At 72.5% G+C, this 55,965-nt stretch carries 55 protein-coding genes (2 of these 55 only partly in view); 27 read left to right on the top strand and 28 right to left on the bottom strand.

The window, feature by feature from the left end; all coding sequences use genetic code 11:
* A protein-coding gene (locus tag MUY22_RS32550) for a MarR family winged helix-turn-helix transcriptional regulator (protein WP_247050993.1) crosses the window boundary here: on the bottom strand, positions 1-326 show its 5' portion. It extends 94 nt beyond the left edge of the window; only the first 326 of its 420 coding nucleotides appear in the window; its start codon is at positions 324-326; its stop codon lies off the left edge, out of view.
* Positions 327-382: 56 nt separating this feature from the next.
* Here MUY22_RS32550 and MUY22_RS32545 point away from each other — a divergent pair, with 56 nt between their 5' ends.
* Positions 383-901, top strand: coding sequence for a DUF6790 family protein (locus MUY22_RS32545; protein ID WP_247050992.1), 519 nt, complete (start codon positions 383-385; stop codon positions 899-901).
* Between the two features lie 20 nt (positions 902-921).
* The gene (locus tag MUY22_RS32540; RefSeq protein ID WP_247050991.1) at positions 922-1,560 is read left to right on the top strand and encodes a TMEM175 family protein; all 639 of its coding nucleotides are present in this window, start codon (positions 922-924) and stop codon (positions 1,558-1,560) included.
* Between the two features lie 4 nt (positions 1,561-1,564).
* On the opposite strand, the gene MUY22_RS32535 is transcribed toward MUY22_RS32540, so the two are convergent.
* On the bottom strand, positions 1,565-3,016 hold the full coding sequence (locus tag MUY22_RS32535; RefSeq protein ID WP_247050990.1) for an amidase: 1,452 nt from the start codon (positions 3,014-3,016) through the stop codon (positions 1,565-1,567).
* Between the two features lie 239 nt (positions 3,017-3,255).
* A complete protein-coding gene (locus MUY22_RS32530) occupies positions 3,256-3,654 on the bottom strand; it encodes an STAS domain-containing protein (protein ID WP_247050989.1) in 399 nt (132 codons plus the stop codon).
* Between the two features lie 132 nt (positions 3,655-3,786).
* Between MUY22_RS32530 and MUY22_RS32525 the strand changes: the two genes are divergently transcribed.
* Together MUY22_RS32525 and MUY22_RS32520 are read left to right on the top strand one after the other, a co-directional pair.
* Positions 3,787-4,608: a bifunctional 2-polyprenyl-6-hydroxyphenol methylase/3-demethylubiquinol 3-O-methyltransferase UbiG gene (locus MUY22_RS32525; RefSeq protein WP_247050988.1), complete on the top strand. Its 822-nt coding sequence runs from the start codon at positions 3,787-3,789 to the stop codon at positions 4,606-4,608.
* Positions 4,609-4,797: 189 nt separating this feature from the next.
* A complete protein-coding gene (locus tag MUY22_RS32520; RefSeq protein ID WP_247064231.1) occupies positions 4,798-7,968 on the top strand; it encodes a TIM-barrel domain-containing protein in 3,171 nt (1,056 codons plus the stop codon).
* 7 nt (positions 7,969-7,975) lie between these two features.
* Here MUY22_RS32520 and MUY22_RS32515 read toward each other — a convergent pair whose 3' ends face one another.
* From MUY22_RS32515 to MUY22_RS32480, 8 genes are all read right to left on the bottom strand, one after another.
* On the bottom strand, positions 7,976-8,134 hold the full coding sequence (locus tag MUY22_RS32515; RefSeq protein WP_247050987.1) for a hypothetical protein: 159 nt from the start codon (positions 8,132-8,134) through the stop codon (positions 7,976-7,978).
* Positions 8,135-8,138: 4 nt separating this feature from the next.
* Entirely contained in the window at positions 8,139-9,140 is a 1,002-nt protein-coding gene (locus MUY22_RS32510; protein WP_247050986.1) for a proline racemase family protein, read from the bottom strand.
* On the bottom strand, positions 9,140-10,051 hold the full coding sequence (locus MUY22_RS32505; protein ID WP_247050985.1) for a dihydrodipicolinate synthase family protein: 912 nt from the start codon (positions 10,049-10,051) through the stop codon (positions 9,140-9,142). The genes MUY22_RS32510 and MUY22_RS32505 overlap by 1 nt, the downstream gene beginning before the upstream one ends.
* Positions 10,038-11,411: an NAD(P)/FAD-dependent oxidoreductase gene (locus MUY22_RS32500; protein WP_247050984.1), complete on the bottom strand. Its 1,374-nt coding sequence runs from the start codon at positions 11,409-11,411 to the stop codon at positions 10,038-10,040. Before MUY22_RS32500 ends, MUY22_RS32505 begins: the two co-directional genes overlap by 14 nt.
* Positions 11,408-11,671 carry a (2Fe-2S)-binding protein gene (locus MUY22_RS32495; protein ID WP_247050983.1) on the bottom strand — a complete coding sequence of 88 codons (264 nt, stop codon included), beginning with the start codon at positions 11,669-11,671 and terminating at the stop codon, positions 11,408-11,410. Before MUY22_RS32495 ends, MUY22_RS32500 begins: the two co-directional genes overlap by 4 nt.
* Positions 11,668-12,834 (bottom strand): FAD-binding oxidoreductase, encoded by a 1,167-nt coding sequence (locus MUY22_RS32490; protein ID WP_247050982.1) that lies wholly within the window; start codon positions 12,832-12,834, stop codon positions 11,668-11,670. The genes MUY22_RS32495 and MUY22_RS32490 overlap by 4 nt, the downstream gene beginning before the upstream one ends.
* Before the next feature lie 50 nt (positions 12,835-12,884).
* On the bottom strand, positions 12,885-13,490 hold the full coding sequence (locus MUY22_RS32485) for an XRE family transcriptional regulator (protein WP_247050981.1): 606 nt from the start codon (positions 13,488-13,490) through the stop codon (positions 12,885-12,887).
* Between the two features lie 71 nt (positions 13,491-13,561).
* Positions 13,562-14,971, bottom strand: a complete 1,410-nt coding sequence (locus tag MUY22_RS32480; protein ID WP_247050980.1) for an aminopeptidase P family protein — start codon at positions 14,969-14,971, stop codon at positions 13,562-13,564.
* A 96-nt stretch (positions 14,972-15,067) separates the two neighbouring features.
* On the opposite strand from MUY22_RS32480, the gene MUY22_RS32475 reads away from it, so the two are divergent.
* Positions 15,068-15,181, top strand: a complete 114-nt coding sequence (locus tag MUY22_RS32475; RefSeq protein ID WP_247050979.1) for a LysR family transcriptional regulator — start codon at positions 15,068-15,070, stop codon at positions 15,179-15,181.
* A 59-nt stretch (positions 15,182-15,240) separates the two neighbouring features.
* Entirely contained in the window at positions 15,241-16,116 is an 876-nt protein-coding gene (locus MUY22_RS32470) for a LysR family transcriptional regulator (protein WP_247050978.1), read from the top strand.
* Positions 16,117-16,119: 3 nt separating this feature from the next.
* Here MUY22_RS32470 and MUY22_RS32465 read toward each other — a convergent pair whose 3' ends face one another.
* On the bottom strand, positions 16,120-16,632 hold the full coding sequence (locus MUY22_RS32465) for a bifunctional nuclease family protein (RefSeq protein WP_247050977.1): 513 nt from the start codon (positions 16,630-16,632) through the stop codon (positions 16,120-16,122).
* Between the two features lie 194 nt (positions 16,633-16,826).
* On the opposite strand from MUY22_RS32465, the gene MUY22_RS32460 reads away from it, so the two are divergent.
* Both MUY22_RS32460 and MUY22_RS32455 read left to right on the top strand, forming a co-directional pair.
* On the top strand, positions 16,827-17,300 hold the full coding sequence (locus MUY22_RS32460; RefSeq protein ID WP_247050976.1) for an SRPBCC family protein: 474 nt from the start codon (positions 16,827-16,829) through the stop codon (positions 17,298-17,300).
* Between the two features lie 80 nt (positions 17,301-17,380).
* Positions 17,381-18,829, top strand: coding sequence for an MFS transporter (locus MUY22_RS32455; protein WP_247050975.1), 1,449 nt, complete (start codon positions 17,381-17,383; stop codon positions 18,827-18,829).
* Here MUY22_RS32455 and MUY22_RS32450 read toward each other — a convergent pair.
* On the bottom strand, positions 18,760-20,169 hold the full coding sequence (locus MUY22_RS32450) for a PLP-dependent aminotransferase family protein (RefSeq protein WP_247050974.1): 1,410 nt from the start codon (positions 20,167-20,169) through the stop codon (positions 18,760-18,762). The two genes, MUY22_RS32455 and MUY22_RS32450, sit on opposite strands and share 70 nt — an antisense overlap.
* 81 nt (positions 20,170-20,250) lie before the next feature.
* Here MUY22_RS32450 and MUY22_RS32445 point away from each other — a divergent pair, with 81 nt between their 5' ends.
* Entirely contained in the window at positions 20,251-21,489 is a 1,239-nt protein-coding gene (locus MUY22_RS32445; protein ID WP_247050973.1) for an MFS transporter, read from the top strand.
* Here the strand turns inward: MUY22_RS32445 and MUY22_RS32440 are convergent.
* A complete protein-coding gene (locus MUY22_RS32440) occupies positions 21,464-22,966 on the bottom strand; it encodes a helix-turn-helix domain-containing protein (RefSeq protein WP_247050972.1) in 1,503 nt (500 codons plus the stop codon). The two genes, MUY22_RS32445 and MUY22_RS32440, sit on opposite strands and share 26 nt — an antisense overlap.
* 123 nt (positions 22,967-23,089) lie before the next feature.
* Here MUY22_RS32440 and MUY22_RS32435 point away from each other — a divergent pair, with 123 nt between their 5' ends.
* On the top strand, positions 23,090-24,103 hold the full coding sequence (locus MUY22_RS32435; protein WP_247050971.1) for an amidohydrolase family protein: 1,014 nt from the start codon (positions 23,090-23,092) through the stop codon (positions 24,101-24,103).
* Between the two features lies 1 nt (position 24,104).
* Positions 24,105-24,776, top strand: a complete 672-nt coding sequence (locus MUY22_RS32430) for an iron-sulfur cluster assembly protein (protein WP_247050970.1) — start codon at positions 24,105-24,107, stop codon at positions 24,774-24,776.
* A 90-nt stretch (positions 24,777-24,866) separates the two neighbouring features.
* Here the strand turns inward: MUY22_RS32430 and MUY22_RS32425 are convergent, their stop codons facing one another.
* The 3 genes from MUY22_RS32425 to MUY22_RS32415 all read right to left on the bottom strand — a co-directional run bounded on the left by MUY22_RS32425 (position 24,867) and on the right by MUY22_RS32415 (position 27,644).
* Positions 24,867-25,655, bottom strand: coding sequence for a hypothetical protein (locus MUY22_RS32425; protein WP_247064229.1), 789 nt, complete (start codon positions 25,653-25,655; stop codon positions 24,867-24,869).
* 93 nt (positions 25,656-25,748) lie between these two features.
* Positions 25,749-27,248, bottom strand: coding sequence for a CehA/McbA family metallohydrolase (locus MUY22_RS32420; protein ID WP_247050969.1), 1,500 nt, complete (start codon positions 27,246-27,248; stop codon positions 25,749-25,751).
* 75 nt (positions 27,249-27,323) lie between these two features.
* Complete coding sequence (locus MUY22_RS32415; RefSeq protein WP_247050968.1) at positions 27,324-27,644, bottom strand: hypothetical protein; 321 nt, start codon at positions 27,642-27,644, stop codon at positions 27,324-27,326.
* A 242-nt stretch (positions 27,645-27,886) separates the two neighbouring features.
* On the opposite strand from MUY22_RS32415, the gene MUY22_RS32410 reads away from it, so the two are divergent.
* The 7 genes from MUY22_RS32410 to MUY22_RS32380 all read left to right on the top strand — a co-directional run bounded on the left by MUY22_RS32410 (position 27,887) and on the right by MUY22_RS32380 (position 38,173).
* Positions 27,887-28,150, top strand: a complete 264-nt coding sequence (locus MUY22_RS32410; RefSeq protein WP_247050967.1) for a hypothetical protein — start codon at positions 27,887-27,889, stop codon at positions 28,148-28,150.
* Between the two features lie 141 nt (positions 28,151-28,291).
* Entirely contained in the window at positions 28,292-28,531 is a 240-nt protein-coding gene (locus tag MUY22_RS32405; protein ID WP_247050966.1) for a hypothetical protein, read from the top strand.
* 266 nt (positions 28,532-28,797) lie between these two features.
* Entirely contained in the window at positions 28,798-34,281 is a 5,484-nt protein-coding gene (locus MUY22_RS32400) for a biotin carboxylase N-terminal domain-containing protein (RefSeq protein WP_247050965.1), read from the top strand.
* A gap of 132 nt (positions 34,282-34,413) precedes the next feature.
* On the top strand, positions 34,414-34,740 hold the full coding sequence (locus tag MUY22_RS32395; protein WP_247050964.1) for a hypothetical protein: 327 nt from the start codon (positions 34,414-34,416) through the stop codon (positions 34,738-34,740).
* A gap of 158 nt (positions 34,741-34,898) precedes the next feature.
* Entirely contained in the window at positions 34,899-36,005 is a 1,107-nt protein-coding gene (locus MUY22_RS32390; RefSeq protein ID WP_247050963.1) for a hypothetical protein, read from the top strand.
* 21 nt (positions 36,006-36,026) lie between these two features.
* Positions 36,027-36,710 (top strand): ESX secretion-associated protein EspG, encoded by a 684-nt coding sequence (locus MUY22_RS32385; RefSeq protein WP_247050962.1) that lies wholly within the window; start codon positions 36,027-36,029, stop codon positions 36,708-36,710.
* 143 nt (positions 36,711-36,853) lie between these two features.
* Positions 36,854-38,173: a M14 family zinc carboxypeptidase gene (locus tag MUY22_RS32380; RefSeq protein WP_247050961.1), complete on the top strand. Its 1,320-nt coding sequence runs from the start codon at positions 36,854-36,856 to the stop codon at positions 38,171-38,173.
* A gap of 1 nt (position 38,174) precedes the next feature.
* On the opposite strand, the gene MUY22_RS32375 is transcribed toward MUY22_RS32380, so the two are convergent.
* The 3 genes from MUY22_RS32375 to MUY22_RS32365 all read right to left on the bottom strand — a co-directional run bounded on the left by MUY22_RS32375 (position 38,175) and on the right by MUY22_RS32365 (position 41,329).
* Positions 38,175-39,212, bottom strand: a complete 1,038-nt coding sequence (locus MUY22_RS32375; protein ID WP_247050960.1) for a trans-aconitate 2-methyltransferase — start codon at positions 39,210-39,212, stop codon at positions 38,175-38,177.
* Between the two features lie 188 nt (positions 39,213-39,400).
* Positions 39,401-40,144, bottom strand: a complete 744-nt coding sequence (locus tag MUY22_RS32370) for a PadR family transcriptional regulator (protein WP_247050959.1) — start codon at positions 40,142-40,144, stop codon at positions 39,401-39,403.
* Positions 40,145-40,450: 306 nt separating this feature from the next.
* Positions 40,451-41,329: an SDR family oxidoreductase gene (locus MUY22_RS32365; protein WP_247050958.1), complete on the bottom strand. Its 879-nt coding sequence runs from the start codon at positions 41,327-41,329 to the stop codon at positions 40,451-40,453.
* A 130-nt stretch (positions 41,330-41,459) separates the two neighbouring features.
* On the opposite strand from MUY22_RS32365, the gene MUY22_RS32360 reads away from it, so the two are divergent.
* Positions 41,460-42,335, top strand: a complete 876-nt coding sequence (locus MUY22_RS32360; protein WP_247050957.1) for a LysR substrate-binding domain-containing protein — start codon at positions 41,460-41,462, stop codon at positions 42,333-42,335.
* Here MUY22_RS32360 and MUY22_RS32355 read toward each other — a convergent pair.
* Positions 42,319-43,218, bottom strand: a complete 900-nt coding sequence (locus tag MUY22_RS32355) for a LysR family transcriptional regulator (protein ID WP_247050956.1) — start codon at positions 43,216-43,218, stop codon at positions 42,319-42,321. The two genes, MUY22_RS32360 and MUY22_RS32355, sit on opposite strands and share 17 nt — an antisense overlap.
* A gap of 70 nt (positions 43,219-43,288) precedes the next feature.
* Here MUY22_RS32355 and MUY22_RS32350 point away from each other — a divergent pair, with 70 nt between their 5' ends.
* From MUY22_RS32350 to MUY22_RS49810, 3 genes are all read left to right on the top strand, one after another.
* Positions 43,289-44,263, top strand: coding sequence for a YeiH family protein (locus MUY22_RS32350; RefSeq protein WP_247050955.1), 975 nt, complete (start codon positions 43,289-43,291; stop codon positions 44,261-44,263).
* Positions 44,264-44,383: 120 nt separating this feature from the next.
* Positions 44,384-45,865 carry an exo-alpha-sialidase gene (locus MUY22_RS32345; RefSeq protein ID WP_247050954.1) on the top strand — a complete coding sequence of 494 codons (1,482 nt, stop codon included), beginning with the start codon at positions 44,384-44,386 and terminating at the stop codon, positions 45,863-45,865.
* A gap of 375 nt (positions 45,866-46,240) precedes the next feature.
* Positions 46,241-46,657 (top strand): hypothetical protein, encoded by a 417-nt coding sequence (locus MUY22_RS49810; RefSeq protein ID WP_371827515.1) that lies wholly within the window; start codon positions 46,241-46,243, stop codon positions 46,655-46,657.
* On the opposite strand, the gene MUY22_RS32335 is transcribed toward MUY22_RS49810, so the two are convergent.
* The 3 genes from MUY22_RS32335 to MUY22_RS32325 form a co-directional block, all read right to left on the bottom strand.
* The gene (locus MUY22_RS32335; RefSeq protein ID WP_247050952.1) at positions 46,608-47,810 is read right to left on the bottom strand and encodes an MFS transporter; all 1,203 of its coding nucleotides are present in this window, start codon (positions 47,808-47,810) and stop codon (positions 46,608-46,610) included. The genes MUY22_RS49810 and MUY22_RS32335 overlap by 50 nt on opposite strands.
* A 182-nt stretch (positions 47,811-47,992) precedes the next feature.
* Positions 47,993-48,499 carry a flavodoxin domain-containing protein gene (locus tag MUY22_RS32330; protein WP_247050951.1) on the bottom strand — a complete coding sequence of 169 codons (507 nt, stop codon included), beginning with the start codon at positions 48,497-48,499 and terminating at the stop codon, positions 47,993-47,995.
* Between the two features lie 73 nt (positions 48,500-48,572).
* Positions 48,573-49,673: a nitric oxide synthase oxygenase gene (locus MUY22_RS32325; protein ID WP_371827514.1), complete on the bottom strand. Its 1,101-nt coding sequence runs from the start codon at positions 49,671-49,673 to the stop codon at positions 48,573-48,575.
* A 217-nt stretch (positions 49,674-49,890) separates the two neighbouring features.
* Here MUY22_RS32325 and MUY22_RS32320 point away from each other — a divergent pair, with 217 nt between their 5' ends.
* The 3 genes from MUY22_RS32320 (at position 49,891) to MUY22_RS32310 (ending at position 51,524) form a co-directional block, all read left to right on the top strand.
* A complete protein-coding gene (locus MUY22_RS32320) occupies positions 49,891-50,145 on the top strand; it encodes a hypothetical protein (RefSeq protein ID WP_247050947.1) in 255 nt (84 codons plus the stop codon).
* Positions 50,146-50,165: 20 nt separating this feature from the next.
* Positions 50,166-51,176: a GTP-binding protein gene (locus tag MUY22_RS32315; RefSeq protein WP_247050945.1), complete on the top strand. Its 1,011-nt coding sequence runs from the start codon at positions 50,166-50,168 to the stop codon at positions 51,174-51,176.
* Between the two features lie 66 nt (positions 51,177-51,242).
* Positions 51,243-51,524 (top strand): hypothetical protein, encoded by a 282-nt coding sequence (locus MUY22_RS32310; protein ID WP_247050943.1) that lies wholly within the window; start codon positions 51,243-51,245, stop codon positions 51,522-51,524.
* 344 nt (positions 51,525-51,868) lie between these two features.
* On the opposite strand, the gene MUY22_RS32305 is transcribed toward MUY22_RS32310, so the two are convergent.
* Genes MUY22_RS32305 through MUY22_RS32295 form a run of 3 tightly spaced genes read right to left on the bottom strand, consistent with a single transcriptional unit; the run spans position 51,869 to position 54,398 of the window.
* Entirely contained in the window at positions 51,869-52,315 is a 447-nt protein-coding gene (locus tag MUY22_RS32305; RefSeq protein WP_247050942.1) for a GNAT family N-acetyltransferase, read from the bottom strand.
* A gap of 2 nt (positions 52,316-52,317) precedes the next feature.
* The gene (gene ligD / locus MUY22_RS32300) at positions 52,318-53,322 is read right to left on the bottom strand and encodes a non-homologous end-joining DNA ligase (RefSeq protein WP_247050940.1); all 1,005 of its coding nucleotides are present in this window, start codon (positions 53,320-53,322) and stop codon (positions 52,318-52,320) included.
* Complete coding sequence (locus MUY22_RS32295; protein WP_247050937.1) at positions 53,319-54,398, bottom strand: ATP-dependent DNA ligase; 1,080 nt, start codon at positions 54,396-54,398, stop codon at positions 53,319-53,321. Before MUY22_RS32295 ends, ligD begins: the two co-directional genes overlap by 4 nt.
* Positions 54,399-54,452: 54 nt before the next feature.
* Between MUY22_RS32295 and MUY22_RS32290 the strand changes: the two genes are divergently transcribed.
* Both MUY22_RS32290 and MUY22_RS32285 read left to right on the top strand, forming a co-directional pair.
* The gene (locus tag MUY22_RS32290; protein ID WP_247050935.1) at positions 54,453-54,959 is read left to right on the top strand and encodes a DinB family protein; all 507 of its coding nucleotides are present in this window, start codon (positions 54,453-54,455) and stop codon (positions 54,957-54,959) included.
* Entirely contained in the window at positions 54,959-55,909 is a 951-nt protein-coding gene (locus MUY22_RS32285) for a squalene cyclase (protein WP_247050933.1), read from the top strand. Before MUY22_RS32290 ends, MUY22_RS32285 begins: the two co-directional genes overlap by 1 nt.
* A 10-nt stretch (positions 55,910-55,919) precedes the next feature.
* On the opposite strand, the gene MUY22_RS32280 is transcribed toward MUY22_RS32285, so the two are convergent.
* On the bottom strand, positions 55,920-55,965 hold the final stretch of the coding sequence (locus MUY22_RS32280) for a DUF1015 family protein (protein WP_247050931.1). It continues 1,115 nt past the right edge of the window; the window shows 46 of its 1,161 coding nt (coding positions 1,116-1,161); the start codon falls outside the window, past its right edge; the stop codon is at positions 55,920-55,922.

Here is a 55,965-nt window from a genome sequence, read left to right as displayed (position 1 = left end):
TCGTAGAGCGGCTTCCCGTTGACCTGGAACGCCTTCCGCCCGGTCTCGGTGAGCGTGACCAGCCGCCGACGCGCATGGGCGGGGTCGACGACCACCCGTACCAGGCCGTCCGCCTCCAGGGAGCGCAGCGCCCGGCTGATCGCCGGGTCCGAGACCGACATCGCCTGCGCCAGCCGGTGCTGGGTTGCCGGCTCGATGTCCTCCAGGGTGCCGAGCAGCCGGATCTGGCTGTAGGTCAGGCCGTCCTGGCCATCGGTGCGCCGCCGGGCCGCGTCGCCCAGGAGCATGACCACGCGGTGCAGCAAGTCTGCGAGTCCTTCGTCCACGTGGTCAGCCTAACAGAGTGTTGACTAGTTAATGTTAACCATGCAAGATTCACGGCATGGACAACTTCGGTTACGTCGCCCAGTCAGCCTTTCCCCTGGTCTGGATCCTGGTCCCGGCCATCGGCGCCTACCTGCGCGGCCGCCACGCCGCCTCCGCCCGGGAGCGGCTGGAGATCTGGCAGCGCTGGTGGGCCATCGGTGCCTTCGGCATCGGCAGCCTGTGGATGACGGTGGCGTTCCTCGCCTTCCCGGACGTGATGGCCACCGCGATCGGCTTTCCCCGCACGCCGTTCCTGTTCGAGATCGCCTTCGCCAACCTCGGGCTGGCCATCATGGGCTTCCGCGCCGCTTCGGCGTCGGCGCGCGAGCGCATCACCATCGGCCTCGGCGCCGGCATGTTCCTGTGGGGTGCCCTCGTCGGCCACGTCTACCAGTGGTTCGCGAACGGCGACCACGCCCCCGGCAACACCGGCGGCGTCCTCGTCAACGACCTGCTGATCCCGGCGGTCATGATCGTCCTCGCCGTGCGGTCCCGGCGCCTGGCCGCCACGCCCGCGCCGGCCGTCGCCGCCTGAACCCGCGGGAGCCGACCACCATGGGAACCCAGCACAGCGACAACGAGACCGGCGAAGCGCGCACGGCCGCCGCCGACCGGCTCACCATGTTCGTCGACGCGGTGATCGCGATCGCGCTCACCCTGCTCGCCCTGGAACTGCCCGTCCCCGCCGGCGACACCACCGACGCCATGCTGAGCTCGGCGTTGGCCCACGGCAAGGAGTACCTGGCCTTCGCGCTCAGCTTCACGGTGATCGCCGCCCACTGGCGCGCCCACCACGAGATCTTCCGCTACGTCGGCTCGCTGAGCCCCCGCCTGACCAGCCTCACCCTGGTGTGGCTGTTCATGCAGGTCGTGATGCCGTTCGCCACCCGGGTGCTCACCGCCGACGGCGCCTTCCCGCCCCGGTTCAGCTTCTACGCGCTCGTCCAGGTCTTCGCGTCCGCGACGTTCGCGCTGATCATCCGGGAGATCCGGCGCGAACGCCTGTACCGCACCGACGTCGCACCCCCGGAATTCGCCCAGAGCCTGGTGCGCAGCATCTGCCTGGCCGCCGTCTTCGGGCTGTCCGTTCCCCTCTCGTTCCTGATCACCGGCACCGGCGCGTACCTGTGCTGGCTCGCGGCGCCGATCGTGCTCGCCGCCGCCCGCCGCGTCCAGAGCCGCGCCGTCCGGTGACGCCCTACTCCGGTGCCCGGAAGCCGCCGATCTCCCGCTCCAGCAGTTCGGCCAGCCGGAGCGGGGTGCGGTCCTCGAACATCGGGCCGATGAGCTGCACCCCGACCGGCAGGCCCTCGGGAGACCGGCCCGCGGGGACGGCGGTGGCGGGCAGGCCGGGCATGGTCGCCAGGCCGGCCCAGACGAGCTGGTCGAAGTACGGGTACTCGACGCCGTCGACGTCGACGCGCCGGTCCAGCGGATTCGGGTGGTGGTCGTGCGGGAACGCGGGTGTCGGCGTGATCGGGCACACCACGGCGTCGAACTCGGCGAACAGCCGCCGCCAGCCGTGGCGGTGCACCTCGCGGCGGTTGCTCGCCGCCAGCCAGTCGCCGTGGCTGAGCACCATGGCGCGCAGCCGCACGGAGTCCAGGCTCCGGTCGTCCGCGCTCAGCCCGGCGACGCGGGTCCGCAGCTGCTCGAGTGATTCGACGGGAAACCGCGCGGGCGAACCCGAAATCAGCAACTGCATGTAGAGCGTCGCCGCCTCGGTCAGATCGGGCAGCAACCGGCTGTGCCGGGCGACGCGGGCGCCGCCGTCCACGAGCGCGGCGGCCACCCGGTCCACCCCCGCCCGCACGGCGGACCCGGTCGCGATGAGCGGGTGCTCGTCGAGGACCAGGACCCGGAAGTCGCCGAGCCGCTCGTGGCGGGCGGGCGGCAGCACCACCCGGTGCGCCACGCCGGACGTCAGCGGGTCCGGTCCGGCCATGACGTCGAGCAGGAGCGTGAGGTCACGGGCGGTGCGCGCCATCGGACCGACGACGGCGAGGTCGAGGTCGATCGGCAACGCCGGCTCGGCCGGCGGGACCATCCCGCGACTGGCCGCCAGCCCGAGCGACGGCTTGTGCGCGTAGACGCCGCAGAAGTGCGCGGGGGTGCGCAGCGAGCCGGCGATGTCGGAGCCGATGGACAGCGCGCCGAACCCGGACGCCAGGGCCGCCGCCGACCCGCCGGAGGACCCGCCCGCTGTGCGGCCGCGGTCCCACGGGTTGGTGGTGGTGCCGTAGATCTCGTTGAAGCTCTGGATGTCCTGCAGCCCCAACGGCACGTTGGTCTTGCCGAGCACCACCGCGCCCGCGGCCTTGAGCCGCGACACCTGGACCGCGTCCTCGGCCGGCACGTGGTCCCGGTGCGGCGGCATGCCCCAGGTCGTGGGCAGCCCGGCGACGTTGTACGACTCCTTGACCGTCACCGGAACGCCGAGCAGCGGCCGGTCCTCCCCCCGCGTGCGGGCCTGGTCGGCCTGACGTGCGGCGGCCCGCGCACGGTCGAAGTCGCGCACGCAGATCGCGTTGATCACCTCGTCGTCACGCTCGATGCGGGCGATCACCTCGTCGGTCAGTTCCACCGACGTCACCGCACCGCCGCGCAATGCGACGACGAGTTCTTCGGCCGAGTGAAAGCTCCATTCCATGAATTCGAAGCTATCGACCGGTCACCGAAGCCACGAAATTCCGGTTCACGCAACGGGGCCGGCCTTTGCGCGCCCTCACTCCATTACCAAAGGTGATTCACCGCAGGTCACAGGCCTGAAATGAGGAACCGCGGCCGGCTCGGGCCATCAAATGCCGCATCACGCAACAGGATGGATGTCTCAATTCCCGGCGAAACGGCTCGCCTGCTTCACCCCGAGCCGTCTCGGGGCGCAACCCGTTACCCGGCGGCGTCCTGGAGCCCGGCGGCGAGCAGTTCCCGCAGCGCGTCGGACAGCGACGCGAACATCGGGACGCCCGCGGCCAGGCCGGTGATGCGGAACAGCCGTGCGAGCGTGCGGCTGCTCGCCACCAGCCCGAAGTGCCGCCCCTCGGCCCCGGCGCGTTCGGCGGCCGCCGCCAGGGCGCGGGCGCCGGCGAGGCCGACGAACGCGATCTGGGTGAGGTCCACCAGCGTCGTCCCCGGTGGGGTGTCGCGCAGCTCGCGCTCCAGGATCGGGACGGTCAGGGCGTCGATCTCCCCGGCGAAGGTCAGGATCAGCAGGCCGGGACGGTACTCCGTCCGGCGCGCCGCGAGGGGGCGCGGGCCGGAGACGGGGATCGGTGGCTGAGGGGACACGGGTTCGGCAGGCCTTCCGCGCCGGCGGGCCGGCGTCGCGGGGAAGTGATCAAGGACGGGAACTTGATACCCAAACCTCCGGCCGGGAAACGCGCTATCCGGGTGGGGATTGACCACCCTAGGCTGCACACCGTGATCGACGGTGGTTGGAGCTGGGATCCGTCGCTGTATTCCGGCAGCGCGGCGTACTACGCGCGCGGCCGCGCCGCCTATCCGGACGCCCTCGCGGAGGCGTTCACGGCCGAGCTGGGGCTCGACGGAACCGGCCGACTGCTCGACGTCGGCTGCGGGCCCGGGTCGCTGACCTTGCTGTTGGCCGGCAAGTTCGACGAAACCGTCGGCCTGGACGCCGATCCGGACATGCTCGCCGAAGCCGCCCGGCGCGCGGCGGACGCGAAGATCGGCACCTGCCGGTGGGTGCACCGGCGAGCCGAGGAGCTGCCCGCGGATCTGGGCGAATTCCGCTTGGTCACCTTCGCCCAGTCGTTCCACTGGCTGGACCGACCGGCGGTCGCGACGGCCGTGCACGGGATGCTGGCCGCCGGCGGCGCCTGCGCCCACGTCCACGCCACGACGCACCAGGGCGTCGATCCGGACGACCGAGCACCGCCGCACGACGCGATCACCGACCTCGTGCGGCGGTACCTCGGCCCGGTGCGCCGCGCGGGCCAGGGTGTGCTCCCGGACGGCACGGCGGCGGGCGAGACGGAGATCTACCGCGCGGCCGGCTTCCGCGGGCCGCGGCGGTTCGAGGTGCCGGGCCGGGTCGTCACGAAGGACACCGACGCCGTTGTCGCCGCGGTCTTCTCGTTGTCCAGCGCGGCACCGCACCTGTTCGGCGACCGTCGTGAGGCGTTCGAGGCCGAGCTGCGGCAGCTTCTGCACGAGGCCAACCCGGCGGGCGTCTTCACCGAGCGGCTGCAGGAGATCGCCGTCGACCTCTGGTGGCCCTGAGCCGTTCGGAGCACGGCGTACGGCCAGATCGCGGGACACAACCGGGCTGCCTATGGACAGCCGTCGAACGCCTGTGCTCTGATCACCAACGCCAGATTACAACGTTGTAAGCGGTCCCGGGAACGGAGCAGCCCGTTGGCATCGAACGGTTGGCGGAGGTCCTGCGCGGTCGTCGCGGTCCTGAGCACGGTGGCGGCCTTGACGGTCGCCGGATCCGGACCGGCGGCGGGCACGTCCCGGCCGCGGACGGTCTCCGCGGGCGACGCGCGCTTCCAAGTGCTTTCCCCCACCCTGATCCGGACCGAGTACGCCGCCGACGGCAAGTTCCTCGACCGCCCCACCTTCACCGCGATCGGCCGTGACGCGTTCGGGCCGACGTCGTTCAGCTCGACCACCTCCGGCGGCTGGCTGACGATCCGGACGAGCGCGGTCACCCTGCGGTACCAGCTCGGTTCGGGGCCGTTCACCGCGCAGAACCTCGTCGTGCAGGAGAACGCCGGCCCGGCGCCGGTCACCTCGACGCCGTGGCAGCGCCTGACGTGCGCGGCCGGCGCGCTGTGCGAGGCGGAAGACCTGCAGTACAGCGGGCTGGCCGTCGCCGCGGACCACACCGGCTACACCGGCGGCGGGTTCGTGGCCGGGTTCGAAGGCACCGGCAACTCGCTCTCCGCCGACGTCGACGTCCCCACGGCCGGCGCGTACCGCTTCGACACCCGCTACGCCAACGCCGTCGCCGGGGACGGCCAGCACGTCACGCGCACCCTGTCCCTCTCGGTCGACGGCGGCGCGAGCCAGACGGTCTCCTTGCCGGTGACCGCGGACTGGGACACGTGGAGCGTGGCGTCCGTCCCGCTGCAGCTCGCGGCGGGCCGGCACACGGTCACCCTGACGCGCGCGGCCGCGGATTCGGGCAACGTCAACGTCGACAGCGTCGCGCTCCTGAGCCCCGACGCGAGCTACCCGCCGTCGTCGGCGAAAGCGATGCTGGACTGCCGTTACGGCGTCGACTGCGAGGCGGAGTCCGCGCGCACCGCGGGTTCGGCGAAGCTCGCGTCCGACCACGCCGGGTACGCCGGCCAGGGCTTCCTCGCGGAGCTGAACCAGGGCTCGAGCCTGACCCAGCGCGTGGTCGCCGTGCCCGCCGACGGCACGTACTCGCTGCAGGTGCGCTACGCCAACGGCGTCGGCGGCGACGGCCTGCACCAGACGCGCACCGCGACGGTCTCGGCAGGCGGCGCCACGCAGGTGCTTTCCCTGCCCGCCACGGACAACTGGGACACCTGGGGCACCGCGTCCGTCCCGGTCGCGCTCAAGGCCGGCACGAACGACGTCACCCTCGGCTGCCCCGACCCCGCCAGCTGCCACGTCAACCTCGACACCCTCGCGGTGACGCCCGCCGGGGCGCCCGCGCCGGCGCCGCACCTCGCGCTCGGCGGGTACCGCCGCGGCCTCGACGGCGTGAACGGCGACAACGGCGACCCGAAGACGGTCCCCGGGCTGCTCTACCGCGACGGCTGGTACCTCCTCGACGACACCGTTTCGGCGGTCTACGACCAGCGGGCCGGCAAGCCCACCCCGCGCGGCAACCACGGCGGCCAGCCGTACCGCGACGGCTACGTCTTCGGATATGGCCACGACTACCAGCGGGCGCTGGGCGACCTGGCCACCCTCACCGGGCCGCCGGAGCTGCTCCCCCGCTGGGCCTACGGCGTCTGGTACTCGGAGTACATCGACCGCACCGCGGCGGACTACGAGAACACGATCCTGCCGCGGTTCCGCGCGGAGGGCGTCCCGCTGGACGTCCTGGTCACCGACACCGACTTCAAGGCGCCCGACACGTGGAACGGGTGGGAGATCGATCCCGCGAAGTTCCCCGACCCGAAGGCGTTCTTCGACTGGTCCGCGGCGCAGGGCCTGCACAACACGTTCAACACGCACCCGAGCATCCGCAGCACCGACCCGCAGTTCGCCCAGGCGCAGGCGACGGCCAAGGGCAAGCTCACGAAGACGGCCAACTGCGGGTCCGGCGGGGGCGGCGGTGACTGCTACTCCTTCGACTGGGGCGACCCGAACCAGCTCAAGGCCTACCTGGACCTGCACAAGACGATGGACCGCCAGGGCGTCGACTTCTGGTGGCTGGACTGGTGCTGCGACGGCTCACAGTCCTCTTTGGACGGCGTGACGCCGGACGCCTGGATCAACCAGCAGTACGCCGACGACGCGGACCGCGCGATCGGCCGCGGCTTCGTCATCTCCCGCGCCTACGGTTCGCTGCAGTCGGGCGGCTACGGCAACCCGGCCGCCGTGCCGACCGGGCCGTGGGCCGACAAGCGCTCGGCGATCCACTTCACCGGCGACACGTCGTCCACCTGGGGCACGCTGCGCATGGAGGTCGGCTACACCCCCGGCGAGGCGGCGGCGACCGGGATGTCCGCGGTCAGCCACGACATCGGCGGGCACAACGACACCACCGGCCTGCCCGGCTCCGAGACCTACGACGGCGGGCGCACCAAGAAGCTGCCGGACGACCTGTACGCGCGCTGGGTGCAGCTCGGCACGTTCCAGCCCATCGATCGCCTGCACAGCAACCACAGCGACCGGCTGCCGTGGCAGTACGGGCCCGAGGCCAAGGCGTCGGCGACGAAGTTCCTCAACCTGCGCGAGAACCTCGTGCCCTACACCTACACACTCGCCCAGCAGGCGGCCACGACCGGCGTCCCGGTGACCCGGCCGCTCTACCTCGACTACCCCGAGGAGCCGAACGCGTACCAGCTGGCCGGCGGCGAATACCTGTACGGGCCGGACGTGCTGGTCGCGCCGGTCACCACCCCGGGCACGACGGCGACCACGAACGTCTGGTTCCCGCCGGGTCGGTGGACGGACTACTTCACCGGCAAGACCTACGCCGGCGGCACGACCCAGGCGATCACCACCGACCTGAGCACGATGCCGGTGTTCGTCAAGGCCGGCGGGATGGTGCCGAGCCGGACCGGGAACGTCACCGACGACGTCCGCAACCCGCTCGACGCGCTGACGCTCACCGTCGCCGAAGGCGCGTCGAGCACCTTCACCCTCTACGACGACAACGGCAGCAGCGGCCGGAGCGCGACCACCAAGGTCCGCTACACCGCGGGCAACCACACTGTGCGGATCGACCCGTCCGACGGCTCTTTCCCGGGCCAGGTAAGGGATCGCCGGTGGACGGTGACGTTCCTCGGGGCCACCGCGCCGAAGGCGGTCACGGCCGGCGGTGACCGGCTACCGGCCAGCGCGTACCGCTGGGACGCCGTAACGCACACCCTGACCGTCACGCTCCCGCCGCGGAGCGTCCACGCGCCGGTGACGGTCGCCTACAAGTGAGGTTCGATCACCAGTCGGGGAAGTTCCCTTCGACGCGGCAGGTGACAACGGTCGCACCGTCCGATGTGGACTGTGTCGACAGCGGCGTCGTGGTGAAGGTGAAGCCACCGGCGGGGCGGTCGAGCCAGGCGCGGACGGCCTCCGGCGGCTCCCGGCACGAAGTCACCGACTCAGAGGACGAACCCCGTCGGGAACGGGTCGGCCGGGTCGAGCAGGTAGGTGGCCGTCCCGGTGATCCACGCGCGGCCCGAGAACTCCGGCACCACCGCGGCCATGCCGCCGACCGTGGTCTCGGCGACCAGCTCGCCGGTGAACGTCGTGCCGATGAACGAGCTGTTCTCGAACGGCGTGTGCAGCGGCAGCTCGCCGCGCGCGTGCAGCTGCGCCATCCGGGCCGACGTGCCGGTGCCGCACGGCGACCGGTCGAACCAGCCCGGGTGGATGGCCATGGCGTTGCGCGACGCGCGGGCGTCCGACCCCGGGGCGAGGAACTGGACGTGCTTGCAGCCGCCGATCAGCGGGTCGGCCGGGTGCTTCGGCGGCCGCTGCTCGTTGATCGCGTCCATGATGGACAGCCCGGCCTTCAGGATCCGCTCCTTCTCCGCCCGTTCGAACGGAATGTCCAGTGTGGACAATTCGAGGATGGCGTAGAAGTTCCCGCCGTAGGCCAGGTCGTAGCGCACCTCCCCCAGCCCGGGCACGTCCACGACGGCGTCCCGCTCGGCCAGGAACGACGGCACGTTGCGGAGTTTGACGCGCTCGGCGCGGCCGTCGCGCACGGTGACCTCGGCGTGCACGAGCCCGGCGGGGGTGTCGAGGCGCACGACGGTCGTCGGCTCGGTGACCGCGACCATGCCCGTCTCGACCAGCACGGTGGCGACGCCGATCGTGCCGTGGCCGCACATCGGCAGGCAGCCGGAGACCTCGATGTAGACGACACCCCAGTCGGCGTCCGGGTGGCACGGCGGCTGCAGGATCGCGCCGCTCATCGCGGAATGGCCGCGGGGCTCGTTCATCAGGAACAGCCGCAGGTCGTCGAGGTGCTCCAGGAAGTACCGGCGGCGTTCGGCCATCGTGTCGCCCGGGATGGTCGCGACGCCGCCGGTCACGACCCGCGTCGGCATGCCCTCGGTGTGCGAGTCGACGGCGGTGATCGCGCGCGAGGACCGCATCACGCCACGCCCAGCGCACTCAGCGCGCGGTGCATGTCTTCCCTGACCTGCGCGCGGTTCTCGTCGGTGAGCGGCCCGCGCGGCGGGCGGCACGGGCCGCCGTACCGGCCGACCAGGTCCATGCCCAGCTTGATGGCCTGGACGAACTCGGTGCGCGAATCCCAGCGGAACGCGGCCACCAGCGGCTCGTAAAGCGCTTTCGCCTCGGTGAGCTTGCCGGACGTCGCCAGGTCGAACAGGCGCGCCGACTCGGCCGGGAAGACGTTCGGGAAGCCGGCGAACCAGCCGGTGGCGCCCATCAGCAGGCTCTCCAGCACGACGTCGTCGGCGCCGCTGACCACGGCCAGCTCCGGCGCGCGTTCGCGGATCTCCAGCACACGCCGGACGTCACCGGAGAACTCCTTGACGGCCACGACGTTGTCGATCCGCGCGATCTCGGCGAGCAGGTCGGGCGTGAGGTCGACCTTGGTGTCGAAGGGGTTGTTGTAGACCATGACGGGCAGCCCGACCGAGGCGACGGCCTCGAAGTGGGCGAGCACTTCGCCGCGGTTGGCGCGGTAGAGCGTCGGCGGCAGGCAGAGCACACCGTCGGCGCCGTCCTCGGCGGCGGCTTCGGCCCACTGCTTTGCTTGGTGCGCACCGGGTCCGTGGACGCCGACGACCACGATCCCGTCGTCCCCGACGGCCTCGATCGCGGTGCGGGCGACGCGGCGGCGTTCGATGTCGGTGAGCGAGGAGTACTCGCCGAGGGAGCCGTTGGGCCCGACGCCGCGACAGCCGTTGGCCACGAGCCAGCGGCAGTGCTCGGCGTAGGCGTCGTAGTCGACGGCGAGGCCGGCGGGGGCCGCGTCGTCCGGCCGGTAGGGCAGCGCGGTGGCGACGACGACGCCACCGAGATCACGGGTGCTCATGGGGCTCCTTCTCGGGCTCGGCTAGTTCGCCGAGCCGGATCGGCTGGGCGATCGGACGGTGGTGGCGTTCGGTACCCCCGCAGAGTTCGGCGACGGCCGGGCCGCACATCCGGCCCTGACACGGTCCGAGCCCGGCACGGGTGCCGAGCTTCAGCGCGTGCGAACCGGCTCGGACAGGATCGCTCGCCGCCCGCCGCAGCGCGGCGACCGTGGTCTCCTCACAACGGCAGACGATCGTGTCGGGTCGCAGCCACCCGGTCCAGGCGTGGCCGATGGGATGGGCCGCGGCCAGCCTCTCGGCGAACTCCCGGGTGCGATCCCTGGCGCGACGCAGGCCTCGATCCGGCTCGCCTCCCGCAGCCGCGTGACCCGCGACAGCCCCCTCAGCCGCGGCAGCGATCGCCCCGCCGATCCCGGTGATCTCCCCGGCGGCGAAGACGCCGGGCGCGGTGGTGCGCTGCTCGTCGTCGATCCGCACGAAGCCGCCGTCGAGCACACAACCCGCGGCGACGGCGAGTTCGGGCTGCGGGACGAAGCCGTGCCCCACGCAGACGGCGTCGACCTGGTAGGTCCGTTCGGTGCCGGGGACGACCGACCAGTCGGGGTTGAGCCGAGCGGTCACGACCTCCCGGACCCGGTCGTCCCCGCGTGCCTCGATCACGGTACGGCCCATCCGGTACGGCACGCGGTGCCAGACGAGCGTGGCGGCATAGCGAAGGAGTTCGGCCGCCTTGGTGATGTGACGCGCCAACCGCCACGGCTGCCTGGACCATCCTTTTCGGACAGTCGCATTGGGATTGGCCTCCAATACTGCGACCACCTCGGCCCCGACGCCCAGCAGCGACTCGGCAACGGGCAGCAGAAACGGCCCACTCCCGGCGACAAGCACCCGCCGCCCGACGGCGACACGCTCACCTTTGGCGAGGGCTTGCGCCGCACCGGCGGTGAAGACGCCCGGAAGGTGCCAACCGGGGAAGGGCAGAGTCCGGTCGTGCGCACCGGTGGCCAGAACAAGCGCATCGGGGGCGAGGACGTGCCGCTCCCGAGCGGAGCCGTCGGCAGGACCACGAAGCACGTGGGCCCGCGGTGCACCACCGGTTTCGACACGATCGAGAGCCCAGACCGTACTGTTCGGCCACCACCGGCACCGCGGGTGTTCCAGCACTCGCCGCCGCCGCGTGAAATCGGCTCGGGCGTGTGGCTTTCGGGTCTCGTAGGCCTCCGGCAGCGTTCGGTGGTACTGGCCGCCCGGCACGTCCGCCTGGTCCAGGACCGTGACCTCCGCGCCGGCTCGCAGCGCGTGTTCGGCCGCGGCCAGGCCTGCGGGGCCAGCGCCGATGACGACCACGTGGCGGGTCATGACTTCTCCTGGCGGGTCTGCGTGCGAATCTCGTCACCGTCCGCCGCGCGGCGGCGGCAGGCTCGGACGTCCGGGACTCCGTTCACCGTCAGCACGCAGTCGAAACACGCGCCGATGCCGCAGAACACGCCCCGTGGTGCGCCCGACCGCGTCGTGCGCCACGACAATCGGCCCGACGCCAGCAGGATTCCCGCCACCGTCTGGCCTTCGATACCCGGCAGCGGCTCGCCGTCCACCGTGATGTGGATCGGCGCGCTCATGCCAGCACCGCCCGACGGTCCACCGTGAACTCCTCCACCGGGCAAGAAGGGCCAACTCCGGTCAGCATCTCCCGCAGCAGCAGCGCCGTCCCCACGCTCAGGCCGATGCCCGCCCCCTCGTGGCCGGTCGCGTGCCACAGGTTCGGGAGCCGTGGATCCGGGCCCAGCACCGGCAGGTGGTCGTCCACGTACGGCCGGAACCCGCCGTACGCGCGCATCACCGCCGCGTCCGCCAGCGCCGGGAACAAGCGCAGCGCCTTCGCCGCGATCGCGCCCAGCACGTCCGGCCGGAGCGTGTCGTCGAACCCTGCCTGACGCCGCGACGAGCCGATCAGCACCGTGCCGCCCCACGTCGACTCCACGACGGCGGACGTCTGCAGCTCGCCGCTGTCGGCCCCGACCGCGCCGACGTAGTCCGCGTCGTACACCTTGTGCCGCACCACTCCCGGCATCGGCGTGGTCACCAGCACCTCGCCCCGCCGCGGCCGGACGGCGATCGGGGCGCCGAGCCGCGCGGACACGATCCCGGCCCACGGACCCGTCGCGTTCACCACGACGTCGGCGTCGATCACCTCACCCGGGACACGGACGCCGGTGATCCGCCCGCCGGTCACGACGGCGCCGATCACCTCGGTGTCCGCCCGCAGCCGGGCGCCGTGCGCGAGGGCCGAGCCCAGCAGCGCCAGTGTCGCGCCGGCCGGCTGTACCTGCGCGTCCTCGGGGTAGTGGACGGCCGCGACGACCGATCGGGTCAACGCGGGCTCGAGAGCGGCCACTTCAAGAGCAGTCAACGACTTCGTGACGACGCCGGCGGCGGACTGCGTCTCGGCGAACGCCGTCAGCGCGGCGGCGCCGGCCGACGTGGTGGCGACGACGATGCCGCCCTTGGCGTCGAACTCCGTCGCGGCCGCGGCGCGTGGGTCCCCGGCCGCGATCTCGGCGACGACGCGCGGCCACAGCCGGGCCGACAGCCGCGCGAGCGCCAGCTCGGCACCCGGCCCCTTGTCGGAGACGAGCACGTTGCCTTCGCCGTGCGAAGTGGTCCCGCCGGCCGGCCGCCCGCGGTCCACGACCACGACGTCGAAGCCGGCCAGGCTCAGCTCCCGGGCGCACGCGGCGCCGACGACACCGGCCCCGAGCACGACCACCCGCGTTCCGTTCATCGATCCTCCGCGTTCGTCAAACCGAACGCTAGGTTCTCGGACGGACCGTGTCAACGCCCGGTCGGCAGCACCGGGTGCGGGCGGCCGTCGAGCCGCTCGTCCGCGCGGTACTGCAGCAGCAGCACCGAGTGCACCGGCGCCGCCAGCGCGGTGTAGCAGTGCGGCTCGCGGGCGTCGAACGCGACGTAGTCGCCGGGGCCGGCGTCCACCGTCCGGCCGGCCACCTCCACGCGCAGGCTGCCGGTCTGCACGATGGTGTGCTCGATCCCGACGTGCCCCTGCGACCGCTGCGGCGCGTCCCCGCGCACGACCTGGTCGTAGACCTCGAAGACGCCGTCACCGGTCTCGATCCGGCGCAGCGGGCGCAGGTCGACGCCCTCGCCGCGGAGCACCTCGACCTCAGCCGCCCGCACCACCGTGAGCGCGCCGCCCGCGCGCTGGTCGAGCAGGTCGGAGATGGCCACCTCGAGCACCCGCGACAGGCTGAACACGGTCTCGATCGTCGGGTTCCCGCCGCCGGACTCCAGCTGCGAGAGCGTGGCCTTCCCGATCCCCGACCGGCGGGACAGCTCGGACAGCGACAGCCCCCGTGCCGTCCGCGCGGCCCGCAGGTTGACCGCCAGCATGTCCCGGATCGACGGCGTCGAGTCCTCCACCGCAGCTCCCTTTCGTTCGGCAAACCGTACGATCGGCCCGGCGAATCGTTCGCTTTACCGATCGGACGTCATCATGCCACGCGGACCCAGGCCTCGACCTCCTCGGCCGTGGAGGGGAACGCCGAGGACAGCAGCTCGTACCCGGTCGCCGTGACCACGACGTCGTCCTCGATGCGCACGCCGAGCCCGCGCAGCTCGGGCGGCACCGTGAGGTCGCCGGCGTGGAAGTACAGGCCGGGCTCGACGGCCAGCGCCATCCCTTCGGCCAGCGGCCCCGCCCGGTAGGCGGCCGGGCTCGCGGCGGCGCAGTCGTGCACGTCCAGGCCGAGGAAGTGACCGGTGCCGCAGACGATGTACCGGCGGTGCTGCTGCCCGTCGGGCGAGAGCGCCTCGTCCACCGACACCGGGAGCACGCCCCAGTCGTGCAGCCCCTTCGCCAGCACCCCCAGCGCGGTCGTCTGGAACGCGGCGAAGTCGTGGCCCGCGCGGACCTCGGCGAGCGCGGCGCGGTGAGCCGCGTGCACCAGGTCGTAGACGTCGCGCTGGGCCGCGGTGAACTCCCCGGAGACCGGGAAGGTGCGGGTGATGTCGGCGGTGTACAGCGAATCCAGCTCGACGCCCGCGTCGAGCAGCACGACGCTGTCCTCGGCCACCGGCCCGTCGCAGCGCGTCCAGTGCAGCACCGGCGCGTTCCGCCCGGCCGCGACGATCGACGTGTACCCGGGGCCGGTGCCCTCGGTGCGGGCGCGCCGGTCGAACGTGCCCTGCAGCCAGCGTTCCCCACCACCGCGCACGGCTTCCGGGAGGGCGGCGAGCACGTCGGCGAACCCGCGGGCGGTGGCGTCGACGGCGGCCCGCAGCTGGCCCACCTCCCAGTCGTCCTTGAGCCGCCGCAGCTCCGCGAGGACCGTGCGCAGCCGCTCGCTGTGGCCCTGGCCGTACGCGTCGAGCACCGGGTCGACCCCGGCGGCGACCAGCACCTGCGGGTGCCGGCCGCGCAGGCCGCGGGGCAGCTCCTCCAGCGGGCGGCACTCGAGGCCGAGCGCCTCGGCGTACGCGCCCGGCGTGGCCGCGGACCCGACCCACAGCGGGCTGGTGTCGGCGTCGCCGATGAAGTCGGTCTCGTCCGGCTCGGCCGGGCGCGGGACGTAGAGCGTCGCGTGGTGGCTGTCCCCGGCCGGGGTCAGCACCAGGATCGCGCCTTCACGCCGGCAGCCGGTCAGCCAGACGAAGTCGCTGTCGGCGCGGAAGCCGTGGAAGGTGTCGTTGGACCGCACCACGGCGCGGCCGGCCGCGAGCGCGATCCGGTGCCCGGGCAGCGCCGCGGACAGCCGAGTCCGGTGCGCGGCGGCGGCCTCCGCGGTGCCCGCCGGCACCTCGACGACGTCGGCGGCGGGCTCCCAGCTGTCGCGGATCCAGTTCCGGAACCCCTTCGCGTTCAGCAGCGCGCGCAGGTCGGGCCGGGTTCGGTCGCCGGTCATCGGCTCCCCTTCCAGGTAATGGAGGACAGGCTTTCGCACCGAGCCTCACACCGTGGACGCCCGGGCGGTAATGGCTCGCGGCGATAGACTCCGGCTATGGCCCTGGAGATCCGGCAGCTGCGGGCGATCTGCGCCATCGCCGAGGCGGGCAGCCTGTCGCAGGCGGCCGCCGCGCTGGGCGTGTCCCAGCCGTCGCTGACGTCCCTGTGACATCCGGGCCTCCGCCCCGGGCCGGGGGCTCCGCCACCCGGAACCCCCGAAAAGCCGCTGTGTTGCAGCGCTTCGAGCGGCAGATCGGCACGCCGTTGTTCGTCCGCAGCCACACCGGCGTCACGCCGACCCCGGCCGGCGAGCAGACGCTGAGACGGGCTTTGGTGCTGCTGCTGGACTTCGACCGGTTCGAGGCCGACCTGCTCGGCTCGACCGGCACCGGGCCGCTGCGGCTGGGATCGTCCCAAATGGACTGTCTGCCGACGTTCGTCGAGCGGCTGGACGACGCGCTGCCCGGCGTCGAGGTGACCGTCCACTTGGAACCGTCGAGCGCGGTGCTGGCCCACTCGCTGGCGCGCGCGACCCTCGACGTCGCCGTCATCTCCATGTCGGACGACCAGGAGGTGCCGCTGGCCAAGCACCTCGGGCACCGGGTGATGCTCCCCTGGATCCCGGTCTTCATCGGCCTGCCCGCGCGGCACCGGCTGGCCGGGCGGACCGAGGTCGAGCTGGCCGACCTCGCGGACGACGCCTGGATCGGCCCGCCGGGCCCCGAGGACGGTTCGCTGACGTCGTTGCGCGCGGCGGCCCACCGCGCCGGGTTCACCCCGCGGATCCGCTTCGAGTGCCCGAACGGCGGCGGCCGTCAGCTGGTCGCGGCCGGCCAGGCGGTGCAGCTGGTCGAGCCGACCGCGCCCGAGCAGCCCGGCATGGTCGTCCGGCCGCTGGCCGGCGACCCGATGCGGATGCGGCTGGTGCTGGCCTGGCGCAAGGAACGCGTCACGTGGGACCAGGCCGAGCAGGTCTACCGCGCGGCGATGACGTCCTACACCCGGCACGCGATGGCGCCGGGACCGTTCCGGTCGTGGTGGACGCGCAGGCGGGACGAGCGGTCCTGGGACAGCCTGGTCGGCTACTTCGGCGACGGCAGCTGAGCGTCAGAGGTCGAAGTCCTCGGGCCGGATCCCGTCGAGCTCGGCGCGGAAGCGGGCGACCTCGGCCTCGGTGTCGAGCGCGTCGGTCGCCGGGCCCTCGGCCTCCTGCTCCACCTCGAGCTGCACCGCCGCGACATCGAGCACCTCCTCGGCGACCCGGATCGGCGCGCCCTGGCGCAGGCCGAGCGCGACCGCGTCGCTGGGCCGGGCCGACACGCGGGTGCCGTCGACGAGCACGAGGTCGGCGTAGAAGATGCCGTCGCGGACCTCGGTCAGCTCGACGGCCGCGACGCCTTGGCCGAACGCCGCGAGGACGTCGCCGAGCAGCTCGATCGTGCCGGGTCGCGGCTGCTCGATCTGCTCGCGCGCCCGCACCAGGGCCTCGGCCTCGCCGTAGCCGATCATGATCGCGAGCCAGCGGCGCGCCCCGTCCGGTTCGCGCAGCAGCATGAGCGGGGCTTCCCCCGGCACCGGGACGGCCATCCCCACGACCTCGATCGGGATCACGCTGACCACCGCTCCCTCCGTGTAAAGACTCCTCCGCGCGCCAAGTACCCAGAAAGTCCGGGTTTACACCCTGCTTTCGGCCGCAACTTTTTCACCAACTCGGCCTACCGGGCCTGACCACGCCGAACACCCGGCTCTCCTGCGCTGCGGACAACGCCGGATCCCCTTGCCGGGTGGTGCCGGCCGCTGTCACCGTCACGGGTGTGGAACCGACGATTTCGCGCAGCATCGACGTTCCGGTGGATGCGGCCACGGTGTGGTCGTGGGTCACCGACCTGCCGCGGATGGGCGAGCTGAGCCCGGAGAACGTCGGCGGCCGCTGGCTCGACGGCACCGGCCCGGCGCTGGGCGCGCGGTTCCGCGGCCGCAACCGCAACGGCGAGCTGCGCTGGTGGACGCGGGTGCTGGTGGTCGCCTGCGAGCCGGACCGCCGCTTCGCCTTCGACGTCCGGACGCCGCTCGGTTCGCGCGTGTCGCGGTGGGAGTACGTGCTGACGCCGACCGCGACCGGCTGCGTGGTCACCGAGAACTGGTACCGGATCGGCAGCTGGGTCGTGCGGAAGTTCATGGGGCCGAAGGTCACCGGCCGCGTCGACCGGCCCGGGTACAACGTCGAGTCGATCGAGCACACCCTCGCGGCGCTCAAGGCGCGGGCAGAGTTGCGGGCGGCAGCGTGAGCTAGGTCGCTCCGAACTGGTCAGTCTCTTGTTGAAACTCACTGTCCCGGCTAGGTTGCTTTTTCAAACCTAGGAGGGTCATGACGGACACCGCGCCGAAGCCGGGACTCGTGCTGCTGGTCGTCTCGACGGCGGCGTTCCTGGCCAGCCTCGACACGTTCATCGTCACCATCGCCTTCCCCGGCATCCGGGCCGCGTTCCCGGGCGACGACCTCGCGACGCTGTCGTGGGTGCTCAACGGTTACACGGTCCTGTTCGCCGCGTGCCTCGCGCCCGCCGGGCGGCTCGCCGACCGCTACGGCCGCAAGCGGCTGTTCCTCATCGGCGTCGCGGTGTTCACGCTCGCCTCGGCCGCCTGCGCGATCGCGCCGTCGATCCCCGTGCTGATCGGCTTCCGCGCGGTGCAGGCGATCGGCGCGGCCCTGGTCATGCCGACGTCGCTGGCGCTGCTGCTGACGGCGTTCCCGCCGCACCGGCGGCCGATGGCGGTCGGCGTCTGGGCGTCGGTGGGCGCGGCGGCCGCGGCACTCGGACCGCCGGTCGGCGGCCTGCTCGTCGAGGCGTCCTGGCGCTGGGTCTTCCTGGTGAACCTGCCGATCTGCGCGCTGACGCTGCTGGCCGGCCCGCGCGTGCTGCGCGAGTCCCGCGACACGGGCACCGGCGTCCCGGACCTGCTCGGCGCGGCCGGGCTCCTGGTCGGCGTCGGCGCACTGGCCTACGCGCTGGTCGAAGCGCCCGACCACGGCTGGGGCTCGCCGGCCGTCGTGGCGGCGTTCGTCGTGGCCGTCGTGGCGCTGGCGTGGGTGCCGCTGCGGTCGGCGCGGCACGCCGTGCCGGTGCTGGACCTGCCCGCGCTGCGCGTCCCGACGTTGTGGCTGGCGTGCGTGACGACCGGGGTGTTCGCCGCCGGGTTCGCCGCGATGCTGTTCGGCAACGTGCTGTTCCTGACGTCGATCTGGCACGACTCGGTGCTGCTGGCCGGGCTGTCGCTGGCGCCGGGCCCGCTGATGGTGGTGCCGGTGTCGATCCTCGGCGGCCGCTTCGTGCACCGCTTCGGGCCGGGCCCGATCGTCGCGCTCGGCGGCGTCTCGTTCGGGCTGGGCGTGCTGATCTGGTTGCTGCGCATGGACTCCACGCGCGACTACGCGAGCGCGATGCTGCCGGGGCAGCTGCTGACCGGCATCGGCGTCGGCCTGATCCTGCCGTCGCTGTCCGGCGTGGTGGGCACGGTCCTGCCCGCGGCCCGCTGGGGCGCGGGGTCGTCGATGGTCAACACGACCCGCCAGATCGGCACGGTCCTGGGCACGGCGGTGCTGGTCGCGATCTTCGCGGGCACCCCGGACCTGACGGACTTCCGCCACGGCTGGCTCCTGATCCTCGCGACAGCCGTGGCCACCTCGGCGGGCGGCCTCCTCATCGCGGCGCGGCGCCGGACCGACCACCACGTCGAACTTGAAACTCACGAGACCCAGGCACGGTCCAGCGCCGCGAGCCCGTCGTCGATGCGCTCCACGGGGATCGCGCCGTAGCCCAGCACCAGGCCCTGCCCGGGATAGCCGCCGCACAGGTCGGACAGGGTCTGGACTTCCGCTCCGGCAAGGGAAGCGCGGGCGGCGACGGGCTCGAGGTCGTCGTCGGACAGGGCGCACAGGTGCAGGCCCGCCGCCGACGGGATCAGCCGCAGGCGGCCCGCGAACACCCGGTCCAGGGTCGACGTGATCCGCTCGTGCCGCTCGGCGTACACCTTCGTCGCGCGGCGGATGTGGCGGGCGAACAGGCCTTCGTCGATGAACCGGGCCAGCGCGGCCTGCGCGGGCAGGTCGCCGTGCCAGTCCGACAGCTGACGCGCGTGGCGCAGCGCGTCCCGCAGCGACGCGGGCGCGACCAGGAAACCCAGGCGCAGCATGGGAAGCAGCGTCTTGGAGAACGACCCGACGTAGGCGACGCGGCCGTCGCGATCGAGGCTCTGCAACGGCTCCAGGGGCCGGTCGGAGAACCGGAACTCGCTGTCGTAGTCGTCCTCGACGATCACCGCGTCCGCCCGCTCGGCCCACGCGAGCAGCGCCGTCCGCCGCGACAGCGACATCGGCGTGCCGAGCGGGAACTGGTGCGACGGCGTGACGTACACCAGCCGCGTCCGCGGGGGCAGCGCGGCAACGTCGAGACCTTCGCCGTCCACCGGCACGCCGACGACTTCGGCGCCGTGGGACGCGAAGAGGTGCTTAGCCAGCCGGTAGCCGGGTTCCTCGATGGCCACCCGGTCCCCCGGCTCGAGCAGCACCCGGCACAGCAGGTCGAGCGCCTGCTGGGCGCCTTGGGTGACGAGGACGTCGTCGGCGTCGGCCCGCACCGAACGCGCGACGCCGGCGTGCCGGGCGATCGCCGCGCGCAGGCCCTCGTACCCGCCGGGGTCGACGTAGTGCGCGAAGCCGACGGCGTCCCGCAGCTCGCTCGCGAGCAGCCGCCGCCACGTCTCGAGCGGGAACAACGCGACGTCGGGGATGCCGACGCGGAAGTCGTACTCCGGCGCCCGCGCCACCGGGGCGACCGGCGGCGGCAGCGACCGCCACACCGCCTTGGGCTGCGGCCCGGCCCCCGACGGGGCCTTGCGCGGCCGGGTCCGCGCGGGAAGTTCCGCGCAGACGTAGGTGCCGGCGCCGACACGGCCGGCGAGGAACCCGTCGGCGGTCAGCCGGTCGTAGGCCACCGCGACGGTGTTGCGCGAGACGGCCAGCCGCCGCGCCAGCTCGCGCGTCGGCGGCAGCCGCTCGCCCTCGCGCAGCCGGCCGTCGAGGATGGCGTCGCGCAGCTGCCGGTAGATCCGGACGCTGAGGTCGCCACGCCCGGCCAGGCTGACGTGGAAGTCCATCCGGCGACCCTACATTGGCCCAGTGCACGAGGTCATAATTGGATCTGGGATCGGGCCAACCCGGGCCCTAACGTAGCTCTCATGACGGTGACTCCGGAACGCCCCGCGAAGGCTCCGAAGACGGCGCCCGGACGGCTGCTCGCGGCCGCCCAGCTGGCCGGCTCGCTCGGCGACGGCGCGTTCCTGACCTGCTCGGTCCTGTTCTTCACGCGGATCGTCGGCCTGAGCCCGGCCCAGGTCGGGCTCGGCCTCACGCTCGGCTGGGCCGTCGGCTCGGTCGCCGGCGTCCCGCTCGGGCACCTCGCCGACCGCCACGGCGCCCGCGGCTCCGCGGTGCTGCTCGCTCTGGCGACGAGCGTGTCCATCCTCGCCTTCGTGGTCGTCCGATCGCCGCTGCTGTTCGTCCTGGCCGCCTGCCTCTACGGCAGCTGCCAGACCGGCCTCGCCGCCGCCCGCCAGGCGCTGCTGGCCGCGCTCGCCGACCCCGAGCACCGCACGCGCATCCGGGCACAGCTGCAGTCCGCGGGCAACGCCGGTCTCGCCGTCGGCGCCGGGCTGGGCGGGCTCGCGTTGTCGGCCGACACGGCGTCGGCCTACCTCACGGTCTTCGCGCTCGACGCCGTGAGTTTCGTGGTCACCGCGGCATTGCTCCTCGCACTCCCGACCGTGGCGCCGTCAGCGCTCCCCGAAACCGGCGAGCCGAAACTGGCCGTGCTGCGCGACCGGCCCTACGCCGTGGTGACGCTGCTGAACGCGATCCTGTTGCTGCGCATGCCGTTGCTGAGCGTCGCGATCCCGCTGTGGATCGTGGAACGCACCGCCGCGCCGGGCTGGACGGTGTCCGCGCTGTTCGTGCTCAACACGGTCGTCGTGGTGGTGCTGCAGGTCCGCGTGGCCGGCCGGCTGGCGAGCATCGGCTCGGCGGCGCGGATGGTCCGCCGGTCCGGGGTGCTGCTGTTCGCCTCCTGCGTCGCCTTCGGGTTCTCGGCGCTGGGCACCTCGCCGTGGGTCGCGTTCGCGGTGCTGGTCGTCGGCGCGCTGGTGCAGGTGCTCGGCGAGATGCTGCAGTCGGCGGGCTCCTGGGAGATCGGCTTCGCGCTCGCGCCGGCCGACAAACAGGGCCAGTACCAGGGGTTCTTCGGCACCGGGGTGTCGGTGGCGCGCGCGATCGGGCCGGTGCTGCTGAGCACGGTCGTCATCGGCTGGGGCCTGCCCGGCTGGCTGCTGATGGGCGCGCTCTTCCTGGCCGCGGGCTTCGCGATGGGCCCGGCGGTGCGGTGGGCCCGCGCAAACGCTACGACTTCAGCTGCCGCGCGTTGAGCCCGTACTGCGCCATCTTGCGGTAGACCGTCGCGCGGCCCACGCCGAGTTTCGCGGCCGCGTGCACCACCGTCGCCCCCGGTTCCGACAGGCACCGCACGATCTCGTCGCGTTCCAGGGCCTGCAACCGGCTCAGCCGGTGCCCCGTCCCGCTGAACACCTCCGCGGGCAGGTGCGGGGTGTCGACGACGTCCGAGCGCGCGGCGGCTTCGCGCATGACGCGCCGAAGCTGCTTCGCGTTCTCCGGCCAGTCGTAGGCCATCAGCGCGCGCGACGCCGCCGACGTGAACGTGACGTCGCGGCCGCGGTCCCGCCGGGCGAAGTGGTGCGCCAGCGGGAGGACGTCGTCGGGGCGGAACCGCAGGGCCGGCACCTCGACGACCCGGTCGACCAGCGGGCTCAGCGCCGCGGGCAACGCGTCGGCGTCCTCCGCGGTCAGCACGAACGGGACCGGGCCGCCCGCGTGCCGCGCCTCGGTGAACAGCCGCGCCAGCTCCCCCGCCGCCCACGCGGGCAGCGCGTCCACGCCCGACACGATGACGCACGTGTCGTCCTTCGTCAGTTCGGGCGTCCAGAGCGTGAGCCACGTGTCGACGTCGTCGGGCGCGGGCGGGCGCGCGTTGAGCACGCGGTCGCGGGGCCGCACCTCCCGGTGCGCCAGCGACGCCAGCGCCGTCTTGCCCGCGCCCGGTTCGCCGACGACGGCGACGACCCGGCCGCCGGCCAGCGCCGCCCGCGTCTCGGCGACCGCCGTGGTCCAGGCGGGTGAGAGCCGCGGCAGGTCACCGGGGTCGACGCGGTCGGCGTACACGCGGAACACCTCGCCGCGCGGGGTCGGGCGGGCGATCCGGCCGGACGCGCGGGCCAGCATCAGCGCCGCGGTGTTCCCGGCCGCGGCCTGGGCCAGCGCCAGCAGCAGCTCGGACGACTGCTCCGACCACGTCGTCAGGTTGACGCTGCCGGCGAGCGTGCCGGTGATGGGATCCAGCACCGGCACCGCCGCGCAGGTGTAGCCGCGCAGGTCGGTGCAGTAGTGCTCGCCGCCGCGCACCAGCGACGGCGCGCGGTCGGCGAGCGCCAGGCCGAGCCCGGTGGTGCCCGCGTTGCGCTCGGCGTAGGAGAAGCCGGGCGCGAGGTGCACCTTGTCGAGCGAGCGGCTGATCGAGACGTCCGTGCACAGCCGGCTCAGCACCAGGCCTTCGCTGTCGGTGATCATCAGGCTGATCGGCTCGTTGGCCAGGGTCGCCTGCAGGCCGCGCAGCACCTCGGTGCCGCATTCGTAGAGCAGCGAACCGGTGTCGACCGCGCCCGAGAACACCGGCAGGACCTCGTCCTCGGGCACGCCGTAACGCACGCTGCGCTGCCAGGACGCCCGCAGCCGGGGCGCGATCGCGGCGGCTCCGCGCACGTCGAACGAGCGCGTGACGTGCACCTGCGGCTGCTCCACCTCGACCTCCGCTGCGTCGGACTCCCCCAAGCTACGTCCGCCGGCCGCCCTCGCCTGTCTCATATCGAGACACCGGGTGGGTCCCTGACCAGGGCCTGCGTGCCTACCGTCGCCAGCACGGGCCAACGGCGGTCACGAACGCGGAGGACGCACATGTACAGCAAGGACGGCGAAAACTACTTCATCGTGGACGCCCACGTGGCGCTCTGGGACGCGCGCCCGGAGAACCAGCGCAACATCCACGGCAAGCAGTTCATCGACTGCTTCTACGACTACCACCGCAACCTCAGCCCGGAGTCCGAGGTGTGGCCGTACGAGGACTACCTCTACCAGGGCGGCGAGCGGCTGGTGAAGGACCTGTTCGAAGACGGCTACGTCGACCACGCGATCTTCCAGCCGGCCCACCTGGGCGCGTTCTACCACAACGGTTTCGGCCAGACCGAGGAAGCGTTCGCGCTGACGCGGAAGCACCCGGGCAAGCTGACCTACAACCACAACTTCGACCCGCGGCTCGAACAAGCGGGCCTCGACCAGTTCCGGCGTGACGCCGAACGCTTCGGCCTCAAGGGCGTCAAGCTCTACACCGCCGAGTGGCAAGGTGACTCGCGCGGCTACAAGCTGAACGACCCGTGGACGTACAAGTACCTGGAAGCCTGCCAGGAACTGGGCGTCAAGAACATCCACGTCCACAAAGGACCGACGATCCGGCCCCTCGATCGCGACGCCTTCGACGTCGCCGACGTCGACCACGCGGCCACCGACTTCACCGACCTGAACTTCGTCGTGGAGCACTGCGGGCTGCCGCGGCTGGAGGACTTCTGCTGGATCGCCACGCAGGAGCCGAACGTGCACGCGGGCCTCGCCGTCGCGATGCCGTTCATCCACACCCGGCCCAAGTACTTCGCGCAGATCATCGGCGAGCTGCTGTACTGGCTGGACGAGGACCGCATCCAGTTCTCCAGCGACTACGCGATCTGGACGCCTCGCTGGCTGGTCGAGCGGTTCGTCGACTTCCAGATCCCGGAGGACCTGCCCGAGTACGCGCCACTGACCGTCGACCAGAAGAAGAAGATCCTCGGGCTCAACGCGGCGAAGATGTACGACATCCCGGTGCCGTCGGAGCTGCAGCTCGCGCCCATCGAGACGCAGGCCGTGTCGGTGGCCTGAGGTGGACGCCTACACCGCGCTGGACGCGGTCCTCGACCCGGAGCTCGACGAGCCCATCACCGACCTCGGCTTCGTGCACTCGGTCGACGTCGACGGCGGGCGCGTCACTGTCCACTTGCGACTCCCGACGTCGTTCTGCGCGCCGAACTTCGCCTACCTCATGGCGTCGGACGCGAAGGACGTGCTGACCGCGTTGCCGTGGACGACCGAAGTCGTGGTCATGCTCGACGACCACCACGACTCGGACCTGATCAACCGCGGCCTCGCCGCCGACGCGGGCTACCGCGGCACCTTCGGCCACGAGGCCGAGGAGGATCTCGAAGAGCTCCGGCAGACGTTCCGCCGCAAAGCCCACCAGGCCGCGATGGAACGCGCTTTGACGGTGTTGCTGCGCGCCGACGAGCACGTCGACCTGCACGCGGTGACGCTGGCGGACCTGCCGCCGGTGCCCGCTTCGCACGCCCTGCTGCGACGTCGCGAGGCGCTCGGGCTGTCACTCGAGCCGTCGGCACCGGTGCTGGTCGACGAGCACGGGACGCCGTTCCCGCGTGCGGAGATCCCGCTGCGGCTGCGGTTCGCGCGGTCGGTCCGGATCTCCATCGAGGGCAACGCCCACTTCTGCCGCGGCCTGCTCCGCACCCGGTACCCGGAGTCCACTGTGGAGGCGTCCTGAACGTCGCCGCCCGGAAAGGCACGGCACAAAAGCCGTGAAGGCCTCCTTACCGGCCATAAGAGCCGGTAAGGAGGCCTTCACGGCTTTTCGTCACTGGCTCGGTGGCGCCGCCGGGGCCTGGTGCAGTGCGAGATCCGGGCCGGCGGCGGTGTCCTGGGCCCAGGCTCCGGACTCCGCCGTCCACGTCTGGCCGGCGAAGCTCACCCTGTCGACGCCCAGCGCCTCCGCGCGGCCGACCAGCCAGGTCGCGTACGTCCAGCCCTGGGCCGCCGGGTGTGCTCCGCTCAGCTTCGCGGTGCCCAGCTCCGCCGTCGCCGCCGCCGCCACGTCCGCGGGCGGCGCCAGGGTCAGGTTGCGGCAGGTCAGGGCGGCCGGCCACTGGCCGTTGAACGCCGCCGCCATGCCGCGGGCCTGCGTCTCCCACTGCGCGTACGCGTCCGGGGCGCCGGAGCGCTGGATGGCCTGGGCCGCCTCGGTGATCGGCATCGTCTCCCAGCCCGGCAGCTTCTCGAGCTTCTCGTAGAACGCCGTCGACGCGTAGACCGGGTCGCGCAGCTGCGCGACCGTGCCCCAGCCCTGGCTGGGCCGCTGCTGGAACAGCCCGACCGAGTCGCGGTCACCACCCTCGAGGTTCTGCAGCTTCGACTCCTGCAACGCCGTGGCCAGCGCGACCGTCGCCGCGTGGGCGGGCAGGCCCAGCTTCGTGCCGACGGCCGAGATCGTCGCGGCGCTGTTCATCTGCTCCGGGGTGAACGTGAAGGCCCCGCCGCCGTCCCCCGGTGGCGTCACCGTGCACCCGGGCGACCGGACCGGGCTGCGCACGAGCACCGCCACCACGACGATCCCCGCCGTCAGCACGACGACCGCCCCCAGGAAGATGGCCACCTTCAGGCCACATCCACGCACACTGCCTCCCCATCACCCGTTCGCACCAGTCTGCCCTCTCGGAGGACGCGGGGCGCGGGCCGGGGTTCAGTCGCCAGTACCGAGGAAGATCGGGTTCGACATCGCGACCATGGCGTTGGGCGACGTCGTGTTCGGTCCGCCCGAGGGCCGCCGCACCTCGACGCGCACCCAGCGGCTGTAGCGGGGGTAGGTGGTCCAGGTGACGGTCGCCACCCCGGCGTCGCCGACGGTCTCGACGTGCTCCGGGCCCAGCTGGTCGAGGAACGTCACCGTGGTGCCCGGCACCCCGCCGACGACGGCGCGCACGGTCACCGGCGTGCCGATTCCCACCGGGAGCCGGTCGCCGATACCCGCCGACCGGCCGCCACCGGCGACCGTGAAGTCCAGCTGGACCGCCGCCGACTCGGCCAGCCACGACCGGCCGGCCTTCAGCCCGGCCAGCAGTTCCCGGCGCCGCAGCCGATCGGCGAGCACGACGGTGTGCGGCAGCGCGACGCGCTGGTCCGGGTTGTGCGCGTCCGAGTCACCGATCGCCGGGATGAACCGGCCGCCGCGCAGCAGGCCGTCCCAGTGGATGACGCTCGCCTCGTCGTCCTGGGTCCACGGGCCGTTCCACACCTCGACGAGGTCGGCGATCTCGTAGGCGAACTCGTACGTGCAGCCGAAGCAGTTGGCGAACGGGTGCGCGGCGGTGACCAGGCCGCCCGCGCGGTGCACCTGGTCGGTGAACCGGCGGAAGTCCCGCGGATCGGCCGCGCGGTAGCGCCAGTCGATCCAGGTGCCGGCGGGCAGGCCGATCGCGGGCCAGTGCCCGGACCGCGTCGTCACCTCTTCGCCGTTGAGGATCAGCAGGTCGTCGACGGCGTGCTCGCCCCACCGCAGCTGCGCGCTGGACGTGTTGTGGTCGGTGGAGACGATGAAGTCGAGGCCCGCGGCGCGCGCGTCGGCGACCAGCTGCTCGGGTGTGCGGCGGCCGTCGGAGTGGACGGTGTGCAGGTGGCTGTCACCGCGGTACCAGGCGCGGCCCTTCTCCCGGGCGGGCGCGGTCTCGGGCGCCGGGTTCGGCCTGAACGGCGGGCCGTCCGGCCCGAAGGTGAGCGTGATGTCGACGCGATAGTTCAGGCCCTGCGGCGCGACGGTGTACGGCCCGAGGATGACGTGCCAGCGGCCGGGCTTGACCGGCCCGGCGAGGTAGCCGGGCGTCGCCTCGGACGCGCTGATCGAGAACCGGTCGCGGAAGCCGCCGGACCAGCCGCGGAACCCGCGGGTGTTGCCCAGCTCGTGGCCCTCGGGTCCGAACACGCCGATGTCACAGGCGTTCCCGCGGGTGCCGGCGGGCACCGGGGGCTTGTCGTAGGAGTACACGACGTCGATCTGCTTGACGCCGCGCGGGACGTCGACGGGCAGGTAGTACCAGTCCGGGATGTCGGGGGTGAAGGTGCCGGTGACGGTCCGGGTCCGGGTGCCGCTACCGCCCGGCTGCTCCGCGAACGCGACGCCGGGGAGCAGCCCCGAGGCCGCGGCCAGTCCGCTCGCGCGCAGGAGCGTGCGCCTGCTGAAATCCATGCCGACCTCCGCATCGGTGACGGCCCGACGCTAGGCCGCCAACGCGAACGCGGACGAGAACCGGCGGTGAACTCTTCACCGGCCGGCGCGCTTGGTGAAGACTTTCGCCACCGCGACGACGGCGACGACCGCGACGAGCCCGAGCCGCGTCACGTCGACGGCCGGCACCCACTTCGCGGAGCCGTCCCGCAGGACGAACGCCCCGGCGGGCCGCGCGAGCACCCCGAACCCGGCGCCTTCGCGCAGGGGCAGCGTCTCCGCGGCGCCGCCACCCCCGCCCCCGAACACCGTGGTCGCGGGGATGACGACGACGCCGTCCCGTTCGACGGGCTCGCCGTAGACCAGCTTCGCGGAGAAGAGGTCCCGCGCCACCGAGGCCAGCTGTGCGAACTCCATCCGGCCAGCCTGCCCGCGGTTCCCGGGTCGCCGCGTCTCATGCGCGGCGGATCCCGGGGCGACCCATGGATGCAGGACAGCCGCCACTCGCCGCGGCCGCCGTTCGTCCGTTCGGGCGAAACGGGCGGGATACGCGAGCAATCCGCCACCGCCGCGCGACATGGAGGCTGGATTTCGAGAGCGCCGGACGAGGCAAGCCGCGACCCGCTCGACCACCGCGTCAAGACCACGAGGAGACACCGATGGGCCTGTTCGGCGGCAAACCCCAAGCCACATCCTGCTTCTTCTGTTCCGTCGATGTCGAGAAGTCGGGCCTGATGGCGCACTACAGCATTCATCTGATCGAAGTCGTGGACAACAACGGCCGGCAGGCCTACACGTTCACCTGCCCGCGCTGCGGCACGATGGACCAAGCCTGGGGCGGCGGCCGGCCCAACCCGCTCTCCAACGCCACCTCGGCCGTCGCCGTGCACCTGATGGACCGCCACAGCATCCCGTTGCCCTGAGCCCGCGAGCGCGGATCGGCGGCGGGCCTGTTCGGCGGCAAACCCGGAATTCCGGCCGTCCGGGGTGTGAACCGGGTGTATCCGGGGCATTAAACCCCGACACCTGTGCTCGGGAGAACGCCCGCACCGAGGGAGGACGCGATGACCTTCGACTTCGTCAGCCGCTGGCTGGGCCGGCAGCACGACCGGCCCGGGGTCTCCGTGGACCTGTCGTGCGGGGGCCGCGTCACCCTGCGGGAGGTCGACGGGAAGCCCGTTCTCGCGATCACCACCGCGCCCGGGCCGGACGGGCGGTGCAGCGTGGCCGCCGTGCCGTTGTCGGCGGCCGAGCGGCGGGAACTGGGGCAGGTACTGGAGTCGGACGTGCTGCTGGCCTCCTGAACATAGGGGTCGCAACAAGATGTTTTCCTAGTCACCCTCGGCGTAGGGTTCCCGTGTGCTTTGTGGCAGACCTCGCGAGAATCCGGCACCGCGCAGTGTGGCGCGGGTCGCCTTTTGTAGGGTTCCCACAAAGCATCGCCTCCGGCATGCGCCATGCCGGACATTGGCCCACCCGTCGGTGATCGACCAGGGTGTAAGCAAGTGCAGGCGACGCTCCGGGACCCGGACGTCGCCTTCTGTGCGTGGGTACTTGGGAGGCTCAGCCGGTGTTCAGTCGTGTCGCCATCGTCAACCGCGGAGAGGCCGCGATGCGGCTGATCCACGCCGTCCGGGATCTCTCCGCGGAAACCGGGGAGCGGATCGAGACGGTCGCCCTCTACACCGACGCGGACCGCACCGCGACCTTCGTCCGCGAAGCCGACATCGCCTACAACCTCGGCCCGGCCTCGGCCCGGCCGTACCTCGACCTCGAGGTGCTGGAGAAGGCGCTCGTCGACACGAAGGCCGACGCCGCGTGGGTCGGCTGGGGCTTCGTCGCTGAAGACCCCGCGTTCGCGGAGCTGTGCGAGAAGGTCGGCGTCACGTTCGTCGGCCCGAGCGCGGACGCGATGCGCAAGCTCGGGGACAAGATCGGCGCGAAGCTGATCGCCGAAGAGGTCGGTGTCCCGGTCGCGCCGTGGAGCCGCGGCGCGGTCGCCACCCTCGAAGACGCCCTGCGCGCCGGCGACGAGATCGGCTACCCGCTGATGCTCAAGGCCACCGCGGGCGGCGGTGGGCGCGGCATCCGCATGGTCGCCTCCGGCGAGGACCTCGCCGACGCCTACGAGCGCACCAGCCAGGAAGCGCTGCGCGCGTTCGGCTCCGGCGTCGTGTTCCTGGAGCGCCTGGTCACCGGCGCCCGCCACGTCGAGGTCCAGGTGATCTCCGACGGCGGGACGGCGTGGGCGCTCGGCGTGCGCGACTGCTCGGTGCAGCGCCGCAACCAGAAGATCATCGAAGAGTCCGCCTCCCCCGTGCTGGGCCCCGAGCAGACCGCCGAGCTGAAGGCCTCGGCCGAGCGGCTCGCCGTCGCCGTCGGCTACCGCGGCGCCTGCACCGTCGAGTTCCTCTACCACCCGGGCGACCGGCTGTTCGCCTTCCTCGAGGTCAACACCCGGCTGCAGGTCGAGCACCCGATCACCGAGATCACCACCGGCACCGACCTGGTCAAGCTGCAGCTGCACGTCGCCGACGGCGGCAAGCTCGAAGGCGACCAGCCGGCCGAGAGCGGCCACGCCGTCGAGGCGCGGCTCAACGCCGAGGACCCCGACCGCGACTTCGCCCCCTCCCCCGGCCGCATCGCCCGGCTGGCGCTGCCCGCCGGCCCCGGCATCCGCGTCGACACCGGCGTCAGCGAAGGCGACACCATCCCGGCGGACTTCGACTCGATGATCGCCAAGATCATCGCCTACGGCCGCAACCGCGACGAGGCCCTCGGCCGGCTGCGCCGCGCGATGGCCGAGACCACCGTGATCATCGAGGGCGGCGCGACCAACAAGAGCTTCGTGCTCGACCTGCTCGACCAGCCCGAGGTGATCGACGCCAGCGCCGACACCGGCTGGATCGACCGCGTCCGCGCCGAAGGCCGCCTGGTCACCCACCGGCACTCCGCGATCGCACTGGCCACGGCCGCCATCGAGGCCTACGAGGACGAGGAAGAGCTCACCGTCCAGCAGCTGCTGAACACCGCGCACGGCGGCCGCCCGCAGGTGCAGCACGAGTCCGGCCGCCCGCTGGACCTCAAGCTGCGCGGCGTCGGCTACCGCGTCGGCGTCGCCCGCATCGGGCAGCAGCGCTTCCGCGTCGGGATCTCGGCCGGCGGCTCGGACGTCCACCACGCCGACGTCGAGGTCAAGCGGTTCGACGCGCACAGCGGCCAGATCGTCGTCAACGGGCAGCGCTTCCGGATCACCGCCGCCACGCACGGCCCGACCCACCTCGTCGAGGTCGACGGCGTCACCCACCGGATCAGCCGCGACGAGGGCGGCGTCGTCCGCTCCCCCGCGCCCGCGCTGGTCGTCGCGACCCCGCTGTCGGTCGGCGACGAGGTCGAGGCGAACGCGCCGATCCTGGTGCTGGAGAGCATGAAGATGGAGACGGTGCTGCGCGCGCCGTTCCGCGCCCGCGTCCGCGAGTGCCCGGTGTCGGTGGGCAGCCAGGTCGAGACCGGCGCGCCCCTGATGCGGCTGGAGCCGCTGGCCGAAGGCGCCGAGGAAGAGGACACCACCGAGGCCGAGACGGTCGAGATCGAGCTGCCGGCCGAGCCGTCGGGCGTCTCCGCCGAGGCCCGCGTCGAGCGGGGCCTGCAGGACCTGCGCAGCCTGCTGCTGGGCTTCGACGTCGACCCGGCCGAGCGCAAGCGCGTCCTCGGGGGGTACCTGGCCGCCCGCGCCGAACTGAGCGGCCGCCCGGTCGAGGGCGAGCTGGAACTGCTGACCGTGTTCGCCGACCTGTCCGAGCTGAGCCGCAACAAGCCGGGCGGCGAGCTGGACACCGAGCCGGACAGCCCGGTGCACAGCCCGCGCGAGTTCTTCCACAGCTACCTGCAGAGCCTCGACATCGAGCGGGCGGCCGTGTCGCCCGGCTTCCAGGCCAAGCTGACGAAGGTGCTCGGCCACTACGGCGTCACCGACCTCGACCGCACGCCGGAGCTGGAAGGCGCGGTCTTCCGGATCTTCCTGGCGCAGCAACGGATGCCGGGCGATTCAGGAGTCGTCACCGAGCTGCTGCGGCAGTGGCTGGCGGGCGCGCCGCCGCTGGAAGCCGACAGCGAGCGCGCCGGGCTCACCCTGGAGCACCTCATCGAGGCGACGCAGGTGCGCTTCCCCGTGGTGTCCGACCTGGCCCGTGGCGTGGTGTTCCGCTGGTTCGCCCAGCCGCTGCTGCGCCGCGGCCGCGCCCGCACCTACGCCTCGGTGCGCGACCAGCTGCGCCACCTCGACCACCACCCGGACGCCCCGGACCGTGCCGAGCGGATCCAGACGATGGTGGCCTGCGCCGAACCCCTGGTGCGGCTCATCGGCCAGCGGATCGGCCGCCCCGGCCGCGACCACGCGCCGCTGCTGGAGGTCCTGACCCGCCGCTACTACGGCAACCGCGGCCTGTCGGGCGTCACCGCGCACGACGTCGCGGGCTGCCGGTTCGTCACGGCCGAGCACACCGGGCGCAACGGCGTCACGCGCGTGGTCACCACCGCCGTCGACATCGCCGCCCTGCCCGACGCGATCGGCGCGATCGGCACGTTCGCCGTCGACGTCCCGGACCACGGCCTGGTCGCCGACCTCTACGTCACGTGGGAGGACCAGCCCGACGCCGACGCCATGGCCGTGCGGCTCGGCGAGGTGCTCGCCGGGCTGTCGCTGCCCGCCGGGGTCCGCCGGATCACCACCACGGTGGCCGGCACCAGCGGCGCGGTGATGCACCACCACTTCACGTTCCGCCCCGACGGCGCCGGCTTCGCCGAGGACCGGCTGATCCGCGGCCTGCACCCGATGATCGCGCAGCGCCTGCAGCTGCAGCGGCTGCGCGAGTTCGACCTCACCCGGCTGCCGTCGTCGGACGAGGAGATCTACCTCTTCAAGGCCGTCGCCCAGAGCAACCCGGCCGACGAGCGGCTCATCGCGATGGGCCAGGTCCGCGACCTGACGCCGCTGCGCGAAGCCGACGGCCGGCTGGTGTCGCTGCCCGCGGTCGAGGACGCGATCACCGCGTGCCTCGACGCGATCCGCAACATCCAGGCGCAGCGGCCGCAGAACAAGCGGTTCGACACCAACCGGATCATGATGTACGTCTGGCCGTCGACCGAGATCACCGCCGAAGAGCTGAACACGCTGGTCCAGCGCATCCTGCCGACCACGGCGGGCGCCGGGCTGGAGGAGGTCCAGTTCCTGGCCCGCCAGCGCAACGGCGCGGGCGAGCTGACCGAGATCGCCGTCCGGATCACCCTCGACCCGGGCAACGGCGCGCGCCTGCACGTCGGCGCGCCGACCGACGAGCCGGTGCAGCCGCTCGACGACTACCGCCAGAAGGTGCTGCGCGCGGCCCGCCGCGGCAACGTCTACCCGTACGAGCTGACCGGCCTGCTCGCCGGCCCGGACGGCAGCTTCACCGAGCACGACTTCGACGGCTCCGGCGCGCTGGTCCCGGTCGATCGCCCGAAGGGCAAGAACTCCGCGGCGATCATCGCGGGCGTCGTCACGACGCCGACCCAGCGTCACCCCGAAGGCGTCACCCGCGTCGTGCTGCTCGGCGACCCGACGAAGGCGCTCGGCGCGCTGTCGGAGCCGGAGTGCTCGCGCGTCATCGCGGCGCTGGACCTGGCCGAGCGGATGCAGGTGCCGCTGGAGTGGTTCGCGGTGTCCGCGGGCGCCCGGATCTCGATGACCTCGGGCACCGAGAACATGGACTGGGTCGCCGCGGCGCTCAAGCGGATCGTGACGTTCACCCAGGACGGCGGCGAGATCAACGTCGTGGTCGTCGGCATCAACGTCGGCGCGCAGCCGTACTGGAACGCCGAAGCGACGATGCTCATGCACACCAAGGGCGTCCTCATCATGACGCCGGACTCGGCGATGGTGCTGACCGGCAAGCAGGCGCTGGACTTCTCCGGCGGCGTGTCGGCCGAGGACAACTTCGGCATCGGCGGCTACGACCGCGTGATGGGCCCGAACGGCCAGGCGCAGTACTGGGCGCCGAACCTGCCGGCCGCCCGCGACGTGCTGATGTCGCACTACGACCACACCTACGTCGTGCCGGGCGAAACCGGGCCGCGGCGGGCGAGCACGAACGACCCGGTCACCCGCGACGTCTCGCCGTTCCCGCACGCGATCGTGGGCAGCGACTTCACGACCGTCGGCGAGATCTTCTCGGCCCAGCACAACCCGGACCGCAAGAAGGCGTTCGACATCCGCACGGTGATGCGCGCGCTGTCGGACCAGGACCACCCGGTGCTGGAGCGCTGGGCGGGCATGGCCGACGCGGACACCTCGGCGGTGCAGGACGTGCACATCGGCGGCTGGCCGGTCTGCCTGGTCGGCATCGAGTCGCGTTCGGTGCCCCGCCGCGGCTTCCCGCCCACCGACGGCCCGGACGCCTACACCGCGGGCACGCTGTTCCCGCGGTCGTCGAAGAAGACCGCGCGGGCGATCAACGCGGCGTCGGGCAACCGGCCGCTGGTGGTGCTGGCGAACCTCTCCGGGTTCGACGGCTCGCCGGAGTCGCTGCGCAAGCTGCAGCTGGAGTACGGCGCGGAGATCGGCCGGGCGATCGTCAACTTCGCCGGTCCGATCGTGTTCTGCGTGATCTCCCGCTACCACGGCGGCGCGTTCGTGGTGTTCTCCAAGGCGCTCAACCCGAACATGACGGTGCTGGCGCTGGAGGGCTCGTTCGCCTCGGTGCTGGGCGGCGCCCCGGCGGCGGCGGTGGTGTTCTCCGGCGACGTGAACAACCGCACGGCGACCGACCCGCGGGTGACCGAGCTGCAGACCCGCGTCTCGGAGACGAGCGGCGCCGAGCGCGCGGCGTTGAACGCCCAGCTGGCCGAGGTCCAGTCCTCGGTCCGCGCGGAGAAGGTCGGCGAGGTGGCCGCGGAGTTCGACCGCGTGCACAACATCCAGCGAGCGGTCGAGGTCGGCTCGGTGGACGCGATCATCAGCGCGGCCGAGCTGCGGCCGCGCATCATCGAGTCGATCGAGCACGGCCTGAAGAAGTAGGTTTCGCGAACCGGGGCCGATCACCGAGGTGGTCGGCCCCGGTTCCGTTTCCGGCGTAACGGCCCGGGCGAACCGCACGACTGTCCCCTTGCGACGCACACTGTGCCGTGCCGGAGGGAGGACCGAACCGCCGTGACACCCGCCGACGCCCGATTCCCGGACATCGCGCTGGATCCCGCACGGCTGCGGGCGATCTCCGGCCGGCTCGCGGACGCGGCCGAGCTCTTGCGCCGCGCGGGATCCGCGCACGCCGTCCCCGTGGCCTCTCCCGCGGACGATCCCGCCAGTCTCGGGTACACCGCACGGCTCACGCCGCTGTTCGCCGCGGGACAGGAGCACCTCGAGCGGGAAACCGCGTACCTGAACGAGCTGGCCGCGAAGGCCGGCGAAGCGCTGCGGCGGCTGAGCGGGCAGGACGCCGACGCGGCCCGGGCGTTCCCGCCGGTCCGGCCCAGTTGACCCGCGCAGGCCCGGACTCGGAGGCATTCTTGTTGTTCCCCTGGTCGAACCATCGTGTGCAAGCCGGCGCCTACCGGGCCGCCCCCGCGTCCGTGCGGACGACGGAGGAGGCCGCCGCGTGGTCCGCCGATCTCGTGCGCCAAGGCAAAGAGGCCAGAGTGGTGTCCGTCCAGGACCTGGCGGGCATGGTGACGCGGGGCGGCGGAAGTGAGTGGGCCCGGGCCGCGAAAGCGACGCAGGAGGCTGCGATCGCCCACCGCGAAGCCGCCGACATCCTCTACTCCGTGCTCGCGCAGCTCGACTCGGCCTGGCAGGGCAGCGGGGCCGACGCGGCCGCCGGCAGCGCCCGGAAGTTCGGGCGGACCGTCGAGACGACCGAGTCGACGTTCGCCCGCAACTGCCTCAACATCACCGAAGCCGACCTGGCGTTCCAGAACCTGAGGACCCAGCTGGCTCGCTTGGGGCCGCGACCGGAGAAGAACCTGTTCGACAGCCTGTCGTTCTGGGACACCGACACCGAGAAGGCGATCACGGCCTACAACGAGAAGGCGGCGCAGTACCTGGAGCGTTACCACGCCTACGCCACCCACCTGGACGACCAGGCTCGCGCTCTCCGGCACGACTGGGGCACGGAGGAACCCGGCGGCGCCACGACGTCCTCGGCTCAAGAGGTCCGAAGTCCGCTGGGTCCCAGCGGGGCTTCGGCATCGGCCGCCGCCGGGACGCCGATCGGCCATCCGCCCGGCGCGCCGGAACAGGCCGCGCGGCCGGGTGCGGCCGGCCCGCAGCTCGGCGCCGCGCCGGTGCCCAGCGGAGCAGACTCCCGGGTCGCGGCCGGTCCCCCGTCGCTCGCCGGTGCGTCCTCCTCCGGGACGACCTCGACCACCGGTTACGTGGCGACCGGCACCCCGGCGTCCCCGACGGCTCCGCAGTGGCCCGGTGGCGGCCCGGCGGCTTCGGCTCCTTCGCCGTCCGGCACGACCCTCCCGGGGGTCGGTGGGAACTTCCGCGGAAACCTGCCCGGCGGACCGGCGGGAGCGCCCCGCGGCGGCTCGAGCGGTGTGCGCGAAGGGACCCGTGGCGGCGGGCGCCCGTCCTCCCCCGGCTCGACCGCGCCGGGCACGCGGTCCCGGCGCGAGGACGACCGGGTGCACGAACGCAAGTACGTCCTCGACGACGGCTCCCTGTTCACCGACGACGAGCGGTACGCCCGCGTCGACCCCGAAACCGGCCTGACCACCGTCGATCCCACCATCGGCGCCTGAGCACCCGACCGGAGAACCGCCATGCCCGTCCTCGACGAGCCCGTCGTCCTGCCCCGGCTCGCGTTCCTCACCGCATGGCGGATGCTGGACCTCGGCGACGCCCCCGCCGTCCTGGGCACCGATCGGCACCACTGGATCCGCGAAGACGCGGTGCGGGAGCTCGAAGACCGCACGATGGCCGCGCTCACCCGGCTCGGGCTCGCTCGCAACCACCGCCTCAACGACCTCTGGCGCGGGTCGTTGCGCATCCTCGCGCACGCCGACCACGAGTTCTATTCGTGGAGCGAGCACCGAGACGGCGGATGCGGCGCGGTCCTGATCGCCGCGCGCGGCGAAGAGGCGGTGCGGCTCGTCGCCGACGACGCGGCGGTGCTCATCGAGCCCGTGCGGCCCACCTGGCTCGCGACGAGCCTGCTCGACGCCCTGCCCGACGCCGACGGCGCGAGCGTGCCGGACCAGCAGCTGCCGGACCACGCCCTGCCGGCCTGGCTGGAGCAGGCCCCCCGAGACGCCGTCCACCAGCTCTACACCGCGCGGCGCACTCGAGACGGCCGGATCCGCTCCCGCCCGCTCACCGCGCTCGACCTCACCGACGGCGGCCGCGTGCTGACCTACCCCGCCGAAGACCGGACTGTCGTGCTGACTTCGGGTACGCCCCAGGCGATCGTCACCCTGCTGAACGAGACCCACACCGGGCTGGGCTGACCGGGCGCGCCGTCGTCGGCCGGTTTCGCGACTTTCGGGGGTATGGCGGGTTTGTCCCGCACCGACACACTGTGCGTGCCGGTTCGGTGACCGTGGGCTGCCGAGCCTGGCGCCCATCCGTGCGGCCGTGAGGAGATCCCCCGATGGCGTCAAGGTCCCTGTCCCGGCTCGCCCTGGTGGCGGCCGGCACGCTGCTCGCTTCCCTGCTCGGGAGCAGCGCCACCGCGCAGCCCGCCGACACGCCCGTCTTCTGGCGCGTCCCGGCGACCGCCGCGCAGGCCGCCGCCCTGACGAACGCCGGTTTCGACGTCGAAGAAGGTGACGCCGGCTCGGTGTACGTCGTCGGCGGCAAGGCCGTCGCCGCGCGGCTGCAGGGGCTCGGGTACCGGCCGAGCTTCTACGACACCGTCTACAAGGAACTGCCCGCGCAGGCGAATTCCCTGGCCGCGGACACCTTCTACGGCGGATACCGCACGGTCACCGCGCACGAGGCCCACCTCACGAGCGTCGCGGCCGCGCACCCCGACCTGGCCACGAAGTACACGATCGGCCAGTCGTGGAAGAAGCAGCAGGGCCAGGGCGGGCACGACATCCAGGCGATCTGCCTGACCAAGAAGCAGACCGGCGACTGCACGCTGTCGACGACGTCGAAGAAGCCGAAGTTCTTCCTGATGGCCCAGATCCACGCGCGCGAGCTGTCGACCGGCGAGCTGGCCTGGCGCTGGATCGACTACCTCGCCGACGGCTACGCCACCGACGCCACCGCGAAGTCCATTTTGGACACCACCGAGGTGTGGGTGGTGCCGATCTCCAACCCGGACGGCGTCGACATCGTCGCCTCCGGCGGCAACTCGCCGAAGCTGCAGCGCAAGAACGCGAACAACACCCGCGGCGGCTGCTCCGGCACGAACATCGGCATCGACCTCAACCGCAACTCGACGTTCAAGTGGGGCGGCGACTCGAACTCCCCGTGCGCCGAGACCTACCAGGGCGCGAGCGCCGGCTCCGAGCCCGAGGTGAAGGCGCTCGAAACGCTGGCCCGCTCGATCTTCCCGGACCAGCGCGGCACCGGCAACAACGACCCGGCGCCCACGACGGCCAAGGGCACGATGATCACGCTGCACAGCTACGGCAACGACATCATCATCCCGTGGGGCTTCACGCAGGCCACCTCGCCGAACGACGCGCAGTACCGCAAGCTCGGCGCGAAGTACGCCGCGTCGAACGGCTACCTCGTCGGCACCAACGAGGAGACCGTCGGCTACGACACCAGCGGCACCACCGACGACTTCACCTACGGCGAGCTCGGTGTCGCCAGCGTGACATTCGAGGTCGGCGGCTCCAGCGGCACCTGCGGCGGGTTCCTGCCGCGCTACACCTGCGTCGACAGCACGTTCTGGCCGAAGAACAAGGGTGCGCTGATCACCGCCGCGAAGGCCGCGGCGGCGCCGTACCAGCAGTGATTCACGCGCGGCAGACGTAGATGCAGTTCTGCGGACGCGGGGACCCGAGCACGTCGACGTGCCGGAACCCCGCGTCCGCGAGCATGTCCCGGGCCGTTTCGGTGCCCCACATGGCACCCAGCGCGGCCCCGCCCTCCGCGAGCGACGTCGTGGTGCAGTACATCAGGCTGATCGAGTAGCAGAGCGCGGCGAGCGGGTTGCCGACGTTCTTCGCCACATCGCTGGAGAAGAACGTGTCCACCATGAAGAACAGCCCGTCCGGCGCGAGCGCGCCCCGGATCCGCCGCAGCACGACGTCCGGCCGGTCCTGGTCGTGGATCGCGTCGAAGGCGGTGATCAGGTCGTACGGCGGATCGGCCGTCAGCTCGGCGGCGTCCCCGACGGCGAACTCGGCGTTGGCCAGGCCGGCGTTGGTCTCGTCCGCCTGCGCGACGACGCCGGGGTTGATGTCGAGCCCGGTGAACCGCGAGGCGGGGAACGCCCGGGCGGCGACGGCGATCGCGTTCCCGGTGCCACAGCCGAGGTCGAGCACCCGTGCGCCCGCGGTCAGCTTGTCCGTCAGACCCGGGACGGCGCCGAAGAAGCCGTCGACCAGGTGCTCGCGGTAGATGTGCTTCCAGCTGTCGCCGGTCTTCGCACCGAGCGTCTCGAGGTAGGGCCCGTACGCCGAGCGCGGCACGCCACCGCCCTCGGCGAAGCTGCGCTCGAGTTCGGGCAGGATGCCGGTGAACGCGGTGAGCGTCAGCAGCGACGGCATGAGGTTCGACGACGTATCGCCGAGCAGGAACTTCGCGTGCTCGGGCGGGAAGGCGTACTCCCCCGCGTCGAAGGTGAAGATCCCGCCGGTGACCATCGCGCCCAGCCACTCGCGGACGTACCGCTCCTGCAGCCCGGCCCGTTCGGCGAGCCCCGCGCTGGTCGCGGGCCCGCGAGCGGCGGCTTCGAACAGCCCGGTCCGGTGCCCGAGCCCGATGAGCATGGTGAGCGCGCCGCCGGTCATGGTCGCGGTCAGGTGCGCCGCGAAGTCCCGTTCCTCCATACGGTCCGACCTTACCCGCCCGGCGCATTGTCCGATGTGGACGGTCGCCCCGGACGCCGTGAAGGGCACCCCCAGGGCTTGTACGTCCCTGAGGGTGCCCTTCAGGACATTCGAGGACCCCGGCCGCCGTGAGGGGCACCCTCGGGGCTTGTACGTCCCTGAAGGTGCCCCTCACGGCTTTCGGCGGGTCAGTCTTCCTCGTCCTCCAGGCCGGCGTCGGCGAGCACCGCGTAGACCCGGCGGCGCGCGTCGGCGAGGATCTTCTTCACCTCGGCCACCTGGGCTTCGTTGCCGCTGTAGCCGACCTGGGCGGCCGCGCCGGAAAGTTCGCCCAGCGCGTTCCACAGGGCGGCGAAGCGGTCGGCGCCCGGCTCGTCCTCGGGGGCGCCGTCGGCCCACAGCTCGGCGAACTCCTCCTCACGGCCCGCGACGTGCTCCCGGCCCGCGTCGGTCAGCTCGGCGACGCGGCGGCCGCCCGAGTCGGACGTGCGGACCAAGCCCTCGTCCTCCAGCTGCTGCAGGATCGGGTACACCGAGCCGGGGCTGGGCCGCCACCGGTCGTGCGTGCGGCGGCGGATCTCCTGCATCAGCTGGTAACCGTGCCGCGGCTCCTCGGCCAGCAGCGCGAGCACGGCCGGACGCACCGGCCGCGCCGCCGGCCGCCCACCGCCGCGGAAGTCCCGCACCCGCTGGAAGGCGCCACCACCCCAGCCCCCCGGACCACCGAACGACCCCGGGCCGCCCGGGAACCCGGGAAAACCGGGGAAGCCACCGGGACCACCGGGCACTCCCGGCGGCTGCGGCGGGTGGGGCGGGTGCGGCGGAAAGCCTCCCGGCGGCCCGCCGCGCGCCAGGTCGGGGCCGCCGACCCAGTCCTCGTGCCCCGGCATACCGTGGCCGTCCCACTCCTCGTGATCCGGGTGCCCCGGCACCCCGCGACCATGGTCCGGCAGCCCCGGTGGCCCGTCGCCGAGGTCGGGGCGCCCATGGTGCCCCGGGCGCCCGTGCCCCGGCATCCCGCGACCGTGGTCCGGGTGCTCGTGGCGCCCCGAAAGTCCGTGGTCCGGGTGGCCGCGGTGCCCGGCCGGCCCGTGACCACCGAAGGGGTCGCCTCCGAAGCCGCCGAACATCCGTCCCGCTCCCGCGTTCATCACCATGGTCGCCTCCTCAGGCTCATCGTATCGCCGACATTCACACGATATATCGCCGTTGGATCGGCGGCAACCCACCAGGTCAGCTCACTCGAAGTAGTGCCCGGCTTCCAGGTCCGCGACCAGGCCCTGGTGCTCCGGGACCCAGCCGAGCCGCTTCTGCGTCAGGACGCCCGACGCCGGCGAGTCCTCGCCGGCGAACGTCGCGAGCCAGCCGAAGTGCGACGCGTCCGCCGACGCCACCGGCAGGTCCAGCCCACGCCCGATCCGCTCGGCGACGACCCGCAACGGCACCCCCTCGTCGCCGACGGCGTGCAGCCGGACGCCCGACTGCCCCGTCTCGACGGCCAGCCGGTACGCCCGCGCCGCGTCGAGCCGGTGCACCGCGGCCCACCGGCCGGAACCGTCGCCCGGGTACGCGGAGACGCCCTTCTCCCGCGCCAGCCGGATCAGCGCCGGCACGAACCCGTGACGGTCCCCTTCGGCGTGCACCGACTGCGGCAGCCGCAGCACAGACGCGCGCACCCCGCGCTCGGCGAACCCGAGCGCCGCGGCCTCGGACCCGGCGCGCGGGAACGCCGGGTCGGCGACGTCGTCCTCCGTGGCGAGCCGGCCGGGCGCCACCGGGCCGGTCGCCGCCGTGACGACCAGCGGTTTCCCGGTCCCTTCGAGGGCCGCGCCGAGGGCGGCGATGGCGGCCGCGTCCGTCGCGGCGGCGGCCGTGAGGTCGGCGAAGTTGTCGTGGACGTAGGCGGTGTGGATGACGGCGTCCGACGCGGCGGCCGCCTCGCGGAGACCGTCGAGGTCCTCCAGGACGCCGTGGCGGACCGAAGCGCCGGCGGCCGCGAGGGCCGCGGCCTTCTCCGTCGAGCGGGCGAGGCCCACGACCTCGTGCCCCGCGTCGAGCAGTTCGCGGACGACCGCGCTCCCGACGAACCCCGTCGCACCGGTGACGAACACACGCATTTCAAGCTCCTCGTACTGGACCAACTGTGCTTCCATGGTTCGGCCGGCGCAGCGAAAACGTCCAACGCCTGTCCTTCATCGAGCCATACGCCTCAGGCATCACCACAGCTCAGCGGCCTACACTGGGGGCATGACCGACCTCGACCTGCGGCTGGTGCGGTACTTCACCGCCGTCGCCGAACACCGGCACTTCGGCCGGGCCGCGGCCGCGCTGCACACGACGCAGCCGTCGCTGAGCCGGCAGATCCGCCGCCTCGAAGGGCAGCTCGGCGCGCGCCTGCTGGACCGCACGCCGCAGGGCAGCCGGCTCACCGAGGCCGGCGAGGTCTTCCTGCCCCGCGCCGAGGCGCTGCTGCGGTCGGCCGCGCAGGCGGCGGCGAGCACCCGCGCCGCGGCCACGCCCGGCCGGCTCACCATCGGCTACCTGACGAACCTGTTCGTCACCCCGGCCGTGCGGGACCTGCGCCGCCGCCACCCGGACGCCGAGTTCGTGACGCGCCACCTCGGCTGGAACGAGACGGCCGCCGCGCTGCTGGAGCACCGCATCGACGTCGCGGTCACCCGCCTGCCGCTGCCGGCCGGGGGCCTCGACGTCACGCCGCTCTACGACGAGGAACGCGTGCTGGTGGTCGCCGCCGACCACCGCCTCGCCGGCCGCGCGTCGGTCACCCTCGCCGACATCACCGACGAGCCGCTCCCCCGGCTGGCCGACCCGGCCTGGAACGCGTTCTGGCGCGTCGACCCGCGACCCGACGGCCGCCCCGCGCCGGACGGCCCGCTCCTCGAGAGCTACGAGGAGAAGTACGAACTGATCGCGGCCGGCCAGCTGGTGGCGATCGCCCCGGCAGCCGTCCGGCGCAGCCGGCTCCGGCCCGACGTCACCACCGTGCCGATGACGGGGGTCGAGCCGTGCCACGTCGTGCTGGCGACCCGTGCAGGCGACCGCACCCGGCTGCTCGCCGACACCTGCGAAACCCTCGAAGCACACCTCACGCCCGGGGCCTGACGGCCAGCGCCAGCAGGTCCGCGGCCGGCCCGGCCAGCCGCCGCCCCGCCGGCCACACCGCCCGCAACACCCGCCCGAGGTCGACGCCGTCCACCGCCACCGGCACCAGCCGGCGCCCGGCCACCTCGCGCACGACGTCGAGGTCGCTGATCACCGCGGGACCCGCCCCGGAGATCACGGCGTTGCGCACCGCCGACGCCGATCCCAGCTCCAGCAACGGTTTCACCGGCCCGGCGCCCGCTCGGCGCAGTGCCGCCTCGACGGTCTCGCGGGTGCCGGACCCGGGTTCGCGCACCACCAGCGGCGTCGCGGCCAGCTCCGCGGCGGTGAGCGGACGACGTCGTCGCGCCCAGCGGTGCCCGGGCGGGACGACGACCACGAGCCGGTCCGTCGCGACCCGGCGCGTGCTCAGGCCCGGCCACGGTCCCGGCGACTCGACGAACCCGAGGTCCACCCGCCCGTGCGTGACCAGGTCCGCGACGTGCTCGGAGTTGACCACCTCGAGCCCGACGTCGGTGTCCGGCTCGGTCCGTTTGACCTCGCCGATCCACGCGGGCACGAAGTGCTCGGCCAGCGTCATGCTCGCCGCGACGCGCAGTTTCGCGCCGCGCTGGGTGCGCAGCGCCGCCGCGCCGGTCCGCAGCCCGTCCACTTCGGCCAGCACGCGGTGGGCCCAGCCCGCGATGACCCGGCCGTCCGGCGTCAGCGCCGAACCACGCCGCGTCCGGTCCACGAGGGACAGTCCCAGCTGACGCTCCAAAGTGGACAGCCGTTTGCTGGCCGAGGGTTGCGCGATGCCCAGTGCCGTGGCCGCCTGGCCGATGCTGCCGAGGTCGTCGACGAGCACCAGCAGGCGCAGCGAGTCCAGATCCGGTCCGGTCATAGCCCCAGTCTATGACCTACGTCGTCACGGACGGCTACCGCGACGACCACGACCGGGCGACGCTGGGTACATGGCACTCACGACGGCGAAACCGCTCCTGCCCGGCCTCGTGATCACCGGGCTGGGCGTCGCCGCCGCGTACGCGCTGAGCTCGGCGTGGCCGGTGGCCGGCGCGCTCACCGTGGCCGTCGTGCTGGGCATCGCCGTCGGGAGCACGCCACTGCCGGCCGACGAGCACCGCCAAGCCGTCGCGCGCGTCACGAAGCGCCTGCTGCGCGCGGGCGTCGTCCTGCTCGGCCTGCAGCTCGCACTGCCGACGGTGCTCAACCTCGGCCCCGGCACCCTCGCGGCCGTGGTGGTGACGGTCGCGGTCACCTTCCTCGGCACCCTCGGCCTCGGCAAGCTGGTGCGCGTGCCGCGCGGGCTCGCCCTGCTGGTCGCGACGGGGTTCTCGATCTGCGGCGCGTCGGCGATCGCCGCCATGGAGGGCGTCGTCGACCGCGAGGACTCCGACGTCGCGACCGCCGTCGCGCTTGTCACCTGCTACGGCAGCATCGCCCTCGGCGTGCTCCCGCTGCTCGCCCACTGGATCGGCCTGGACGCGGTCCGCACCGGCAGCTGGGCCGGGATCTCGGTGCACGAGGTCGCCCAGGTCGTCGCCGCGGCCGGGCCGGCGGGCGCCGGCGCCGTGACGATCGCGATCGTGGTGAAGCTGAGCCGGGTCGTGCTGCTCGCCCCGATGGTCGCGATCGTCGGCGCCACCGAACGCACCCGCCGCGGCGGCCACGCGCCGCTCGTGCCGCTGTTCGTCCTCGGGTTCCTCGCGATGGTCGCCGTCCGCAGCACCGGCCTGGTCCCGGCGTTCGCGCTCGACGTCGCGAAGACCGCGTCGACGCTCCTGCTCGCGGGCGCGCTGTTCGGCCTCGGCTGCGCCGTCCGGCTCGGCCCGCTCCTGCGCGGCGGCGGCCGGGCGCTGCTGCTGGGTCTCCTGTCCACGCTGCTCGTGTTCGCGACCGGGTTCGGCACGCTGGCCGCGTTCACTTGACGTCTTCCTGCCGGTCACGTATAGGTCGTTATACGCCGGGTTGTACGGGTCTTGTACGGGCCGGGTCGACGCTGTCGCGGAGACGTAGGACGTAGAACGAATCCGTAGGGAGTCCCCACCGTGAAGTTCACCCGTATCGCCCGAGGCCTGCTGGCCGGGCTGCTGGGGTGCGCCGCCGTTGTCGCCGTCCCGGCCGCCATCGGCACCGCGCAGGCCGACGTGGCGAGCACCCTGGTCTTCGCCAAGAACACCGAAGGCCATGACTGCTACCGCATTCCCACCGTCGTGAAGGCCAACGACGGCGCACTGCTCGCGTTCGCCGAAGGCCGCAACGACGGCGCGAGCGTCTGCAATGACCTCGGCGCCATCGACCTCGTCATGAAGCGCTCGACCGACGGCGGCAAGACGTGGAGCGCGCTGCAGGTCGTCATCAAGGCCAACGGCGACACGAAGGGGAACCCGGCGCCGATCGTCATCCCGGGCAGCAACCGCGTCGTGCTGCTCTCGACGATGCAGTGCTACACCAACCCCGCCTGCGGCCGGATCCCGCGCGTCTCGATCAGCGAGGACAACGGGAAGACGTGGGGCGCGCCGAAGGTGCTGACCACCGAGCTGGGCTTCCCGGCGGCGCCGAACTGGCTGGCCACCGGGCCGTCGCACGGGATCGTGCTCACCCGCGGCGCGCACGCCGGGCGGCTCGTCGCGGGCATGAGCTACTCGACCATCGGCGCGCTGATCTACAGCGACGACAAGGGCGTCACCTGGCACCTCGGCGCCACCGACAAGCCGGCGTCGAGTGCGATGGAACCGCAGGAGGTCAGCGTCACCGAGCTGGCCGACGGCCGGGTCTACGCGGCCGCGCGCAACCAGGCGAACAACGACGACAAGTGCGTCGCCGACGGCACGCACAACCGCGCCTACGCGATCAGCTCTGACGGCGGCGCGACCTTCAGCACGAAGTTCACCTTCGCCACCGACCTCGTCACCCCGGTCGTCGAGGGTTCGACGGCCCGGATGAGCGCCACCGACACCGGCGGCAGGTACGACCGGATCCTGTTCGCCGCACCGTCCACGTGCGACCGCCGCAAGCAGCTGCGGGTGCACTCGTCGTTCGACGAGGGCGGCAACTGGACGGGCACGGACGCGAGCCTGCTCGTCTGGGGCCAGGACGCGGCGTACTCGGACATGGTGCAGCTGTCCCAGACATCGGCCGGCGTGCTGTTCGAGGCGGGCCCGGAACTGCACGCGAACGACACGATCCGCTACGCGACGATCACCGAGGCGGCACTGGGCGCCCCGGCCTGCGGCGGCGGTTACGCCGTCATCGACTCGCAGCCACTCGGCACCGCGGGCACGGCGTACCTGTCGTACAACGCGGCCAACGGCCAGAACTGCGTGAGCACGATGAAGAGCGCATCCGCCGGGAAACCGACGGCAACGTCGGCGTTCCTGGAGGTCCAGGGATCGGCGCGACAGACGGATTCGGGAGCGTTCTCGTACTTCGCCGGCCCGGTCAAGGCCGCGGCGGCGAACAAGTGCGTCAAGTGGGGCGGCACGGCGGGCGGCGTGTCGTACACGAGCGATTTCGAACACTGCGGCTGACGAACCGACGGCCGCGCCCGGGATGGCCTGGGCGCGGCCGCCGACACCGGTGCCGCCTCGACGAACGCACCTCGCGTCACGTCGTAGAACGGGTGGTGGAACGTCGTCGTCAACGTCGCCGGCGTGGCCGAAGCCGGGGCCGCGGCACCAGTGACCACCGCTGCGGCGACGACCATGCCCGCCGCCACCCGACTCAACGCCCGCCGCAGCGGCTTCACTTTCACGTTCACGAAGTCATGGTCGGTCTCCGTCACGATCACCCGGTCCACCGGGTGCGCCTCGAGCCCGGCCGTGCCCTGCTGAGAGTTTCGGACCCGATCCCCCACCTTCAGCGACGAGATCGGCTTCGCAGAACCATCGGCCAACAGGACCGTCGTGGCAGCGAGGAAGCTGTGGCACCCCACCGGCTCCTCCGCCGAACTGCGACCACGAGCCCGCAAACCTTCGTGCGGGGAGACTTTGTTCCCTGGCGGGCGCCGGGTTCATCGTCGACGAGGTCTTCCTCGGCGGGCCGCCTCCCCGCGACGTCGGCGGCAAGCCTTCGACGGTCTGCCCGTGCTCTGGGTCGCCGTCCGTTGTGACGGCACGGTCGCCGCGCGACGCGAAGCCGCCCGGGGTGACCGGATCCGCGGAATGGCCGCCCGCCAAGCGGATCTCGTCCACCGGGGCGTCCACTACGACCTCGCCGTGGACACCACCGGCACTCCACCCGAAGCCTGCGCCCGAAAGATCGCCGGACGGCTCACTTCCCACCCGCCGGGGCCGTCGCCACCGCCGAGTCGCCGAACTTGATGCCCTTGGCCTCCTTGCCGATCGCCGTCAGGACCGCGACCGCCACCAGTCCTGGCACGACCGTCCACAAGAGAGCCGACGAGTACCCGTGGGACTCCGCGATCGCCTGCTGGATCGGGAGGTTCAGCGCCGCGAGGAGGTTGCCCAGCTGGTACGTCACGCCCGGGTAGAAGCCGCGGATCGCGTCCGGGGACATCTCCGTCAGGTGCGCCGGGATCACGCCCCACGCGCCCTGGACCATCACCTGCATCAGGAACGACCCCAGCGCCAGCATCCCCGCGCCGTGGTCGAACGCGAAGATCGGGATCACCGGCAGGCCGAGCACCGCCGCGGTGACGATCGTGCGGCGGCGGCCCAGCTTCTCGGACAGCGTGCCGAACGTCAGGCCGCCGATGATCGCGCCGACGTTGTACAGCACGGCGATCCACGTGCTCGTCGTCGCGGTCAGGCCGGCGCCGCCGTTGTCGTGCGCCTTCAGGAAACTCGGGTAGACGTCCTGGGTGCCGTGGCTCATCCAGTTGAACGCCGTCATCAGCAGGATCAGGTACCCGAACCGGCGGATCACCTTCGGGTTGAGCAGCACGTCCTTGACCGACGTCCGCGTCACGCGCAGCTTCTCCCGCGTCGCCTCCCAGACCTCGGACTCCCGCACCCGGGCGCGGATCAGCAGGCTGATGAGCGCCGGGAAGATGCTCAGCACGAAGATCCAGCGCCACTCGAGGTTCAGTGCCGAATGGAACAGCAGGTACGCGAGCGCGGCCATCAGGTACCCGATCGAATAGCCCACCTGCAACAGTCCCGAGAAGAACCCGCGGCGCGCCACCGGGATCTTCTCCATCGCCAGGGCCGCGCCCAGCCCCCATTCCCCGCCCATGCCGACGCCGTAGACGAACCGCAGGATCAGCAGCACCGTGAAGTTCGGGGCGAACGCGCACAGCAGCCCGGCCACCGAGTACACCAGCACGTCCACGATCAGCGGCACCCGGCGCCCGACGCGGTCGGCCCACAGGCCGAACAGGAGCGCGCCGACCGGCCGCATCACCAGCGTCGCCGTCGTGATGAACGCCAGCTGCGTCGCGGTCGCGCCGAACGACTTGTCCTTGGCGATGTCCGCCAGCACGAAGACCACGAGGAAGTAGTCGAACGAGTCCATGCTCCAGCCGAGCAGCGCCGCGAGGAACGAGTTGCGCTGGTCCGATGTAAGCGCTTTCTTGGCCTGGGCCGGTTCCGCCTGCCGATCCGTCACGTTTGCCCCGTCCCGTCGGTTCCCCACCGGAAGACTTCAGGGTTGGTCTAGCACCGACGACCCCGTGCGGGCAAGAGCGGACGCCGTGATCAGTGCGGGACGCCGATGCGCACCCGGCGGCCGACGTCCCGGGCCCAGGCCTTGATCCGGTCCCAGTCACGGAAGTCGCCGGCGCGCTGGCCCGACGCCATCAGCCGCGGGATCAGCCCGCGCACGGTCGACGGGTCGAGGCGGCCGCCGAAGGTGGCCGTGCGCTCGGCGTCGATGCGCGCCGCGAGCAGCGCCACGTTCGCCGGCAGGCCGACCTGGTGGGTGGCCGCGCCCGGGCCGCACGGGCCGCTGTGGAACAGCCACACCGGACGCTCGGCCAGCGCCCGGGCGTGGTGCTCCAGCAGCCGGACGGCGTCCGGCCGCCAGCGGTGGTAGTACAGGGCGCTGCCGAGGACCACCGCGGCGTACCCGTCGACGGTGGCGACGTCGGCGGCGTCGCGTACGTCCACGGACAGGCCGATTTCGCGGAGCTCCGCGGCGATGACCTCGGCGATCTGCCGGGTGCCGCCGTGTCGTCCGGAGTGGGCGACGAGGACTGCGGTCATGGGTCCATTGTCGGCCTTCGTCCTCGAATCGGCGCCGCGGGCCGGTCACGATCCGCCGAACGGGCGCTTCCCCTCAGCCGGGCGGCAGGAACGCCGGGCGCGTCGCGGGGTCGGGTTCGTCGTAGTAACGCCGGAACACGGCGGTCTGACCACCGGAAACGGGCGGCACGATCCAGCTCCAGTCGGCCGGGCACCGGCGTCCGGCGCGTTCCTCCTTCTCCAGGTGCGTCAGGAACCGCCGCGACTCGGTGTGGTGGTCGGCCATCGTCACGCCCGCCGCGTCGAACGAGTGCTGCACGGCCAGCGTCAGCTCGACGAGCGCCCGGTCGCGCCACAGCGTGCGCTCGGAGCCGGTGTCCAGGCCCATCAGCTCCGCGATGGCGGGCAGCAGGTCGTAGCGGTCCTCGTCGGCCAGGTTGCGGGCGCCGACCTCGGTGCCGAGGTACCAGCCGTTGAACGGCGCGGCCGGGTACGTGACGCCCCCGATCTCCAGCGGCATGTTGCTGATCGCCGGCACTGCGTGCCAGCGCAGCCCCAGCCCGGCGAACCAGCGGTGGTCGGGGTGGCTCAGCGGCACCTCCAGCACGGCGTCCGCGGGCAGCGTGTACAGCCGGGGATCGCCGGGGTCCGACTCGACCAGCAGCGGGAGGACGTCGAAGGAGCCCCTCCGCTCCGGTGGCCGCCAGCCGAGCCGCCGCACCTGCTCGGTGAACCCGGCGTACCGCGGGTCGCCGAGCACCGAGCCGTCCTCCAGCCGGTAGCCGGCGTAGCGGATGAGCTGCTCGTTGTGGATGCGCGGCCCCGGCCCCCCGGGCGTGTCCGGGGCGAAGACGGTGATGGTGGGGCGAATCCGGCCGGACCGGGTGGCCTGGCGCAGGTGGGCGACGCATTCGCCGGCGATGTCGGCGGGGCCGGTGACCCGGCGCCGGTCCCGGACGCGGAGGCTGTTCCAGTAGAGCCGGCCGATGCAGCGGGCCGAGTTGCGCCAGGCGACGCGGGCGCCGTACGCCAGCTCGGCGGGCGTGTGCCGGTAGGTGCCGGTTTCGGCGATTTCGGCCCGCACCTCGGCGAGCCGCGTCTCGAGCCACGTGCCCTGTTCGGCGGCCCCTTCTTCGAACATGAGGTTGAGGAATTCCTCGGCCTCCGCGGAATTGACGCTCTGTTCCCCCGACACCCGTTGGTGGTAAAGTACCGGCGCGGTCGTCACCCGCTCGGACGTAGCAGTCACCGCACTACCCCACTCTCCGAAATCGTGATCTGCATCCCGACGGGAAGGTTCACCGTTCCTCCGATGGTCGCCGACAGCGCTGTCGGCCGGAAACGCCTGCAGCACGGGCGCTTCCGACCAGGCGGGGCAGGATACCCCACGTTTCGCGCGACACGGTCCCCGAATGCCCAGTACGTTCCGCGTCTCCCGAAATATCGCCACAGCCTGGGAAAACACCGGAAAAATAGTCGTCACCACGCGTTATCCGGACATGTCGCAGCGCATTTCCCGTCAATCGATCACATTTACCGGTGAAGGCCGCGTGATTCTTTCCCGTGCGCCGATCTTCGGCTTTTCGTGGGCAATCGCCGAACGGCCTTTTCCGGCGCCGGTCCCCCGTGTACGCACGCGTGCGGGCGCGTCGTTTAGAGTCGCCTGATCGGCAGAGGAGGACGTTGCGTGAACCGGATCCCCGTGGTCCTCGTCGCCGGGTTCCTCGGCGCGGGCAAGACGACGCTGCTCAACCACCTGCTCGCCAACCGCGAGGGCGCCCGGGTCGGCGTCGTGGTCAACGACTTCGGCAGCGTGAACGTCGACGCGCTGGCCGTGGCCGGGCAGGTCGACACGATGGTCTCGCTGGGCAACGGCTGCCTGTGCTGCGCGGTCGACGCCAGCGGGCTGGACGCGATGCTGGGCCGGCTGTCGTCGGCCGAGGCGGGGATGGACGTCATCGTCGTCGAGGCCAGCGGCATCGCCGAGCCGCGCGACCTGATCCGGCTGATGATCGCCAGCGAGAACCCGGACATCCGCTACGGCGGACTGGCCGAGGTGGTGGACGCCGCCGAGTTCGAAGCCGCCCGCGAACGCCACCCCGAACTGGCCGATCACCTGCGGCTGGCCGACCTGGTGGTGCTGAACAAGGCCGACCGCGTCGACGCCGACGCGCTGGCGAAGGTCACGGCGACGGTCGAGGAGCTGGCGCCGGGCCGCCCGGTGCTGGTCACCGCCCACGGCCGGGTCGACCCGCGGCTGTTCTTCGACCCGGAACCCCGCGGCGAGCGGGCCGGCCAGCTGTCCTTCGACGACCTGCGCGAGGACGACCACGACCATTCCCGGCACCTGCACGCCGAGTACGAGACGGTCACCTTCACCGCCGAGACGCCACTGGCGCCGCGAGCGTTCGTCGAGTTCCTCGAGCGCCGTCCGGCGGGCCTCTACCGCATGAAGGGCCAGGCCGACTTCGGCGCGGGGACGCGCTTCCGGCTGCACACGGTCGGCGGGTTCGTGCAGGTCGACCGCTCGGCCTGGCCACCTGGCGCCCCACACCGCACCGAGCTGGTGCTGATCGGCGCCGGCTTGGACACGGACGCCGTCCGCGCCGACCTGAGCGCTTGCCTCGCGGCCGATCCGGATGTCGTCGACGAGCGCGGCATGCTGCACATCCTCCGCTACCTGCCCGACGAAGCCTGAGCCCGCGCCACGCCGAAGATCGGCAAAACCGCGGGTTCCCGCCGGCCGCGGCAGACACTGTCGGCCATGACGACCACCGAGGTGAGCGCACCACGCTGGTACCTGGTCGGCGTGCTGCCCGAAGAAGTCCCGCAAGCGCACCTGATGACCCGCTCGGGCGACCTCCGCTACCGGCGGTCGGCCTGCGGTGAGCGCGAGTCACGCAGCTGGAAGCCTGTCGACTTGACGACATCCGAGGTCGCACCGTGCCCGGAGTGCGTGGCGACGCTGCCCGCTCCCCCGGCGGGCTTGCGGCTCGCCCCGGGAACCGGGAACCGCGGCCAGCTCAGCCTCGACCTGGAGATGTAGCTGCACCGGTGCTCGTGGGTTGTCTCCGCGCTCGAGGTCCGAGGCCGTCCGCATCTCGGCGGCCCTACGGTGACCGGCGGCCCCACGGGGTCTTTCTGACGCTGAAGGTGGCCGGCGCGATACGGTGATCGAGTCGCTGCGGCCCGCACCCGTTCTCGCCGTCAACCCGCGATGACCAGGCATGTGGCGCGGCGCCCGAGTCTCCGCCACTCGCCTAGCCGCGGCACCCGATGCCGCCGGTCCCCGCAATGATCAGGCCGGGTACACGCGCCGTCACCGCAGCGCTCAACCCCTCCGCGCGGCCCGGCGGCGCACCAGGGACGCCGCCAAACCACCGTCGGCCACTACACCAGCGGTTTCTCGTAACAGACCGACTCCGGGTCGGCCTCGTGCGGTGGGAAGTTCGGCACCCGGCGGAAGCCCGCGCGCTCGTACAGGCGCATCGCCGCGGGCTGGCGGGCGCCCGTCTCCAGGCGGATGCGGGCCCCGCCCGCCTCCCGGGCCAGGTCTTCGGACGAGGTCACCAACGCGTCCGAGACCCCCGAACCTCGCGCGTCCGGGGCCACGAACATCCGCTTCAGCTCGTACACGCCCGGCTCCACCGGCTCGATCGCGCAGCAGCCGATCGCCCGCTCGCCGTCCCGCGCCAGGAGGTAGCGGGTTCCCGGCCGCAAGGGTGGCGGCTGGGCGTCCACCGGCAGGTTGTAGACCACCACCAGCTCCGCCGTCATCGCCGTGACCAGTGCGATCAGCAGTCCGTCGTCGGCAGCGCACTCCGCGACGGTCGTCACTGTCAGGCCTTCTTCGCCCGGCTCGGCGCGACCCGCGGCGGCTCGTTCGGCATCTTCGGGTACACCGGCGGCCACGGCGCGTCCATCAGCCCACCGGCCATGTCCGCCTCCGACAGCGCCAGCAGCGGCTCGATCGACTGCGGCCGCTCCCCCGCGCCCGCCCACGGGTCACCCAGCTCGGCCAGCCGGGCGGGCACCGTGCTCAGCGTGAACGTGTCGGGCTCGACGCCGGCCAGTTCGTCCCACGCGATCGGCGTGGACACCTGGCCGCCGACGCGCGGGCGCACGCACCACGTGCCGAACACGGTCTTGTGCGGCGCGTTCTGGTTGAAGTCGACGAACACGCGCGAGCCGCGTTCCTCCTTCCACCACTGCGCCGTGATCTTCGTGGGGTGACGCCGTTCGAGCGCCCGCGCCAACGCGACCGCCGCGGCCCGCACCTGGAAGCTGTCCCAGCGCGGCTCCACCAGTACATACAGGTGCAGGCCGCGCGAGCCGGACGTCTTGAGGTGGCCTTCGATGCCGTGCTCACCCAGGAACTCCCTGGTCAGCAGCGCGGCCTCGCACAGGTCGGCGAACCCGATGCCCGGTGACGGGTCGAGGTCGACGCGCAGCTCGTCGGCGACCTCGGGCGTGTCCGCGCGGTACGGCCACACGTGGAAGCCGAGGCAGCCGAGGTTCACCGCCCAGAGGATGTGCGCCAGGTCCTTCGCGACCAGCGCGTCACTCGTGGTGCCGTTCGGCGTCGACACCACCGTGGTGGACAGCCACGGCGGCGCTCCCTGGGGCACGCGTTTCTGGAACCAGTTCTTGCCGCCCGCGCCGTCCGGGTAGCGCTCCAGCAGCAGCGGGCGCCCGCCGAGCCGGGCCAGCAGCGGCCCGGCGACCGCGCGGTAGTACTCGACGAGGTCGAGCTTCGTCTCGCCGCGCTCGGGGAAGTAGACCTTGTCCGGGCTGCTGATCCTGACCTCGACGCCGTCGACGTCCAGCAGCACCGCGCCGCTCATCGCGCCTCCCCGAACAGCTTGGCGAGCTCCGCGGGCGGTGCCTCGTCGAGCTGGGCGTACGTGCAGGACTCCGGGGTGCGGTCGGGCCGGAACCGGACCAGCCTCCCGCCGTGGCGGAAGCGGCCGCCCTGCAGGTGCTCGTAGCGGACCTCGGCCACCCAATCGGTGCGCAGCGGCTCCCAGGCGAGATCCTTGCCGGGCGCCCAGCGGCTGTTCGCGCCCGGTTGCCGGCCCGGCTGGGGCTCGTACTCGGCCCACGAACGCCAGGGGTGGCCCTCCAGCGCGTTTTCCCGCAGCGGCGCGAGTTCCTCGACCAGCTCGGCCCGCCGCGCCTTCGTGAAGCTGCTGGCCACGCCGACGTGGTGCAGCACGCCTTCGTCGTCGAACAGCCCCAGTAGCAGCGAGCCGACGCCGGCGCCGTCCTTGTGCCAGCGGAAGCCGGTCACCACGCAGTCGGCCGTGCGCTCGTGCTTGACCTTCCACATGACGCGCTTGTCCTGCTCGTACGGCTCGTCGGCGGGCTTGGCCATCACGCCGTCGAAACCCGCGCCCTCGAACCGGGTGAACCAGTCCTCGGCCTGGTCCGGGTCCTCGCTCAGCGGGGTCAGGTGGACGCGCTGCAGCCCTTCGGCGTCGGTCCGCAGGACGCTTTCGAGCTGCCGGCGCCGCTCGCGGAACGGCGAACCGGTGAGGTCCGTGTCCCCGAGAGCGAGCAGGTCGAAGGCGACGAAGCTGGCCGGCGTCTCCTCCGCGAGCTTCCGCACGCGCGAGGCCGCCGGGTGCAGCCGCAGCTGCAGCACCTCGAAGTCCAAGCCGGCCGGGGTGACGAGGACGATCTCGCCGTCGACCACGCACCTCGGCGGCAGCGCGGCGGCCAGCAGCTCCACCAGCTCCGGGAAGTACCGGGTGAGCGGGCGGTCGTTGCGGGAGCCGAGCTCGATCTCGTCGCCGTCGCGGAACACGATGCAGCGAAAACCGTCCCACTTGGGCTCGTAGAGCAGGCCCGGCGTGCGCGGCACGTCGTGCACGGCTTTCGCGAGCATCGGCCGCACGGGCGGCATCACGGGCAAGTCCACCGCGCGAGCTTAAAACACGGGTACGACATTTCGAGGCGTGATACACACGTCCTCGTGACCACCGAACGCCCGGAACCGCCCTCGATCGGGGGCGAGCGCGAAATGCTGCGCACGTTCCTCGACTTCCACCGCGCCACCCTCGCCATGAAGTGCGACGGACTGTCCGACGAGGACCTTCGCCGCGCCTCGAGCCCGCCCTCGACGCTGTCCCTGCTCGGTCTCGTCCAGCACATGGCCGAGGTCGAGCGCACCTGGTTCCGGCGGGTGATCAACGCCGAGGACGTCCCGCTGCGGTACTCGGCCGACGGCGACTTCCAGGCCGCCTACGACGCGAGCTCCTCGACGCGCGCGGAGGCGTTCGAAGCCTGGCAGGCCGAGGTCGAGCAGTCGCGCAAGATCGAAGGGGCCGCCGAGTCCCTCGACGTCACCGGGTACCAGGTGCGCTGGGGCGAGGACGTCTCGCTGCGCCTGGTGATGCTCCACATGATGCACGAGTACGCCCGGCACAACGGCCACGCGGACTTCCTCCGGGAGGCCATCGACGGCGTCACGGGCGTCTGATGGACGTGCTCGCCTGGCTGTGCGACGCCGATCCGGCCCTGCGCTGGCAGGTCGAGCGCGACCTGCTGGGCGAGCCGCCGACGGTCTGGGAGGCCACCCGCGCCCGCGTGACGACCGAAGGTTTCGGCGCACGGCTGCTGGCGAAACAGGACCCGGACGGCCAGTGGGCCGGCGGCGCGTTCTTCCCGGCGGACTTCGACTTCGCGAGCATGAAGACGGACGGCCAGCCCTGGACGGCGACGACGTGGGTCCTCAACGACCTGCGTGAGTGGGGCGTCGACGCCGCTGCTCTGAGCGGGACGGCCGAGCTGCTCGCGGAGAACTCCCGGTGGGAGTACGAAAACCTGCCGTACTGGGACGGCGAGGTCGACTGCTGCATCAACGCGTGGACGCTCATGAACGGCCTCTGGCTCGGCGCCGACGTCGCCGGGATCGCCGGCTGGTTCGTCGAGCACCGCCAGCCGGACGGCGGCTGGAACTGCGAGTGGGTCGAAGGGTCGAAGCGCTCGTCCGTCCACTCGACACTCAACTCGCTCAAGGGCCTGCTGGCCTGGGAAACGACGACGGGCGGCTCACCGGCGACCCACGCCGCCCGCCGCGGCGGCGAGGAATACCTCCTGGAGCGCGGCCTCTTCCGCCGGCTGTCGACCGGCGAACCGGTGCTGCCGGACGTGAGCGGCTTTTCGTACCCGTTCCGCTGGCACTACGACGTGCTCAACGCGGCCGAGTACTTCCGCCTCGCGTCCCGGCTGGACGGCACGCGCCCGGACCCGCGCATGGCGGAGGCGATCGAGCTGATCCGCGCGGCCCGGCAGCCGGACGGCAGATGGCTCCAGGGCCGCCGGCTCCCAGGCCGGGTGTGGTTCGAGACCGACGTCCCGGAGGGCGAGCCGTCGAAGTGGCTGACCCTGTCGGCGACGCGCGTCCTGACCTGGTGGGACGGGTCGTGACCGCCCGGCGTCAGAGCGCCGCCAGGACCAAGCCGCTGCGGGGCTTCGGTGTGAAG

Source organism: Amycolatopsis sp. WQ 127309 (genome assembly GCF_023023025.1).
Classification (GTDB): domain Bacteria; phylum Actinomycetota; class Actinomycetes; order Mycobacteriales; family Pseudonocardiaceae; genus Amycolatopsis.
Note: the sequence above shows the minus strand (reverse complement) of the source record. Positions and strands in the feature narration are given on the sequence as shown.

What these genes read in the sequence shown, in the direction of transcription:
- MUY22_RS32545 (WP_247050992.1), top strand. Translation starts at nt 383, where the DNA reads ATGGACAACTTCGGTTACGTCGCCCAGTCAGCCTTTCCCCTGGTCTGG.
- MUY22_RS32540 (WP_247050991.1), top strand. Translation starts at nt 922, where the DNA reads ATGGGAACCCAGCACAGCGACAACGAGACCGGCGAAGCGCGCACGGCC.
- MUY22_RS32535 (WP_247050990.1), bottom strand. Translation starts at nt 3,016, where the DNA reads ATGGAATGGAGCTTTCACTCGGCCGAAGAACTCGTCGTCGCATTGCGC.
- MUY22_RS32510 (WP_247050986.1), bottom strand. Translation starts at nt 9,140, where the DNA reads ATGCGGTCCTCGCGCGCGATCACCGCCGTCGACTCGCACACCGAGGGC.
- MUY22_RS32505 (WP_247050985.1), bottom strand. Translation starts at nt 10,051, where the DNA reads ATGAGCACCCGTGATCTCGGTGGCGTCGTCGTCGCCACCGCGCTGCCC.
- MUY22_RS32500 (WP_247050984.1), bottom strand. Translation starts at nt 11,411, where the DNA reads ATGACCCGCCACGTGGTCGTCATCGGCGCTGGCCCCGCAGGCCTGGCC.
- MUY22_RS32495 (WP_247050983.1), bottom strand. Translation starts at nt 11,671, where the DNA reads ATGAGCGCGCCGATCCACATCACGGTGGACGGCGAGCCGCTGCCGGGT.
- MUY22_RS32490 (WP_247050982.1), bottom strand. Translation starts at nt 12,834, where the DNA reads ATGAACGGAACGCGGGTGGTCGTGCTCGGGGCCGGTGTCGTCGGCGCC.
- MUY22_RS32480 (WP_247050980.1), bottom strand. Translation starts at nt 14,971, where the DNA reads ATGACCGGCGACCGAACCCGGCCCGACCTGCGCGCGCTGCTGAACGCG.
- MUY22_RS32475 (WP_247050979.1), top strand. Translation starts at nt 15,068, where the DNA reads ATGGCCCTGGAGATCCGGCAGCTGCGGGCGATCTGCGCCATCGCCGAG.
- MUY22_RS32455 (WP_247050975.1), top strand. Translation starts at nt 17,381, where the DNA reads ATGACGGACACCGCGCCGAAGCCGGGACTCGTGCTGCTGGTCGTCTCG.
- MUY22_RS32450 (WP_247050974.1), bottom strand. Translation starts at nt 20,169, where the DNA reads ATGGACTTCCACGTCAGCCTGGCCGGGCGTGGCGACCTCAGCGTCCGG.
- MUY22_RS32445 (WP_247050973.1), top strand. Translation starts at nt 20,251, where the DNA reads ATGACGGTGACTCCGGAACGCCCCGCGAAGGCTCCGAAGACGGCGCCC.
- MUY22_RS32435 (WP_247050971.1), top strand. Translation starts at nt 23,090, where the DNA reads ATGTACAGCAAGGACGGCGAAAACTACTTCATCGTGGACGCCCACGTG.
- MUY22_RS32420 (WP_247050969.1), bottom strand. Translation starts at nt 27,248, where the DNA reads ATGGATTTCAGCAGGCGCACGCTCCTGCGCGCGAGCGGACTGGCCGCG.
- MUY22_RS32415 (WP_247050968.1), bottom strand. Translation starts at nt 27,644, where the DNA reads ATGGAGTTCGCACAGCTGGCCTCGGTGGCGCGGGACCTCTTCTCCGCG.
- MUY22_RS32410 (WP_247050967.1), top strand. Translation starts at nt 27,887, where the DNA reads ATGGGCCTGTTCGGCGGCAAACCCCAAGCCACATCCTGCTTCTTCTGT.
- MUY22_RS32405 (WP_247050966.1), top strand. Translation starts at nt 28,292, where the DNA reads ATGACCTTCGACTTCGTCAGCCGCTGGCTGGGCCGGCAGCACGACCGG.
- MUY22_RS32385 (WP_247050962.1), top strand. Translation starts at nt 36,027, where the DNA reads ATGCCCGTCCTCGACGAGCCCGTCGTCCTGCCCCGGCTCGCGTTCCTC.
- MUY22_RS32380 (WP_247050961.1), top strand. Translation starts at nt 36,854, where the DNA reads ATGGCGTCAAGGTCCCTGTCCCGGCTCGCCCTGGTGGCGGCCGGCACG.
- MUY22_RS32375 (WP_247050960.1), bottom strand. Translation starts at nt 39,212, where the DNA reads ATGGAGGAACGGGACTTCGCGGCGCACCTGACCGCGACCATGACCGGC.
- MUY22_RS32365 (WP_247050958.1), bottom strand. Translation starts at nt 41,329, where the DNA reads ATGCGTGTGTTCGTCACCGGTGCGACGGGGTTCGTCGGGAGCGCGGTC.
- MUY22_RS32360 (WP_247050957.1), top strand. Translation starts at nt 41,460, where the DNA reads ATGACCGACCTCGACCTGCGGCTGGTGCGGTACTTCACCGCCGTCGCC.
- MUY22_RS32355 (WP_247050956.1), bottom strand. Translation starts at nt 43,218, where the DNA reads ATGACCGGACCGGATCTGGACTCGCTGCGCCTGCTGGTGCTCGTCGAC.
- MUY22_RS32350 (WP_247050955.1), top strand. Translation starts at nt 43,289, where the DNA reads ATGGCACTCACGACGGCGAAACCGCTCCTGCCCGGCCTCGTGATCACC.
- MUY22_RS32335 (WP_247050952.1), bottom strand. Translation starts at nt 47,810, where the DNA reads ATGGACTCGTTCGACTACTTCCTCGTGGTCTTCGTGCTGGCGGACATC.
- MUY22_RS32330 (WP_247050951.1), bottom strand. Translation starts at nt 48,499, where the DNA reads ATGACCGCAGTCCTCGTCGCCCACTCCGGACGACACGGCGGCACCCGG.
- MUY22_RS32320 (WP_247050947.1), top strand. Translation starts at nt 49,891, where the DNA reads ATGCCCAGTACGTTCCGCGTCTCCCGAAATATCGCCACAGCCTGGGAA.
- MUY22_RS32310 (WP_247050943.1), top strand. Translation starts at nt 51,243, where the DNA reads ATGACGACCACCGAGGTGAGCGCACCACGCTGGTACCTGGTCGGCGTG.
- ligD (WP_247050940.1), bottom strand. Translation starts at nt 53,322, where the DNA reads ATGAGCGGCGCGGTGCTGCTGGACGTCGACGGCGTCGAGGTCAGGATC.
- MUY22_RS32285 (WP_247050933.1), top strand. Translation starts at nt 54,959, where the DNA reads ATGGACGTGCTCGCCTGGCTGTGCGACGCCGATCCGGCCCTGCGCTGG.